Below are 57,671 nucleotides of genomic sequence, written 5' to 3' on the forward strand. Positions count from 1 at the left end.
TCGGCTTCGAGAATGACTGGCTGCGCGGCAATTTCATCTGGGAGCGCTTTCGCGAAAGCGACAATCGCTCGCGCACCGGCAAACAGCTTTGCCATCGTGACGCCAGCCCGGAGATGGTCGGGTCCGCATCTCTTTCCGCAAGGCAAACCACTGACATCCAAAATTCGAAATTATTGGCTTTACGCCAGGCCTTGTTCAGCACCGGCTGCAAGGCAGGCAGCCTCTACGATGATGATGCATTCGGCACGCCCAATGGCCTCGCTACCGGCTATGTCTTTGGTCTTGGGGTAACGAACTCAATCTTTGTCCAAGGATATTTGCCGCCAACCAGTTCAAGCCCGGATCCCGTACTTCGAGGAGGCGAGACACTCATCAAACTCGTCGATCCCTATGGCGGCCTGATGCAATCGCGCGATCTTCGCGAAATCGCATCCTTCCGGGATCCGATCTATCGCGCCAAATCGGACCTGCTCGAACTCAATCTCGACGCCGATCTGGCCGATGGTCTCACCCTGTCCTCACAGACCGCGTGGAACTGGGACGGCGTTTACAGTTTTCAGGACTATAACCGCTTCAATACACAGCCGATCTTCAATGACACATCTGGTTGGGTGGACCCTCAAGTCGTTGGCGGTGTGGTTTCCTTTGTTCCGGGTCGTATGCGCGAAATCGCGCCCGGCGGGATATTGTGCGATCCGCAGATCGGTTGTTCTGATACGCTCGGGGTCTTCGACATCTCGTCCGCCGATTCAAAGCAGTTCGCTCAGGAGCTGCGTCTTCAGTCCGATTTCAACGGGCCGTTCAATTTCAGCATCGGCGGGAATTACACGAAATTCCGGACTCAAAACGACTATTATGTGATGAGCAATTTGTTCACAGCCGTGGCGTCGATGTATCCATTCAGCGGGGGCACCGACGGATGCTATAAAGATAGTATTGGATTTTTGGCAGGCCTTCCTCTTGTTGAAGGAGCCGAATATTGCCCCTATATCGATCCCAACCCGGTCGAGAATATCGACGGTGAAGGGCATAATTATTTCCGTTCTTCCAACCCCTATAAGCTGGAAAGCTGGGCGGCGTTCGGCGAGGCCTATTATGAGATCACTCCCGACCTGAAGCTGACGGCGGGCCTGCGCTATACGCGCGACCGCAAGACCTTCACGCCGGTGCCGAGCCAATTATTTCTGGCTCCTACCATCGAGGCGGGCGGCTTGGTCGGTAAGGGATATCCGGCCGGACCAGACATCAAGTTGAGCTGGGGCGAGTTCACCGGCCGCGCCGGCATCGACTGGAAACCGCAACTCGGCTTCACCGACGATACGCTGGTCTATGCCTTCTATAGTCGTGGCTACAAAGCTGGCGGCATGAACCCGCCGACTCCGGGCTTTGCCACGGCGCAGCAATTGGTCGACGCGGGTTTCGTACCGGCGGCATTGAAGGACGCGGCGGAAGCGGCGAATTTCATCCCCGTCCTGCAGCTTACGGCCGTCAACTATGGTCCGACATTCGAGCCGGAGTTCGTCAACGCCTTGGAGATCGGCACCAAGAATGTCCTGATGGGGGGACGGCTGACGCTCAATGCCAGCGCCTTCTATTATGACTATATGAATTATCAGGTGTCGCAGATTCGCGACCGCACGGCGATCAACGAGAATTTCGACGCCAAGGTGTGGGGCGCCGAACTGTCGGCGCTGTTCGAGCCCGTCGACCGGCTGCGCCTCAACGCCAATATCGGCTATCTAAGGACCCGCATCGGAAAGGGCGAAAAGTCGATCGACCCGATGAACCGGACCTTGGGCAATCCCGATTATGTCGTGGTGAAACCGTGGCCGCAACTGCCGTCGAACTGCGTCGTGCCGCTTCACTATGCCGAATCCTGGGTGCGGACCAAGGATCAGGTCGTTGAATATTGGAAGCTGTGCGGCGGGTATGGCGGCATTTTCGGACTGGGCGGGACCCGGTTGCCCGATCCCGCGACCGGCCAACTCTATGATCCGGCCAATTACCCGGAAATCAACGGCGGTGGCGGTTTCTATACGGACCTCGGCGGCAAGGAGTTGCCCAATTCACCGCATTGGACGGTCAATGTCGGCGCCGAATACACCATCCCGTTCGATGGCGATTGGAGTGCTACGATCCGCGGCGATGGCTATTGGCAGGCCAAGAGCTGGGCGCGTGTCTATAACCTCAACCCCTATGACCGCCTGAGAAGCTGGACGAACTTCAACATCTCGCTGCGCGTCGATGGTCCCGACGACCTGTCGATCGAGGCTTATGTGAAGAATGTCTTCAACTCGACGCCGATTACCGACGCCTTCCTGAACAGCGACGACAGCGGCCTGACGACCAACGTCTTCACCCTCGATCCGCGCATCATCGGGTTCAGCATCGCCAAGAAATTCTAGGTCCTCTCCACTGGGGAACTACCTCGGGCCGATGCCAAGCTTGCTCCCGGGTGCAAGCATCGGCCCGGATTTTTCGCAGACCGAGGGACCAGCGGACTGCTTTCACTCGCACTCTCTCTCCGAGAGAACTGGCCGCCGCCCGGTTCCTTCCCCGGCACCGTGCGGCGGCCCATTTCCTCTTATCGCAGGAAGGAGAAGATGATGACCGACAGGACGCAGACCCCGACCGGCCTCGTCATCGAAAAGCGTAACTGGAAATTCGGTCGCGGCATGACCGCGCGTCGCTGGTGGCACGGCGGTGATGCCGGGCGAACCGCCTTTTATAACGCGCTGTCATCGACTTTCCCGGTCGGCGAAAAATTCTTCATGTCGGCGGTTCGCCACTATCGCGATGAAGCGCCCGAAGTCCTGCGCGAACAGATCGACGATTTCATCTTTCAGGAATCGACCCACTCGCGCGAGCATGTCTTTTTCAACCGACAGGCGCGGGATGCGGGCTATGACCTCACATCATCGGAGGACCGTGCGGCCCGGACAATCGCATGGGCGAAGAAGCGTCCGCCGCTGATGCAGCTTGCCGGAACCTGCGCGCTCGAGCATTTCACCGCGACGCTTGCCAACGCGATCCTGGCCGACCCCGCGCATCTCGCCGGCGCCGATGCCGAGGCGCAGCGCATGTGGCGCTGGCACGCCATCGAGGAGATCGAGCATAAGGCGGTCGCCTATGATACGCTGCTGCTCGCCATGAGAAGCCGGTCGCCGTTCCGGCGATGGACGCTGCGGTCCTTCACCATGCTCGCGGCGGGCATCCGCTTTCACTATGTCGTGTTCCGCAACACCGCCGACCTGTTGCGGCAGGACGGCAAGAACAACCTGCGGACGTGGGGCGGGTTACTCGCCTATCTCTATGGAAAGCCCGGCCTGATGCGCCTGCTGCTCCGCGACCTGTTCGCCTATTTCCGACCGAACTTCCATCCATGGCAGCACGACGACCGGGCGCTGGCGCAACGCGCGCTTGCGACCCTTTCGCCCCCGCTTGTGGCTCCCATGCCGAAATGAGCGGCCCGATGCGAAGGGCGATGATTGCAGGAACGGCGATGCTCGCGGCGGTTGCGTTTGGCGCTGCGGGCATCGTCACCGCAGAGGCCGCTCCGTCAGGGCAAGGCATCGCCGGTATCTGGGCGACCGGCAGCGAGGGGGGCCGCGTCCAGATATACACCTGCGGGGCGGCCCTCTGCGGCAAGATCGTCGATGCGACCCGCATCCGGGCGAACCCCGATCAGCGCGATGAACGCAACCCCGATCCCAAGCTGCGCGACCGCCGATTGAAGGGGCTGGTCGTCCTGCACGGCTTTGCGGGCGGTCCGCGCGAATGGAAGGGGGGGCCGGTCTATGACCCCGAGACCGGGGATGGCGCGGCCAAGGCCTATCTGACGCTCCGCCCCGATGGCAAGCTGGAGGTGAAAGGTTGCAAGGCAGCTATCTTCTGCCGAACGAAGGTCTGGACGCGCGTGCGCTGACCTTCGCGGCGGCCGTCCGTAGCCGCCTCGCGGTGTTGCACCGCGGCTTGGTGATTGCGCCCCGCGCGCATGAAGGATGGGCGCGCTAGGGGCGATCCCGAACCGATCGGCTGGACCACCGATCCGCTTCATTCTGTGGAATATATTCTATGCCGCCGGTCGTTATGACCGCGGCGAACCCGGTCCACGGTCATGTCGCTCGACCGGCTGATCCGGTATCACGAACGGCGGGTCCGCGCCGCACGCAGCGCAACCGAAATCTTCGACCATACGCTCGCGGCTGCCGGCGAACTCGGCTTCAACCGGCTCGCGATCGTTCACGCCTCTTGGTTCATCCGCCCTGGACGCCGCCTGATCTTCCATCACAATTTTGACGAGTGGGGCGAGATCTTCGTCGCCCGAAGATATTATCTGCACGATCCCGCGCTGCTCACCTCGCAGCGAACCAACCGGCCCTTCACCTGGAATGAAATGCGCCGGACTTTGCAGCCTGATCCGAAGCAGGTCCGGATTTTGGATGAAGCCGTCCGGCACGGACTGCGTATCGGTTTGACCGTTCCGGTTTCGGTTCCGGGTGAACCTGCCGGATGCTGCACCTTCGCGACCGACGCGAGCGAACTTCCGTCGCCAGCATTATGCCGCGCCGCGGCCTGGATCGCCGACGAAGCCTTTGCCGAGGCGCGGCGAGTGAACGGCTATCCAGTTCCCATCGAGGTGACCGATGTTCCCCATATCAACGCACGCCGTCTCGAATGCCTTCGCTGGGCCGTCATCGGTCGCACCGATGCGCAGATCGCGCTCATCATGGGCCTCACGCTCAACACGGTTCGCACCTACATGCGCGACCTTCGGCGGATGTTCGGCGTGTGCAGCCGCACGGAACTTGCCCGCGTGGCGCAGCGCGCCGGGCTGATTGGCCTCGATGATTCAATCTCCCAGTAATGGGACTTACCGCTTTCGCGCTCGCCTGCTCCCTTGATGGAAACAATCAAGGGAGCCATTGCCATGATCCATATCCGCCACGGCTATTCACTCGCCGATCCGCTCGCCGCGTCGATGTTCCGCGACCGCAAAGAGCAATTCGTCGACCAGCTCGGCTGGGACGTGCCGGTCGTCGCTGGCCGATATGAACTCGACCAATATGACGGTGACGACGCGCATTATCTGATCGCCGTCGATGCGGATGGCCACCATGCCGCGTCGATGCGACTTCTACCGACGACACGGCGTCACCTGCTGGGCGATCACTTTGCGGGGCTTTGCGATGGCGCCATCCCGCATGGACCGCACGTCATGGAGATCACCCGGCTATGCCTGCCGCAACGGCTCGGCCGCGAGGAGCGGCGCGCCGTCCGCAACCGCCTCATATCGGCGACGGTCGATCATGCACTGCATTCGGGCGTGTCGGTGCTGACCGGCGTCGTCACCGCGGTTTTTCGCGAAACCATCCTCGCGATGGGCTGGCGCGCAGCGCCGCTCGGCCCCGCCCGCAACCATCGGGGCAGTTCGATCGGAGCCTTCCGTCTCGACCTCGATTCCGACACGCCGGCGCTGCTCGCCGCGACCGGCATTTATACGCCGGACACGATCGCGCCCGTCGCGGCCGAACTGGCTTGAGGGAGAGTGACGATGACGCACGATCCCGCCCGCTGCGCCGCGATGCTGCTCGCCGATGGCTATTGCATCGTCGAGAATGTCCTGTCGCCCAATACCGTCACCGCACTCGAGACCGACCTGGCGCCGCGGTTCGAGACGACGCCCTTTTGCGAAGGCGGCTTCTATGGCGCGCGGACCAAGCGGTTCGGCGCGCTGCTGCGTCGCTCGCGTCATGCCGCTACGCTCGTCCAGCATCCGCTGATCCGCACCATCGCCGATACGATCCTCGGTGCATGGTGCGACCGCATCGCCCTCAATCTGACGCAGGCGGTCGAGATCCATCCCGGCGCGCTCGCGCAGGCGCCGCACCGCGATCAGGATTTATGGGGCGGCGACAAGACCGGCATGGAGTATCAGCTCAACGTCATCTGGCCGATCGACCCATTCACCGCCGACAATGGCGCGACGCGGCTCTGGCCGGGGAGCCACCGCGACGAGGCGGCCGACCCCGCCGTCATTGCGCCGCTCGTTGCAGAAATGGCGCCCGGTTCGGCGCTGTTGTTCCTCGGTTCGATCGTCCACGGTGCCGGCGCCAATGTATCGGATGCGGTGCGGCGCGCGGTGATCGTCGGCTATTGCCTCGGTTGGCTGCGAACCTTCGAAAATCAATATCTCGTCTATCCGCCCGAGGTCGCGCGGCACTTCGATCCCGAACTTGCCGCGCTCGTCGGCTACGCCCAGCATCGACCCAACCTCGGCAATGTCGAAGGGCAATGCCCGTCGGTTCTGCTCGGCGATCCCGACATCGATGGCCTCGCGGCGATCGACGCGCTGCGGCCCGAACAGGCCGAAGCCATCGCCGATTATGTCGCCGAACAGGAGGCGGCCCGAGCGGGCATCTTGGGCGGATAGCGAGACGAACCATGTCCGCCGGTCGGCTCGTCGCCGATTGGCGCGACCCGGCCGCCTATGCCTGGCTAGATCAGTGCGGGCGCCACGCCTTCGCCTGGGAATGGCTGCGGCGGCGGGCCGACTATCAGGCCGGCAGCGATGCGGACGCCACTGCGCTGGCCTGCGGCCTTCGCAATCGGCCAGTCTTTACGGCCGATGCCCGCACCGCTTCCCCTCTCTGGACCGCCGACACCGATCCCTTCCTCCTGACTGCGACCGCGCGGCGCTGCGCGCTGGACAAGTGCAATTTCGACCTGTCGCGCGTGCGGGAGAAGCGCATGATGGCGATAAGCGCAGAGGGTGAGCATTGGCTGTTCGGAACGGCTGCACGGCCGCTTCGGCTCGATATTCGCACTGGCAGCTTATGCGGCGATCCCGTCGCGCTCACCGTGCATGTCACGCGGCTCGATAGCCCGGCAATCGTCGCACTCGCTCGCCTGATCGCGCTCGCGCGCGATTGCGGTTGGCGGCCCAGCCACTTTCCCGCCGAGCAGCGCGCCAAACGCTGGAGCCAAGTTCTGCGTGTTCACGACGCGCTCCAGGCCGGAGCCACCCAGCGCGACATCGCCGATGCTCTGTTCGGAACTGCCGGTGTTGCCAATTGGCGCGTCAATGCCGCGCCGTGGAGGCGGCGCAGCCAACGCCTCGTCGAAGCGGCCCGGCGTGCGGCAATGTCGATGCCTGCCGACTGGCTCTCCGGCGCCTTTCCCTGATCCGGCTATTTGCCGAGGCGCTCGCGCGTTCTCTCGGCGAGGCCGGGCTGGAGCATTTCGTCGATCCCGACCTGAAAGGCGCCAGCGATCTTTTCGATCATGTCGACCGATGCCGCAAATTTCTCGCGCTCGATCATGCTGATGGAACTGCGGTCGATCTGCGCCGCGCCCGCCAAATCCTCCTGCGTCATCGCATGAAGGTCGCGCAGCTCCTTCAAATTGTCGGCAAGTATCTTGCGGCCGTGGCGTTCCATGCCCGCATGACCACGGCCAATCGGCCCGCGACTCCATAGAATATAATCACGCGGGCGCGAGGAATATTCTCCTCACGCTGATTTTTGCGGCCCGGCCCGAAAATGAAAGGTGCCGATTGCGGGCCTCTGCCGCTCTCCCCCATCGCGCTAGTCCCCGCGCCGAGCTTGAAAGCAGGAGCGTGGAAGCGATGCCGACCGATGGAAACCGTCTGGGGCCGTCAGGGCGCCCCTATCTCAATACGGCACAAGCCGCCCATTTTCTCGGCATAGGCTGGCGCAAGCTGCAAAAGCTGCGCGTCAGCGGTAAGGGGCCGCGCTTCCGTCGTCACGGACGCCTCATCTATTATCATCCCGACGACCTTGAAAGCTGGTCGCGCGGCACCGCCGATGCGGACGGTCGCCATGAATGAACGCGGAGACCCGCGCCCGGCGGGGGCGGAGCTTTCGCGACCTCCCCGCCTCAAGCGACTTTGGGGCTGGAGCCTCGCGCTCGGCGGCCTCGCCAGCGCGCTCGCTACGACGCTGCTGGTCGAGCCGCGCCCGCGCCTGGTGTGGAACGCCAGCGCCAGCGCGCCGGTCGGGCTTTATGCGGTTGGTGACGGTGCAGCGCTCGCGCGCGGCGACATGGTGATCGCGCGCGTGCCCGATGAGTTTCGGATGCTCGCGGCGCGCCGCCATTATCTTCCCGGCAATGTGCCGCTGGTGAAGCGCGTCGCCGCCGTGCCGGGCGACGAGGTTTGCACCGCTGGCGCGCGCGTGACCGTCAACGGGCATCTTGTCGCGCGCCGCCTCGATCGCGACGGCGCCGGGCGACCGATGCCGTGGTGGTCGGGCTGCGTCGCGCTTGGGCCGGGGGAGTATTTCCTGTTGATGGCCGACAGCGCCGCTTCGTTCGACGGGCGCTATTTCGGCATCACCGGCGCGGGCGATATTGTCGGCAAGGCACGGCTCTTATGGCGGCGTTGAAGATCGCGCTCGCCGCGCTCGCGCTGCTCGCGGCGTCGCCTGTCGAGGCGCAGTCGATCAATCGCTGGCAGCCCTATATCGCCGAGGCGTCAGCTCGCTATGGCGTGCCGGTTGAATGGATCGAACGCGTCATGCGCGCCGAAAGCGGCGGGCGGACGATGCTGGATGGCCGCCCGATCGTCAGCCGCGCCGGGGCGATGGGTCTCATGCAGCTCATGCCGGGGACATGGGCCGACATGCGGTCGCGGCTCGGGCTGGGGAGTGATCCGCACGCGCCACGCGACAATATCATGGCCGGCACCTATTATCTGCGGCTCATGTATGACCGCTTCGGTTATCCGGGCCTGTTCGGTGCCTATAATGCGGGACCGGCGCGCTATTCGGCCTGGCTTGCCGGACGATCGCGGCTTCCCGGCGAAACCCGCGCCTATATGGGGCGCGTCGCGGGCGAGCGCGGATCGCCGATGGCGACGCCGCGCAGCAGCCTGTTCGCCGTCCGGCAGCGGCCCGACACCGAGGCCGAGGCGCGCGAGGCCGCGCCGCCCATCTTTTTTATTCGCCGCTAACTGCCGAAAATCGCGGGCATCGGAAGCGGCCCGAGCGCCGCCGCCTTTCGGCTCGTCGCGATCCGTCTTGTCTTGTTGTTCTCTCTATGTTCTCATTGGCACATGGAACAGATCAACCCGAGTCGAATCGTCGAAACCATCCTCACGGCGCCCGGTTGGGCGCGCGTCGGAATTACCGCGCCCAAGCCGCACCTTCGGACCGACGCCGCGCACGAGCTGGCGCGTATCATCATCGACGCGATCGAGACCGGCGGCGTGGGCGCGTCCGCGGCCGAACAGCCGGCCCTCCCGTTGTGACCGGGCGCGCCATGCCGTGGGTCGATGGACCGCCGATGGAACGCGCCTCGCGACCAATCTCTTCGAGGCAGCGGCCTGGCATTATGCGGTCAAGCCCGTTTGTCGCTGCGGCCATAGCACCGCCTTCAACCCGCACGGCCTTTGGTGGCGCTTCGAGCGCCGCGGCTGGGATGTCCGCTTCGAAAAGGCGCTCGCGCGCTTCTGGTGCATCCGCTGCAAATGGCGCACCGGGCGGCGGGTGCGGCCCGTCAAGTTCGAGCTCGTCCGGCAATCGGTCGATGACATTGAGCTGGAATATCCGCCCGATCACGAATGGAAGCGCGCGGTTCGCCGCTTCCGCTGCTAGGCGATAGCCTATGGACGTCGAGACGGACGACGCGCTGATCGGCATCGGCAAGCGCCACCGCGTCATGATTTGGGACGGCGACGCCGAACGCGAGGTCGAGCTTCATTGGGGACTGCCCTCGCGCGATCCCGATATCTTCGAGATCCCGCTACTCAAATCCGAAACCGCGATCATCGACCGGCCCTGCCTGCTGCTCGCCAACGAGTTCGGCCTCGTCCGGCGCGGCAAGACCCTCTATGCCGCGAGCCTCGTCACCGACGAGCCTTTCTTCTGCATCGCCGGCGTCTGGCGCCCCGGCGGGCGCGAATGGCCCGACAGCTTCGCCGCGCTCACCGTGCCGGCCTATCCCGATCTCGTACCGCTCAAGGATCGCCATGTCGCCGTCGTCCGGCCCGACGACTGGTTCGACTGGCTGATGCAGGAGCGCGACCCGCTGGACATCTTGCGGACCTTCCCCAAGGATAGCTTCCTTGTCATGCCGCCGATCCAGCCGAACTTCGACGAACTGCTGACCGGCGCCACCTGAAGGAGCGTCCGCCGCCTTGTGCAATCTGGTGACGATGAAGGCGTCGATCGACGAGGTGGCTTCGGCCTTTCGCGCGCGCCGGCCGAAGGCGACCAATGCCGCGCCCGGCGACGTCTGGAAAGGCGGGACCGGTTTCGTCGTGCGCGAGGAAGGCGGCGCGCGCGTCATGGACGCGATGACCTGGGGATTCCCTCGCCATTCCGTGAGCAAGCGGACCGGCGCGCCCAACAAGCCCACCCCGGTCAATAACGCGCGCGACGACAAACTCATGTCGCCATTCGGTATGTGGCGCGAATGGTTCGCGCAGCCCGCCCACCGCTGCCTCATTCCCTTCACCGCCTTTGCCGAAGCCGAAGGCCCGGCGGGCGCGATGACGAAAACCTGGATCAGCGTAACCGATCAGCCACTCGCGGCCTGGGCGGGCCTCTGGCGTCCGACCGACGAATGGGGCGACTGCTATACCGGCGTCATGGTCGATGCGACTGCAGAACTGTTCCACATCCACGACCGCATGCCCGTTATCCTGCGACCCGACGAGCACGACGCCTGGCTCCATGCGACCGCACCCGAGGCGCTGGCGCTGGTGCGGCAATATCCCGCTGCGCGGTTGGCGGTCGAGCGCACCGACGAGCCCTGGTCGGCGCGCGGCGGTTCGGCGCAGGCGGCTTTGCCGCTCGGCTGAACGCGTTCCCGGCCTGAGCGTCAGCGGCAGCGGATCTAGCGCACCCGCCGCCGACACCGTTCGATCAGCGCATCAGAGAACGTGATGCGCGGTTTCTTGCCGCTGTCGTCAATGCAGTAAGTGAAAACGGAGATACTTTCGGCTGCCAGCGCAGCGACCATCGCCGGCTTCAGGGCCTTTTGGTCGGGCAGAAGCAGCGCGGGCTCGGGCTTGTCGCGAATGCCGATGAGGTGGGGATAGAGGCGAAGCTGTCCGACGGCCTCATAGATGCAGTGCGCGGAGGTTCCGGTCTTGATCTCGATGAGCAAGTTGGCCGGCTCGACCATCCCATCGACGCAGTAGCCATGGCGTTTCGGTTTCTTCAGATCGTCGCCGACGATCTTCTTGAGCGCCTTGTATACATAACCTTGCAACTCGCAGACCTCGACCGAGCCGCCGGGACGTGAGCGCGTTGTTATCCGCCCTTTTTCGTCCATGCCGTAAGTCGGCCTCGTTTGGTCTTCGGCTTCGTCATCCTGATCGACCGAGCGTTTCCCGCCGCCGGCGAGGGTTCGGGCGCGCGCGCAAGCATTGGAGAAATCAGCGGCCTGCGCGACGATCTCGGCGGGTTCGGCATCAAGGTTTGCAACGACATACCAGTGTCGGGCCGATCGCTGTCCATCCACCATCAGCGGCACTTCCGACAGCCCACTCAACTCGGCGAACTTCTCCTTGATGAACGCAGAAACCTTGTTTCGTTGCAGACGGCCTTCACGAAGCAGATATCTCTGGCCCGCCTCGTCAGTCGCGAGAACAGTTACCGGCCCCTTATCGCGTCTGGCCGCCTTGGGTTGCACGATCTTGACGGTGGAGGCGCCGGTGTCCGGATCGAAACCCAACATCACCTCCCTCGTGATCTCGCCGGGATCGCCGTGACCGTAGTTGGTGAACAGCACGCCCTTGCCTTCGATCAACCATCCCTCGTCGGTCAGCTTGGTGTTTTCGATGAGGGCGTCCGCCCACAGCCTAAAAGCGGCGTTACATTCAGGCTGACTGCATACGATCTGCATCTGATGCCCCCACTGCAAAGATTGAATGACTTCCCTCGGCGTGCGCAACGCCGTCTGCGGCGCAATGGCATTGCAAGGGCCTTCCCGTCCTCGGCCAGCGCACCCACACTTGGCCGTCACGGCTGCGACCCCATAGTTGATGCGGGGCAGTATGAAACGCTCGGTTCAGTCGGTCGCTCGATCCGACATCAACCATCAGTCCGCCCGTCTTCACTGACAGACGAACAATGCGCCGCGGCGATCTGCCATCGGTCTTCATCGTGGTGCCAGAACCGCGTATATGCGAATACCCCGCTGAATGCGTTTCCGTCATAGGTGCCCGCGAGCTCGACAGTCACGCAGACGATGGCGCTGCTGTCCAGGACGCGAATGATCGTTTCGCCTTTTACGTCGAGCCTGTCGATCTTCAGAAGCCCTGACTGGTGGACCGCCATGTCGTCCGGTTTGGAAAGCCGCACCCCATCCTGATTGGTGAAAATCAGGGTGTCGCTGAGCAGCTCGTCGAGTCGAGCGACATCGCTCGTCAATATGGCCTGGCGAAGCCGTTCCTCTGCTTGTTCGATTTCCCGCCTGATGCTCATTGGCAATGATCCCCCACGCTCCGCATCGCGTCGATCGTGGAACAAGCGCCGCTACGGAGCAACCCGCTCGAGTAGGGCGCCGATGGCAGCACCAGCCGGGTAGGTGGTTTCGGGCTATGGGCGTCTCGCGCCTTCGGCGCGACCGCGCTCAGCTTCGCTAGGCGCGCCGCCGGCGCACCAAGCGAAGGCGGGCCGCGCTGCGCGCGTCACGCCCCATGCGGGCTGGGATCGCTGACGCAGGGCCGGAGCCATGCCCCGGCCTGATGTCGCCGCGCGTGATCCGCGCGGCGGCGTGTTTGTGGGCCTTCCCCGGTCGCGTCGGTGGGCGGCGCTCCCTTCTGGGCGCGGCCCGGCGTGCCGCAAGCCGGCTGCGCCGGCTCCTCCACTGCGTTCCGGTCCTTCGGATGCGGCCCGCCTCCTAGCCGCGCCCGGCAGGTCGCATCTCGCCGCCCACCACCGCTCCGGGGCAGGCCATGGGATTTTGGGGCGGTCTTGGAGGATAGTCATGCGCCAGACCCGCACCGCCCGCGCGCGCCGCAAGGCCGGAGGGGCAACGGCCCCGGCGACCCGCGCCGATCTATACGACGAGGTGACAGGCCGCATCATCGCCGAACTGGAAGCGGGGCGCTTCCCTTGGGTGCGGCCTTGGGGCGCGCCCGATGGGGCCGCCGCCGGCCTTCCGCGCAACGCGCTGACCGGCCGCAGCTACAGCGGCATCAACATCCTCATCCTCTGGGGCGCGGTGATCGAACGCGGCTGGCCGTCGCAATCATGGCTAACCTTCCGGCAAGCCGTCCAAGCGGGCGGTGCTGTCCGCAAGGGCGAGCGCGGCACGACCGTTGTCTATGCCGACCGCTTCACCCCCGAAGCCGAGAAGGAACGCGCCCGCCAGACCGGCGAGGACGCGCGCGCCGTGCCCTTCCTCAAACGCTTCACCCTGTTCAATATCGCGCAATGCGAAGGCTTGCGCCCCGGCCTCGCCGCCGACGCGCCCGATCGGTCCGCGCCGCTGCCCGAACGCGAGATCGTGCCCGTCGCCGAGGAGGTCATCGCCGCGTCGGGGGTCGAGTTCCGCATCGGCGGCAACGAAGCCTATTATGTGCCGAGCGAAGATTATGTGCAGGTTCCGCCGCAGCCCGCCTTCTTCGATCAGATCAATTATTACCGCACCGCGCTGCACGAACTTTGTCACGCCAGCGGCCACGCCTCGCGGCTGAATCGCAAATTGACGGGGGCATTCGGCAGCAAGGATTATGCCCGCGAGGAACTGGTCGCCGAAATGGGCAGCGCCTTCCTGTGCGCCGCGCTCGGCATCGTCCCGACCGTCCGCCACGCCGATTACCTCGGCAGTTGGCTTGCCGTGCTGCGCGAGGACAATCGCGCGATCTTCCGCGCCGCGAGCCAGGCGAGCAAGGCCGCCGACTGGTTGCTCGCGCGCCATGCCGAAGCGAGCGAAGCCAAGACATTGCGGAGGGCAGCGGCATGATGCTCCTGACCCCCGACCTTCACGCCGCGCTGCGCGGCAATGCCGCCGCGCACCACGATGCGCTCCAGCAGGGCCTTTCCGAACCCGACCCCGTTCCGCTGGTAAAATTCTTCAATCCGGTCGGCGCGGCGACATGGCTTGCGACCGAGCTTTATGCCGATGGCGACACTTTGTTCGGCCTCGCCGACTTGGGGTTCGGTTGTCCCGAACTCGGCACTTTCAGCCTCGCCGAACTGGCGAGCGCCCGCTTGCCCCTCGGCCTCGGCATCGAGCGCGATATCGGTTTTATGACGGCGCATCCGCTTTCGACATGGGCGTCATGGTCGCGCCGCGCCGGTTCGATCCTTGCCGCCGAAACGGCGTTCCGCCGCCTCGCGCGCGCGGAGAATGACGGCGAGATTCCGCCGCCAGACGGCGGATAACGCGCGGCGCGTCTCGCCGCTGACTAAGCCGGTCCGCCATCCCGGAAAGAACAACGGACCGGCGCTCATAGGAGCATGAAAGATGAAACTCTCTTTTATCGACCTTGGCAAGCTGTCGATCAGCAAGGCCAATATGCGCTATGCGAAGAAAGCGCCCGATGTATCGGACATCTTGCCGACCGTGCGCGCGCGCGGCGTCATGGTGCCGCTGCTCGTGCGGCCCAACTGCGCCGATGGCGCGTTCGAGATCGTCGCGGGCGCGCGGCGCTTCACCGCCGCCCGGATCGTCGCCGACGAACAGGACGGCGCGGGCGAGCCGCTGCCCTGCGCGATTCTCGAGGATGGCGACGATGTCGCCGCGATCGAGGCGTCGCTGATCGAGAATATCGCCCGCCTCGCCCCCGACGAGGTGACCCGCTGGGAAACTTTCACCCGGCTGGCGAAGGAAGGCCGCGACATCGCCGATATATCGGCGACCTTCGGCATCCCCGAACAGGGCGTCAAACGCATCCTCGCGCTCGGCAATCTCTTGCCCCGCGTCCGCACCCTCTATCGCGACGAGGCGATCAACGCCGCGACCGTCCGCCATCTGACCTTGGCGAGCAAGGCGCAGCAAAAGGCATGGCTGGCGCTTTACGACGATGCGGACGCCTATTGCCCGACCGGTCATCAATTGAAAGGGTGGCTGTTCGGCGGCGCGTCGATCAAGGTCGATCATGCGCTGTTCGATGTCGAGGCGAGCGGGCTTGCCGTCATTGCCGATCTATTCGGCGAGGACCGCTATTTCGCCGACGCCGAGGCGTTCTGGACCGCGCAGGAGGCGGTGATCGAAGACCGCCGCAACGCCTATCTGGACGACGGATGGAGCGATGTCGTCATCGTCCCGCGCGGGCAATATTTTTCGACCTGGGAGCATTGCAAGGCGCCCAAGCGCAAGGGCGGGCGCATCTATATCGAGGTCCGCGACAACGGCGAAATCACCTTCCACGAAGGCTATGTGACCGCCAAGGAAGCCAAAAGGCTCGAACGCGGTGAGGCCATCGACAGCGGCCCGAAAGTGCCGCGCCCCGAAGTGACGAGTTCGATGCAGACCTATATCGACCTGCATCGTCATGCCGCCACCCGAGCCGCGCTCACCGGCCATCCCAAGGTCGCGCTGCGCTTGATGGTAGCCCATGCCATCGCCGGGTCGTATCTGTGGCGCGTGAAGCCCGAGCCGCAGACCTGCCGCAACGAGGCGGCGCGCGAGAGCGTCGAAACCTGTCGCGCCGAAGCCGACTTCGACGCCAAGCGCCGCGCGGTCCTCGACCTGCTCGGCTTTTCGGCCGAGGAACCGACCGTGATCGGCGGCAACGGCGATGGCTTTGGGCTTGCCGGACTATTCCTGCGCTTGCTCGATCTTCCCGACCGCGCGGTGATGGATGTGATCGTCATCGTGATCGGCGAAACGCTCGAAAGCGGCAGCGCCGCCGTCGAGGCGGTCGGGACCGAGATCGGCGTCGATATGGCGGCCTGTTGGCAGGCCGACGATGCCTTTTTCGAGCTTGTTCGCGACAAGGAGGTGCTGACCCGCATCGTCGCCGAGGTCGCGGGCGAGGAGATCGCCAGCGCCAACGCGAAGGAGCCGGGCAAGGTCTTGAAGCGCATCGTTCGCGATCATCTGGACGGCGCGAACGGGCGGCCCAAGGTCGAGGCTTGGGTGCCGAAATGGATGGCCTTTCCGCCGTCCGCCTACACCGCGCGCGGCGGCGTCGGCTCCGTCGCGGCGGCCGAAATGGTCGCCGCCGCGCGGACGGGGGCCGAGCCCAAGCCCGAACCGCTCGCGGCCTGACCCTCACGCGGGATGGCGGCGCACCCGCCATCCCCTCTTTTCGATGGAGGGCATCATGGCTCCCGAACGTCCCAATTATGTGCTCGAACAGCAATATCCGCACCCGGAGGTGCGCGGCACCCTGTGGTCGCCCTACGGCACCTATCGCTCCTATGAGCGCGCCGTGGAAAAGGCGGCGCTGATCGACAGGCCGTGCCGGATCATGCAATGTCTTGTCGTGTGGCGGTCGGTTTCGATCCGCTAGCGCGACAGCTTTGTTTCAATATCCTGCCGCGCGGCGCTTTACCGCCGCGCGGCTTTTTATTGTGCGACTACTGCAGGAATTGACGAACTCCCTACCGCTACCTACCCCCGGTCGCGTAGAGATCAGGGGAGACGGCAAATGGCCGACGTGCAGAACGATAGCTTGCTCGTGTTGACCGCCGATATTGTCGCGGCGCACGTCTCGAACAACAGTGTCGGCGTCGCCGATCTGCCCGATCTGATCGCGCGCGTTCATGGCGCGCTCGCCGGTTTGGGCGCCGAACTCGAGCCCGAACCCGAACTCAAACCCGCCGTTTCGATCCGCGCCTCGGTCAAGCCCGACCATATCGTCTGTCTCGAGGACGGGAAGAAATTCAAGACGCTCAAGCGCCACCTCAGCGTCGATCACGGCCTGACGCCGGAGGAATACCGCGCGAAGTGGGGTCTGGGACCCGATTATCCGATGACGGCGCGAAACTATTCGGAGCAGCGCCAGGCGATCGCCAGGAAACTCGGTCTGGGTCGCAAGCCCAAAGCGGCGGCGAAAGCGCTGGCTCGCCGTCCGCGGGCGAAGAAGGCGCCCGCCTGACGCCTATTTCGCGCCGTGCCGGATCACCGTCTTGACCCGCGCACACAGGATGCAGGTGTCTTTGATGCGCTCATAACCGCGCTGTCCGCCAAGCCCGCGCGTGACGAGATTGGCCTGGCTGCGCACCGATAGGTTCAGCCGCTCGGTGATGCAGTCGTCGCACACGCCCGCTCCGTCCAGCCGCGCCACCAGCCGCTCGATTTGACTCGCTATCGTGGCGCCCCCTCCCATCGCGAATGGTCTATAGGCGCGCGGCGCTCAAAGGGAAGCGGGCAGGGGATCGGCGCTTTCGCTCCCCGCCAGCTCGCATTGCCGCGACAGCGACACGTCATCCCGTCCTCATCCGCCGATCCCGTGCCGGGGCGCGGGGCGTTGGACCTGGGACGGCCGCGGTCCCCGCGAAACCATCGCGCGAAACTGATTTCCCCGCGCCGCTGACGCGGCGCTCCTCGCGCTCGCTTCGCTTCAAATCAGCTCCGCGCTTCCGGTCCTCCGCTTGCGCTTCGGCCTTCGGTTCGCGGGTCCACTCATGCCGTCCCTTTGGTCCGCCCATCGCCCGGCACGAGGCCCGGCGAGATGCCAAGGAGATGAAGAATGCCTGCCATCGGTTATGTGCAACGCCAGTCCGACGGGTCGTTCAAAGGCGCGATCCGCACCCTTTCGATCAACGCCGAGGTCGCCATCGTGCCCAATCGCGGCAAGACCGGCGAGCAGCCCGACTACCGCGTCGTGTCGAACGGCGTCGAACTCGGCGGCGGCTGGATCCGCACCGGCGAATTGAGCCAGCGCGAATATGTCCGCCTCGCCATGTCGGCCCCCGAACTCGGGCCGCGCACCCTCTACGCCAACCTCGGCCGCGCCGCCGGGCAGGATGATGACGACGCCTTCGCCATCATCTGGAACCCCGGCGACTGAGCCGCCACGCCCCGCGCCGGATATCCGGCGCGGGGCATTTCCTTGCCTTTGCCGTGCTCCTTTTCGGGATGAAATCGACGTCAAAGATCATCCGAGAGGGTGGAAATCCGCTCAGTCTTGTCCAGCATCCGGCGGCGAACGGGCTGCGTCAAGGATCGACGGTGCCCCCAATTTTGCCGCCGTCTCCGCTGCGCTTCGCTCCACTCCGTCGCCGACAAAATCGGCACCCCCATCGCCCGCTGCGCGGCCGCTTCGCGGTCCTGGACCCAGCCCGCCCGCCGCCGGGCGAAGCCTCATCATTCGCAAGATGAGGAGAGAAATCATGTCGATCGAACAGCAAATCGAGGAGCTTCGGGCCGAACTCTCATGGTGCGACGACGCCGCCGAACAGTGCCAGATCGAGGCCGAATTGCGCGCCGCTGAAAGGCTGCGAAGGCGGCGCGATCGAGCGCAGGGATGCACCGAACAGGCGTGTCGGCATAGGTGATGCGGAGGGAGTTCGGGAGCGGCGTCGGCGGGCGTCGCTCCCCGTTTTTTGATCGCGGAGTAGGGCAGGAATGGCGGGTGGGAGCCGATAAGGAACCACGGCAAGATAGAAATAGTGTCTCGCAGTCCCGCGATTCACCATTAAGCCTTTGTCTGCACATCGTTTTTTCAGAAAGTCTGCGAGACCCGCCATCGCGCTGCGAGACAGGATCGCATAACGTACGCTTTTCTGCGGATATCCGCGGAAAATCGCGAGACTCCTTGCCTTGGCGCGCGAAAGCGCCATGTTTCGCTGCGGGGAGCGTCATTCCATATGGAAGGACGCCGATATGCGCGACGATGAGTTCGAACCGCAGCTGGGCCGGATGCGCGGCCGCGGCAAGGAAACACCCTATCTCAACCGGGTCGTAAAGGCCGCGCGGCGCACCGGGATGCAGACCGGCAAGCGCGGGCGCTTCGACGGCAGCCGGATCGGCCGCGGTGCGAGCGTCGCGCGTGTACTGCATTCACGCGATCGGTTTGGCGCGTTCCGGTCGCGCCGCGTCGTCGTCAAGATACGCCCGGTCAAGCTGGCCCGAAAGGGATTGGGCGGCGCGCGTGCCCACCTTCGCTACATCCAGCGCGACGGCGTGACCCGCGAGGGTCAGCCCGGCGAACTTTATTCGGCCGACAGGGACACAGCGGACGGCAAGGCGTTTCTCGAACGGTCGGGCGGCGACCGGCACCAGTTCCGGTTCATCGTGTCCGCCGAGGACGCCGATCAATATCCCGACCTCAAACCCTTTGTCCGCCGCCTGATGACGCAGATGGAACAGGATCTGGGAACGAAGCTCGACTGGCTGGCGGTCGACCACTTCAACACCGGCCATCCGCACACCCATGTCGTGCTGCGCGGAAAGAATGATCGCGGCGCCGACCTGGTGATCGCGCGCGAATATATTTCACACGGGCTTCGCGAGCGCGCCATCGACATCGTGAACCTCGATCTTGGACCGCGCACCGATCTGGAGATCGAGGAGCGGCTGCGCAGCGACGTGAACGCGGAACGGCTGACCGCGATCGATCGGCGGCTGATCCGCGACATCGACGCGGCAAGGCTGGTCAGCGCGAGCGACAAGGATCCGTTCCAGCAGGCGCTCCGCGTCGGCCGCCTGCAGAAGCTCGGTCGCATGGGCCTTGCCTCGCACATCGGCGGGACAAGCTGGCGGCTCGAATCCGACCTTGCGAACACGCTGCGCCGGGTCGGCGAGCGCGCCGATATCATCCGCACCATGCAGCGCGAATTGACCGCGAGGAATCTGGAGAGCGCATCGGCCGATCGCCTCATCTATGACCCGACTGCCACAGGAGTCTCGCCGATCATCGGCCGCGTCGTCATGCGCGGCCTCGCCGATGAACATGAAGACCGCCATTATCTGCTGATCGACGGGATCGATGGGCGCACCCATTATGCCGAGATCGGCAAGGGCGAAGCGGCCGACCCGATCCCCGAAAACGCCATTGTCCAGATCGCGCCGCGCAGCGGCGGTGTCCGGACTGTCGATAATACGATCGCCGAGGTCGCGGCCGCCAATGGCGGACGCTACACGATCGACGCGCATTTGCGGCACGATCCGACCGCCACCGAGCGCTTCGCCGAAAGCCATGTCCGCCGTCTTGAAGCCATGCGGCGCGCGACGCGCGCCGTCGAGCGCGAGCCTGACGGAAGCTGGGTCATCGCGCCGGATCATCTGGGCAAAGTGGAACGGTTCGAGGCGCGACAGCTTCGCGACCGGCCCGTCACCGTCGAAACCCTCTCGGCTGTACCGATCGACAAGCTGCCCGGTATGGAGGCCGCGACCTGGCTCGACCGGGAATTGGTCGCCGACGCCCCGATACCGGTGCGCGATGCCGGATTTGGGCGCGAGGTTCGCGCTGCACAGGCCATGCGGCGGCAATGGCTGCTCGCCGAGCAGCTTGCCGAGGATCAGGATGGACGCACCATCTATCGCCGCGATATGCTCGCGGCCCTCCAGCGGCGCGAGTTGCTGCGCGTCGCCAGCCAGCTATCGGATGAGATCGGAAAGCCCTTCGCGGAAGCGAAGCCGCAAGAGGCGATACAGGGCCGGTTGGCGCGCGTCGTCGATATGACGAGCGGGCGCCATGCGCTGGTCGAGCGGTCGCGCGATTTCACGCTGGTCCCGTGGCGTCCGGTGATGGAGCGCCATATCGGCAAGAACGTCTCGGGCATTGTGCGCGATGGTGGCATCAGCTGGAGCTTCGGGCGGCAGCGTAACGGGCCGAATATTTCGTGACCGAATGTGGGAAATTCTGACCGATTGGTGGGTTGAATGGCAGAAATGAAATGGCTTCCGTTGGTCGACATAAAACGTCAGGCAGTTGTTCCCGGCTCAAGCCATTCCGCGTGATGACGGCGAACGGCTGTTTCGACGGAAATGGTCCTTCATTCGCCAAAGACCGGACGATCGGCAATGCGCCTCATATTGGTCGTTGCGGTCCTGAACACGCTGTGCCCGAAAGCGGTCATTCACTAGTGACGGCGCGAAGCGTTGGCTTCGATGCTTACTCTGCTCTTCAGCGCTTTCCGGATTGAGGATATTCTGGGCCGAGCGCCTCAGGCGTGCATGCGAGGAAATATCAGGTGCCTCAGCTCCTCGCGCAATTCAGCCTCGCTACCGTCGACCGCCACGGTTGCAATCTCCAACCGTTCGCGACCACTTGCGAGTCCATGCATCTCAACTTCTCGGCCGTTTGCGCCCGGTGCGGCGGGGTACAGAAGAACAAGACGAGGCGAATGGTAAATCCGAGCATAGGCCATCATCTGATAGACATCGGCCTGGCTCACACCGTTGGTCAGGTTCTTCCACTTGGTATCCAGGATAATTTCGACCTCGCTGCCGCCTCGTACCAATATGTCGGGCCGGGTTGAAAAGCTGGTCCCGACCGTATCTTCGCCTTCCCGCCATGGACCAAGGCAATAGCGAAGGCCGCCCTGCGTCACGACATCCAGCCCACTATCGGCGAGAGCCCGGCGGAGCTGGACAGCCACATAAGCTTCGAACAGATCGTTCATGGGAAAGAGCACTGAAATGCCTTCGGGTTCATGACTTGCGGCATGGGTCTCCTGCCAACGCTGGCCAAGGAGCAACCGCGCGAGTTCCAGCAAGGAACTCCACCGCCGGCTCGCCCGGTCGATGCGAACCCGTTTCCACGGCAGCGCGCTCGGCGTGATTGTTCGCACCTCGTCGAGCAAAAAACGAAGTTCGGCGAGTTTACGCTGCGTCGCCATCGATCGCGTGTGCCGCGACACAAATAGCACGCACGCCTTCATGATCTGCATGAGCGGTATATCGACAGCCAAAGTGTCAAACCGGCAAGCCAGCCGATCGGGACGAACGGCGTGAACCGTGAACTGCCGGATGACGTCGAGGCGTCCCCGGAGCGCTAGGAGGTCGTCCTCAACTTGCTGATATTGTCGCGGCAACCCGCGGCGGACTTCTGAAAGCAACCGATCGGCGAACAACGTAATGAAGAGGTCAAGCAGGCTGTCGGCACGATGGGACATCGCCGACGCCTCGCCCGCCGAAATATCGAGCCCGAGCGCAACATTGAGCATGTGCATCAACCGGCCACGCACCGTTGCCGGCGCATCGTCGGACATGGCCGGATCGACCTTGGGCAGAATTTCGAGGCTGGCGCCCCGCGCCGCGATCACGCCGACCATCTGGCGCGCCCGCAAGTGCCGATAATGGTCGCACAATATGTCGGTGCCATCGGTGCCGCCGAGGCGATGCGCACGAGCAGCTGCTAAGAGGGCGTCGGCCTGACTACGAGTAAACCCGTCGTCACCCACCGAGACACGGCCCCATTCGTGGACCGTGCGATGGGTCATTCGGCGCTCCCTTCGGCCACTGCATCGGGTGCGATCGGCGCTTTGCTGATTAGCCGTTCATAGGCGTCATCAGCGAAGCTGGGCAGCACGCTCCAGCTTTCGCGCTTCTCGCCATCGCTTCCTGTGGGATCGCTCAGTTCGCGGCATAAGAGGAAGGCGCCGCCCCTGCGGGGCTTTTCGCCAAGCACGGACGCAACGCGCGACCAGTCCTCGAAGAAGTATTCCTGAAGCAGAGGGATGACCTTGTTGCGCATCGTCGCATCAATGGCTTCGCGGTCACGCCCGCCCCGGCCCAGAAAAAAGGCGTGGCCAATGCGGTGCTCGCGGTCGATAAGATATTCGATGCGGTCGTTAATGACCTCCAGCACGCGGCGGAGCGGGATGTTGCCCACCTTTTCAGGAAGTTCTCCAGCGTCAGGCGCCAGTTCGCGGAAGTCGAAGCGGCGCCGCAGCGCCGTATCGAGCAGTGCGATCGAACGATCGGCGGTGTTCATCGTCCCGATGATATGGAGGTTCGCGGGGACACCGAACTCCTGCTTTGAATAGGGCAGGCGGACGGTGAGCGCGTTGAGCATGCCGAGCCGCTTGTCTGTTTCGAGGAGCGTGATCAACTCTCCGAACACCTTCGAGATATTGGCGCGATTGATCTCGTCGATGATCAGCACGAACGATTCCGGTGCCCCGCGGGCATTCGCATCGTCACCACCGGCCACGATCTGTTCCAGCCCGTCCCAGTTTACGTGCCGGCTGTTCATCTGGTAGGCGGAAACCTGGCTCAACTCCTTGTCGTAAATCAGTTCGCGTGGCAGGCTTTCCTCGCTGTGCCACAGCCATCGCACCGCGCGGCGATGGTTATATTCGCCATTGGGCCCCGGCACGAATTGATAGGGACCGGTGATCTCGCCAACGGCGCGAAACTTGCGGTTGCCGTCCGAGATTACGACCAGCGAGCCGATCTGCATGCCAATGCGGAACGTATACATCTGCGACATGTTGGGATCGTTGCCGCTCGCGTCAGGATGGTCTTGCCTCCAGCGTTCCTTGATTGATTCCCATGCGTCATAGCGTGGATCGGACCAGTCGACCTCGCCGCCCCAGCCAAGTACGACATAGCCGCCGCGGATCGCGTCCTGATAAATAGCGTCATCCTCGGATGCCCAACTGCGCCCGAGGGACATTTTGAAAATCTTCCGGCTGCGATCGATTGCGGGGGCGCCGCCGACTGCCTTTCCCCGGTTGCTTGCGGCCAGATCGGCGATCAGTTTGAAGATGCCATCCTGGGGCTGGAGGCTGAAACCTGCACTTTGGTTGAGGTCATCACCTTGCGAAGACGTGACGGGGCGCAGGCCCTCAACGAAATCTTCGTAACTGAAATTCTGGTGAAAGGTGACGAATGCGATTCGTCCTTTCTGGTGCAACGACCGATAGAGCTGCATCAGTTGATCGCGATCGTCGGGAACCGCTTCGCCGCACAGCCTGACGGCTTCTGCTGCGGTCGCATAGGTTTTGCCGGTGCCGGGCGGGCCGTACAGGATCAGGTTGGTCGGCTCGATGACTGTCGGTGCCGATGGGTCGGGACTGGTGTCTTCGTCTGTCGTCGCTGAGTCTGGCGACAACTCGTCGGGCCAGTACCCTGTGCCGCCAAAAAACCGTTCCAGCGATTCAGGGTGCGCTTCGACGGCATCGGCAAATTTGGAAAGCGAAACTCCAACCTCGGGAAGTCCAAGCGCTGTCCGGTCGGCCGGTTTGCGGACCCAGCAGCTTCCTTTAATGGTCGATAGGACCATGAAGACTTCATTGGCATCGAGGGCATTCTGCTTTTTCCGGCCACAGCGAACCTGCTTGTCGAGGTTGACATGATACCAGTCGACACCCGCGTCGTGCAGCGCGCGCGCCACGCGGAAGAACGCAGCACGATCGGGCGATGACCAGCCAGCGCACCATTCTTTGAAGCCAGACTTCCCGCTAAACCGTTGCAGGATTTCGTCGTCGGTCATCATGACACCTCCCCCGGCCCCACCCCGTTTTTCTCCACCACAATAGTTCCTGTAGTAATTGACGGTCGTCCGCAGGTTGCTGAGATCGCGATACAGATCGCTTGTGAGCGGAACCTTGGACGGATTGGGGCGATTCGCCGCCTTGTCGGCAGCGGAATAGCGCAGGCTATCCATCACCGACGCCAGCCCGTCCTCGTTGTAAAGTATATCCAGATCGCCATAGGCCTTCGCCAGTTGCCGAGCCTCGGACAGCTTGGTCGCAACCGTGTTTGCCCCGTAATTCGCCTCGAGCCAGGCGCGGAAACCCGCTTCGTTCACGTCATCCCCCCATTTGCCGGTCAGCCGGTCTTCGCCCGCCGACCACGCTTCGGCTGGGGCGCGGCGGCGCGCTCGGCGTGGATGCGGTCGAGCAGGACGCTGGCGGGTTCGTCATCGGGGTCTTGCGGCACCAGTTCTCCGCGGAACGCTTTGGCAAGGATTGCCGCTTCCAGCCGCTCGACCAGACCGCGGGCGCGGGCAGCTTCGGCCTCCATACGGTCGGCGCGGGCAAAGTTGGCGTTGATTTGTGTGAGAGCTCTCGTCTGCTCCAAGAGAGAAGGAACCGGCAGCGAAATGGCTTTCACAATTCCCAAATTGATGTTCGGTTGGACCCCGCCCGCCGCCGCGCGGCGCGTTTCCTCATAGCGGGCCAGCAGGAACATTCGCACCCAATCGGGTTTAATGCGGGCCTCATCAAACGTGTGAAGCACCGCCAATGCTTGGTTGGTTGCAGCCTCGATGCCCAGTGTTGCAACCATTCCCCGCGTCTTTCCTTCGCCGTAGAGTGCGACAAGAAGGGAGCCAGCAGGGAAAATCTTGCAGTTCGTTTCAGCGATAGCTGCATCGGTGATAAACTCGGTCGGCTCAGTAACAAGACCGTGGTTCACCGCCCCACTCGTCACCCAAGGAATTGTGCCGCCATCGTAATAGCGTGCCTCTCCTCGCTTCGGTGTGGAACCAGTCCCCACGCGACAGATTTCTCCAATCTTGGCCGTTTCTCCGCCAGCTGAATCGCGAAATTGCTCCTCTAGTGTTTGGAGACGCAACCTCGCCGCCAGCGCCGGCACCCGGTCTAATTCTGCCCGCACGCGGGCGAGGCGAGCGGTCAGCGCATCCAGCTTTGCGACGATGCGTCGCTGTTCCGCGGGCGGGGGCAGGTCGATGTTGAACGCTTTGACCGCAGGAAAATAGATGGTCGTGTGCGTCGACCCCTCCCCGAACCGGCGTATATCGCTACCTTCGGCCAATAGCGCATTAAGCAGATAGTCTGGATCAATAGCTTCGGAACAACTCCAGGTCACGAAGTCCTGGCTGGTTGTCATCGGACGGCCCATCTTGACAACATAACCCACTGAAGCCGTGCGTGAGAGACAAACGGTATCTTTCGGCAGCATTCGCGCTGCTGAGTTTTCAACGCCAAGGGGCGTGATGTGCTGCGCCGTTTCGTTGATCACCTTGCCGTGGTGCGCACCCGCGTCACGAATTCCGATCCAGCCAATTTCGCCATCCCAATACTCTGGGTGGTGCCGACTTGGAGTGTGCCCTGTGCCGAGGTCTGCGACGTCCGTGAGAACTGCGCGCGCCCAACCTCGCGGCAATGCGTGGCCGGGGTCATTTACTGAGATTGCCGCCCGGCCCCGGATGATGCGGTCAGTCGCTGCGCGCCCACTCATTTATTCGGCCGCCTCCGCCAGTTCGGGTGCATCCGCCTCACCACCCAACTCCCCGACCAGCGCACCGATTTCCTCCAGCGCCAGCTTCAGATGGCCCTCGATCGCAGCGGCGATGTCCTCGGGAGTGTCCAGCCCGTCCTCGGCCTCGTCGCTGGTGTCCTTCAGCCAACGGATATCCAGATTGTCTCCAAGTGCTGCGATTTCCTCGCGGGTGAAGCGGCGGAAGCGCCCTGCCTCTCCGGTGTCCGCGCGCGCAACGCGGCCCAGCGGGTCGTCGCCGAACGCCGCGACGAAATCGTCGAAGTCGGCGGGCTTGAGCGGATTGGTCTTGCCATAGGCGGGCGCGCCCGAACGCATGTCGTAAATCCACACCGCCTCGGTCGCATCGTTGGTCGGCGCTTCCTCGTCGGCGCGGGTGAAGAACAGCACGTTGGTCTTCACGCCCTGCGCATAAAAGATGCCGGTCGGCAGGCGCAGGATGGTGTGCAGGTCGCACCAGCTCATCAGCCGTTGCCGGAGCAGCTTGCCGCGCCCTTCGTCGAATAGCACATTGTCCGGCACCACCACTGCGGCGCGTCCGCCCAGCCGCAGCGCGCGGATGACGTGCTCGACGAAGGGCAGCTGATAGGAGGAGACGCGATCGGTGATCGTCAGGTCGTCACGCGTCGGTGGGCCGCCAGCGGGACCGAAAGGCGGATTGGTGAGAATCAGGTCGGCATTCTTGAACTGCGTTCCGCTGCCCTTGGGCGCGAGTGTGTCGCCCAGATCGAGATGGTCCGGATCGATCTTGTGCAGATGCAGGTTCATCAGCAGCAGGCGGAAGGTGTCGGGCACATTCTCGATCCCGCGGATCGCTTGGCCTAGCTGGAATTTCTGCTGCGCGGGTGAGAGCGCGAAATAATCGTCGGTCGTATCGCGCATGTGGCGATCCGCCGCGATCAGGAAGCCGCCGGTGCCCGCCGCCGGGTCCTGAATCACTTCGCCCGGCTGCGGCTGCATCAGATCGACCATCACGTCGATCAGCACGCGCGGCGTGAAATATTGCCCGGCGCCGCGCTTGGTCTCCTCCGCCATTTTTTGGAGCAGGCCTTCATAGGCGTCGCCGAACGCATCGCGCTCCTCGCTGAACCAGTGGAGTCCGTCGATCGCGTCGATCAGCTTGCGCAGCGTGGCGGGCTCGCGGACGACGGTGGTCGCATTCTGGAAGATGGCGACGACCGAACGGTCGCTGACCTTGTCCGGATTGCCGAGATCGACAAGCGCTTGGCGATAGCGTTGCAGCACCTCCGCCTCGTTGGCCGCGGTAATGGCTCGCCAGCGATATTGCGCCGGAATCCGGCTCTCGTCCTTTTGCTCGGACGCCATTTTCAGGAACAGCAGATAGGTCAGTTCGGTGACGTACTGCTGATAGGTGATGCCGTCCTTGCGCAGCAGCGCGCACAGGCGCCACAGCTTGTTCACGAGATCGCTGGCGGGATTCAACTTGTCACTCCTTATGCGGCGGCGCCGCTATCCCAGATCGCGGCGTTGAGGTCCATCAGCACCTCGCCAAGTTTATGGTCGAACTCCTTGTCGATCACGGCGAACCCGCCATTCTGGGCGAACAACGGGTCGGACAATAACGCCGGATCGCCAACCGGCTGATCCTTCAGCGCGCGGCCGATGCGTTGCAGCCAGCGGCGCTGGCCCTGCGTCCAGTCGCGGCCCACGAGGATCGCCTGCACACCGTTCTCGACGCGCGTCTCATAGGGAACGAGCGGGTCGCCGAGCGCCGCCTGGCGAACGAAGCCGATGATATGCGCCGCGATGTCGGCGTTGCGTGCGGTTCCATAGGCGCGGCGCAGGCGTGCCTCCGAATAGCCCTCGGCATCGAGCAACAGCGCGATCTCCTTGAGCTCGGCGCGGGTCAGGTCGCGTGGGCGCTGCGTCGCGGCGATCAGTGCCGGCACCGCGTTCATGTTCGTCCGGATGAATGTCTCGAACCCCGAGATATAGTCGGCGGGCGAGGCTTTCTCGCCATAATCGTCCTCGACCGAGACCAGCTCGTCGTCATGTTCGGACAGGTAGATCCCGTCGCCCTTGCGCCGGTCCGGCGTGTCGAGCAGCGTCGCGAGCGGCGGGTGTTGGCGAAACAGTGCAATCGTTTCGGTGGGCGAAGCGTCCTTCAGCCGGTCGGGCAATTCGGACAGATTTCCTAGCACCTGCGCCATCGTCTCGCGCTGGTCCTCGCTCAACCGCTTCAGCCGTTGACGTAGCTTGACGACGATCTGGTCTCTGACGATCGCGCGGTCCGCGTCGGTCGGCGCGCGTTCGAGGTCGCGGACCAGATCCGCGAAGCTCAGCGCCGGATCGACGACGACCGGCCGCATGTCGGTGAAGTCCTGCAGATTGGCGTAGATATCGACGGCGTCGAAGATGCGGAACCAGGCCTTAGCGATTTCGTCGCAGCGCCGCGTCGCGCGGCCGATCATCTGGTCGTACAGGATGCGGCTGTTCACGCGGCGGACAAACACCAGGTTGGTGATCGACGGCACATCGATGCCGGTCGTCAGCAGGTCGACCGTCACGACATATTTGGGCCGCGGGTCGTTCTTGAACGCCTTGATCGCGTCGAGCGGCTTATCGACGCTTCCGGTGATTTTCTGGACCATGTCGTGCGGCTGCGGCCCATATTCCTCGTCGAGCGCTTCGCGCAGCGCCTTGACGAGAATGTCGGCATGGTCGTCTCGCGCAGCGAAGAGCAAAGTCTTCCCTGGATGGTCGGGCGGACATTCGGCCGCGACCGCCTGCGCCACGGCCTTGTTAAACGCCTCGGTGTAAACCTTCTTGTTGAAGTCAGCGACTTCGAAATCGACCTGATCCTCCAGGTTGAACAGATCGAGTTGTCCGGTCCGGGGATCGATGATCGAGACTTCCTCGCCCTGCTCAAAGACGATGCCGGTCTGGCTGAGCGCGGTGGTGATACGCCGCGGCGGACGATGATCGATCAGATAACCGTCGATGACGGCCTGGCGGTAACCATAGGAAAAGACCGGCCGGCCGAAGATCTCGCGCGTGTGAAGCGCAGGAGTCGCGGTCAGCGCTACTGTCGTAGCGTCGAAATAATCGAGCACGCGGCGATAGGCTGACAGATAATCGTCGAGGCTGCGAAACTCCAGATCATCCTCGCGAAGCTCGGCATCGAGCGTGTAACCGCGATGCGCTTCGTCGACGATAATCAGGTCGTAGGTGCCGGGCGTGGGCCGCTCGCCGTCGCTCTCGTCGAACAGGCGGCGGACCATCGCCTGCACCGTTGCGACCTGAACCCTCGTCGTCGCTTCGGGAAATTTTGTTGCCAGATCTGCCACCGGAAAGACTTGGTCGAACTTCAGAAACCCGGAAGTGTCCGTCGTCGACATCGCATCGAGCGTCTGACGGCCGAGCGCATTGCGATCGACGAGAAAGAGGATGCGCCGGAATCGCTTCGCGCGAAGGAGTTCGTACATCAGCGCGATCGCAAGCCGCGTTTTGCCAGTGCCGGTCGCCATTGCCAGCAGGATGGCACGCTGTCCCTCATCGATCGCTCCGCTGACCGCCGCGACTGCCTGTTCCTGATACGGCCGCAAACCCGAAACGCCGACTTCGCGCTCGGCCACGGAGGCGATCGGCTCGCCGACTTCTTGCTCAAGCCGCTCGATGAGATCGCGGGGAGAAAACCATTCGGCTAGTGCGCGCGGTGTTTCTTTCGTTCGCGCATTCCAGAACCAAATCCCGGACTTCACTGCGAGCTGTTTTACATAAGGCCGCCCGTTGGTCGCGAATATGAATGGTACGCGAAAGCGTTGGTTGCCATCGACCCACGGGCCGCCCGAGGGCAGCGCGTCGATATCCAAGACGATATCGCGGGCGTAGCGCTGGGCCTGACCCAATCTGCCTGGAACGTCGGTTGTGCCTCGCTTTGCCTCGATCACGCCGACACAGGCGCCGTCGACGAAAAGGGCATAATCGACCGGGCCACTGGTCGTCGGCCATTCGGCAATCGCCATGTTGCGACCGAATTCCGGCCGGACGCCATTGGCGTATCGCATCACTGCACTGTCGGCCTCCCAGCCGGCGTTGCGAAGCTGCTCGTCGATCAGAACCCGCGTCGATTTCTCGTCAAGTTCGATGGCATCGGCTGCCGTCGCCGCCATTGACGCGAGCAAGTCGAGTTGTGCTGGCGCTTCCGCCTCTGCCTGTTTCTGAATGATCGCGAGTTCTTGCTCGGCCGCGGCCGCCTTCGCTTCAGTTTCCGCAGCATATGCTTCCCAGAAGATGCGCTCCTTCTCGCGCTGATCGGCATTTTCCAATGCCTCGCGCCGCGCCGTTTCCGCATCGTTCGCTGCCAGGCGCGCCTCAGCCTCGGCATCAAGGCTCGCACGCACCTGCGCGCGCAAGTCGGCAAGCTCGATTCTCAATTCTTCGGAAACGGCTTGAGAGGAGGCAGGCGGCACAAACGGCCCCGCCCGGAAGCCCGGCTGATTATTGTAAGCCTGATGGAACCAGATGGCGAGATTGCGCGCCAGCTTCAGCGCCGCGAGGGCATCGCTGGGCGTACCCACATCTTCATGGACTGCTTTGTTGCCTTGCCTTCGGAGAAGATGAAAAATGTCCCCGACTTGCTGGGGCAGAATAGAACGTCGGCGCAATTGCGAGAGTATATCGTCCAGCGAGGGCTGCCCGAGAGGCAACAGCGCATGTGTTGCCGCGATTTCTTTCGCAATCATTTCTGCGAACGATCGAAGCTTTGTGAGCGCCGCCGGGGCGTCATCGAAAACATAGCGCTCAGCGAGCGTCGCAAGACGAAATAGGCGATCGTCAGAGGCCTCTAGAAAGGCAAAGTTCGAAGATCCCCCCTCAGTCACTGGAGCATAGTAACGGCTCCAATGTTTCGCTCAAGTTAGCAAATCACCGTGTGCCGAGGCGAAGGGAGAAATCGCTGCCGATCTGGAAGATACATCCCGCTCCGTCAGCCCAGTTTTTTGCAGGGTCGAGTTCTTCCGCTGCGGAGGCCACCTCCAGCTTTCTCCGGTCCCGTTCCTTAGAACCGCCTGGTGCAATGCGCCCGAAGTAGGTCACCAGGACCGTTACGTCGTGCGCCGCGAAGCGGTCACTCGTCATGCACGATCTTGCCCCGCCTCTGCCGTAACCGTCTATCTGCCGTGGAAGGTCAGGTCCAGCGCATCAGCGCCGCGACATCGGCCTCGAGCCGGCTCGCCATTGCCCAGTCGAGCGGCCGGCGATGCGCGAGGGCGTTGCGGACCTTCTTGATATGATAGGCTCTATCGCCGAGCGACCCGTCCTGCTGGTTGAGACAATAGAGGAGTTCGCCCCATTCGAATTCGGCCCGCGGGATCGGTGCGCCGGTATGGCGATCAGGAAGGCTCGCCGGCAGCCGTCGGCCATGCTTCTCGAGAAAATCGGCAAGGGCATTCGCGATCCAGGGAAACATGACCGATACATGCCCGCGCCAGACGCGTTCGCGCAGACGCAGGGGTGCGTTGCGCGCAAGCCAGGTGGCGCAGACCTCGTCGCGCGTCCGCCAGAGAAGCTTTACCTCGGACACGGGTTGGCGGCCGAGCCAGTCGGTAGGATCGAACCGTTCTTGGTCCTTGAGATCGAGCAACTCACCGAGCTGCGCAAGATCGCCGCGCGACACCTCGATAGCCGCGGCATCCGCGCATTCGGCGAGCAGCCCCGCGCGCCGGCGCCGTTCGCCGGTGAACATGATCGCTTCGGCGGGACCGACGAAGCCGCCGTCGTCAAGAAAATCGCAGCCCCCCGGTGCCCCCGCCATGCTCCCGATCAGGACGAGAGCGGGACCTTCGGTGACCTTCGCGCGCATGCGCGCGAAGGTCCCGGCCAGTGTCAACCAAGGACCGGCATCGCGGCCGCGAAGATCGATGACGAAGAGCTTGTAGTCGAGACGCCGCGAAGTGCTACATTCGACAAGGTCGGCGATGCCCGGGGCGCAACGCGCGCCGGCCTCGATCAGCGCCGCCTGCGGCGCGGAGCTGTCGGCATCGACGGTCAGGATTTCGAGACTGACCGTGCCATAGGCCGCGCGGTCGAGCAGGCGTTGGGCGGTGTCGGCCCGCCGGGCGCGAAGGATGAGCGGCCGGCCTTCGGCCGCAGCCTCCAACGCTTCGTCCAGCCTCGCAGCGGCTAGGATGTCGAGAAATCGCCCCGTCACGCAAGGAGTCGCGCGGCGAGCGAATTGAAGGCGCGAACCGCCGTTTCGCCGGAGGTCGGGAGCGTTTCGACGATCCCAAGCGCGTCGAGAAGGCGAAGCCGGGCAGCTCCGGCTGCTTCGTCGACGATCATCGCCCAGTCGGCCATTTCGCTTTCGTTCGCGCCGCCGCCGCCCTGCGCCTTTAGGAGGGCGCGCGCAAATTCGAGCGCTTCGGCGTCGAGACCGAGATCGGCAGCCGTGAAGCTGCCCGCGGCCGCGCTGATCATTTCGATCATGGCATCAGCGCCGCGCTTTCGCACGGCCGGGGTCACAGGGGCGCGTTCGAGGACGTCGAGCCAGCCCCCCGTCGCGGCGCGCAGCGCTGACTGGATCCGCTCGTCCTCCGGAAATTCTTCGCGGCTCATCCAGTGCGCGATTGTCTCGAGACTCAGAGGGCCGATCTGGATCGACAGAAGATCGCGCTCAGGCGGCAAGGCCGCAATTTCGACCGTCGGCGTTCCGCACAGGACGAGCCGCACGGGGCGCTGCGTTTCGCGAAACACGCGGTCGCGTCGCAGCAGCGCCAGCCCGTCGGCCGCCGGCAATTGCCCTTCGACCAAGAGGATGCGCGGGGCCTCGGGCGATGCCTCGCGGCGCTGACGTCCGGCGACCTCGATGATGGTCGCGGCGTCGGCGTCCTTCAGACGGCGCGGACTTGCGAGCGGCACGGCAGGCGATGCGATCAGCTCGTTAATGGCGTCGCCGAGACGATCGAGTCCGGCGGCGGGCGCGGCGCCGATGAGGAAAATACGCGGACCCGCGGGATCGGTGAGATGCTTGACGAGCGCCGCTTCTTGGCGAAGCGCGAGCGGCGACCAGCGCGCTCCCATCCGGCGATGGCTTGACAGCGGATCGGGGCTGCGGGTCGGCGGACGCTCGATCAGCTCCTGCATCCGGCTTTCGATCTCAGTCTTGCCGCCAAGCATCGCGGCGATGCGCTGCGAGCGAAGCGCGTAAAGATCGCCCTTCCGGGCCAGCACGCCCATTTCTTCCATTTCGTCAAGGATCGCAGTGAAGCTTTCGAGCGATTCGGTTTCGGCAAATCCCGCGGGCCACCATTCGCGCGACAGGCGCGAGATTTCGAAGGCGGTGTAGCCGAAGGCCGTCGAAAGGCCCGCGACGCTGTCATCTTGCATCCGGCTCCAGACCGCATAGGTGATGAGCTCGTATCGCTCGTCGAGCTCCAGCGTCTTCTGGAGCTTGCGGACGACACTGGTTCGAAACGTCTGCTGGTTGAAGCAAGCGTCAATGACGTCGCGCTTGATGCGGAACGGCATGGAGACGGGTCCGCTGCTGCGCCCGAGCTGCGCATTCATCGCCGTCACAACCGCCTTGCCGAAGCTTTGCATAAGCGACGGGTAGAAGCCGATCAGCGACAACATGTGGTAGGCGTCGATCTGGTCCTCGAATTCGAAACCGAGTGCCGCCATCGGCGCGATCGCCATCTGCCGCGCCGCGACGCGGTCGCCGCCGAGCAAGGGACCGACATTGACCGGCAGACCGAGATGGAGGAGCGGACTGTTGGGCGCGCGGTAGAAACGCTGGACATTGTGGAGCCCCGCGAAGACGAACTTGATCGCCCGCTGGGTGTCTTCCATCATCGCCTTCATCTGCTCGATGATCGGGAAATTGGCCTTCATTTCGCCGGCGAGGAAAGCATCGGCTTCGTCGAGCATGATCAAGAGATAGCGCCCGGCCTTCTGGAGAACCCAGGCTTTCAGCTGCTCCTGTATGCTCGCGGCCTTGGGAAGAACCATGCCTCGCGCCTGAACTCGGCGCTGGATTTCCTTCCACACATCGTCGGCGCCCTCGGTGTCGCCCACCGGCTTGATGTAGCAATAGAGCGCGACGCGATCGTCATTGCCGTTTTCACGGAGCTCGATCTGCTTGAGAAGCGCCGTCTTGCCGAGCTGACGACCGCCGTAAACGAAGCACGGGCCGCGGGAATCGACGAGTGCGCGCATCTCCGTATCGCGTCCGAAGAAATTCTCGATGGCCGTATCGGAGCTGGTGTCGGAATAGGTGTGCGAGCTGCCATAGGGAATGGCGAGTTCGAAGAACTGCCGGGTGCCCGCGTCGCGGGTCGTCGCGAGAGCGGCGATCGTCATTGTGTCGGCCACCGCTATCGAGCGGGTGCTGCGCCGCGCCTTGCGCTGAAGATCGCGGCGCTGCCGCGCATCGAGGGGATCGGTGAAAAGGATGATCGCCTGCTCGGGGAGCTGGTCGAACGAGCCAATGCAGGCATCGATCTCGCCGGGGGACACAACGATCACCGGATAATGGGCGTCGCGCTCATTGCCGTTTACCCGCTCGCTACCGAAGGTGGCCACGGGACATATTTCGCGGTCACGCAGCGGCAGGGTCGCCATGGAGAACTGGAACCAGCTCTTGTCGCGCTTGGGGTCCTTTGCACGTACCCCGTTGAACCCCAGCGCCGCAAGGACGTCGGCCGCGGCGCTGCCGACCTTCACGAGCGGATCGCCGCGCTTGTCGCGCCGAAGACCAGGGGATGTGGTGCGGCGGAGCATATTCCACGCCTCGAGCAGCCTCGTCGACCGCTCGCGATCGAGGGGTTTCAGCGCGGTAAAATCGAACAGCTCGAGCGTGTCGCCTTCGCGCGCCGCCTTGGGGAGATTGCCGATCGGGACCGATGGCTTGTCGCCCGCGGCCTTCAGAAGTTCGGCAAAGCGGCGGAGCAGTGAGAGCGGCGCGCTTTCCGCCGCATCAGCTATGCCGTGTTTCTCGATCTGGTCGACCTCTTCGGCGAGCGTGCCGAGATCGCCCCGCTCAAGCTGCGCCCGGCAGTCTTCGAGGGGGCCATACAACGTCTCGAGAGCAAGGATACGAACTTCGAGGCTGGCGCGCTGGGGCGCCCGGATTTTCTCCAGACTGCGGGCGATGCGGTCAAGTTCGGCATTGGCGGCGGGAAAGTCCGCTATCGCCCCCGGCTCGCCGATGTCGAGCGGCAGTTCGCCGATCGATAGCTGCTCGAAGCTGGTCATCGCGCCTTCTAGCTCGTCGAGAGCACTGCTGCTGCTCGTCGAGGCGATCTGCAGGTCGTCGAGACTCTGGCGAAGCCGACGTTTGCGCTCCGCCAGCTCCTCTCGCGACCGGACGACGCTCGCGGCGACCCGTGCGACATCTGCCTCGTCATTCCGTGGGTCGAGGCTGGGGAGAAGCCGCTTCGCGCTGCTCGCGGCCCCGAGCCGGAGCGCTTCTTCGAAGGCGGAAGCGATGGTCGGCAGCGCGGGAGAGAAAGCGATCTCGGCCGCGCGCGCCAGATCCTCGACGTCGTTTCCAAGCACCCGGAATGGCCGTCGCGCATTGAGCGGAAAATGGGCAAGCAGCGCGATCTCGCTGTCGAGCGCTACGTCAGGGTAGAGGGGGGCGTAGGCCGTGCCGCGCAGCTGGGCATCGAGGTCGGTCAGCACTGCGTCGAAGGTCGCAATCGCCGCATCGAGCAAAGGCGTGCTGCGGTCCAGACCCTCCAATATCTCGCGCGATTGGGCGATGGCGCCGACGAGCGCTGTTCGGTGGCTGTGATGTGGATCGTCGGTACGACCGATTTCCTCATTGACCGCGATCCACTCACGCAAAAGCTCGGTGGCGCTGCCGATGAGGCCGCGGATCTGCTTGCGTGCGACACCTTCGATCGCATCGCGGCGTATCCCTTTGGCGAGCAGGCTTCGCGCGCCGTCGATGATCGCATCCTCATCCTCGAGGAGCGCGACCTGCGAGCGAACGGCGGACAAGGCATCGCCCTTCCCCGCGAGCGCGAGTTGAAAGGCACGTCCAATGGTCCCTGCCGGACTTACAAGCTCCTGCCACACGGCGGTCGCGGGCTGATAATTAGTTTTGCGGGTCGGCGCCCCGGCGCGCCAGGCGGTGAGCCTGTCCTTGATATCGCTGGCGCGGCGATGCTTTTCTTCCTGATCCGGGGCCGCCGCCAGGTCCGCCATGTGAACGAGGCGGAGCGTCGCGACATTCTGGATGACCCGCCGCAGCGGTTTGAAGGCGGCACCGATCCCGCCGTCGAGGGCATCGATGACCGCCATGGCGGTATCGGATTGCAGCATCGCGGGCCGCATCGCGCCAGCGAGCAGCAAAAGATCAGTCGGCTGACCGTTCGAATTTTTCGCAATAGCGATCACCGCCTCGGCGAGCTCCTGATAGGCGACCCACGGCTTGTTGAAGGCTGTATGGACACCATTGCCGGTCAGCAGGGCTTCGATCACCGGAGCGGGAAGGCTGTCTGGCAGCTCGGCCCCCGACAGCCGGCGGCCGTCCGCGAGATGCACGGCCAATCCATAGCGTTTGCCTTCGAGCGCGGCAGCGATCCATTCTTCCCACCGCGGCAGCTGCGGCTGCGGTTCGTCGGGGGCGTCGGGCTCGTCGCGTGCTGCCGGAGCGGTATCGAAATCGGCTTCGGCGAGCGGCACAGGCTCGGTCAACGGCGTCACCTCCCGGACCGGCTCGGTAGCCGCGCCTTCACAAGGCATGGAATCGGCAAGAGCGTCCTCCACCGTCGCTTCCTCGACATCCGGCCATTCGTCCGAGCCGTCGTCAGCAGGATTTCCCTTGGCGCTATCGGCCGCTACCTCGGCACGCTCCTCTCCATAGCCCGAAGACGCATCGTCCACTTGCGGCGAGGCTCCGGCCTCTCCGTCGCCGGCACCAGCTGCGGCAGCGGCAGCGGCAGCGTCGTCGGGCAACACAGCCGCAAAAAGCGGGAGCTCTTCTTCTACCGCCGCGTCACCAAGTTCGGCGACACAGTCCGTAAGGGCTTGTTCCAGCCGATCGAGCGCGGCATCGCGTTCGCTCTCGGCGCGATCAAATTCCGCGGTGGCGGCATCGCGTTCGGCTTTTCCGGCCATCGCCGCGAGCCGCCAAGCCTCCTGTGCGCGGCCCAACGCCGCATGCGCGCCATCGAGGCTTGCGAGCGTATTTTCCATGCGATCGACCATGTCGATCGTCATGGCATCGACAGGAACGGTTCCGATGCGGGCCGCGATGACGCTGTCGAGGCCGGCAAGCATCGCTTTTACGGCCGCGCGGCGCTCGGCCAACGCGGCGGCATCCTCCTCGGCGCGCGAGGAGGCAGCGAGATGCGCTTCGATGGCTTCGGCAAGCGCACCCGCCCATTCGACCAGTGCCGGCTCGGGATGCGCACGCATCGCCTCGACCGCGGCTGCGAGACGGTCGAGCACCTCGGTCGGCGAGGCGGGACCGGGCCCTTCGGGACGTTCAGGATGATCGTCCGTATCGGCAGCAATCGGGGTGCTGCCGCTTGCCGGAGCGGCGAGGGGGCGACCGGCGCGCTCGTCGAGGAGCCAAGGGAAGTTGGGGAGAAGCGCATCGACCTGCCGCGCGACCTCGCAATCGGGATCGAGACCCGCCAGCATGGTCCGGATTTGAGCCCGCGTGTTGCCGTAGCGGCGGCGGCGGGGAAAGCCGGTCCGGCCGATTAACCACTGGCGAAGCAACGCATCGAGCGACCGCTCGTCGGGTTTCGCCGAGGATCTGCGGATTGCTTCGTCGAGCAGCGGTCCGGTTCCGGCGCGATAATATTCTGCAAGCCAATGATAAAAGGAGTCGTCATCGCGATTGGAGACGGTTTCAATGCCGAGGGCTTTCAGCAGAAGACGCCGGTCGCTATTGGGAAGCGGGTGAAATTCCCGAATAAATTGCCAGTCTATCTCGAACGCCATGGTCCCCCCGAACCCTATTTCCTGATTTTTTGCTCGCTGCCGCGCCCGCCGATTCGTCCCCGTTACAAACCGAGCTTCGCGCGCCGCGCATCGAGCTGCTGATAACTGGAATAGCCGATAAGTCGAGCCGCACGCGACTTGTTTCCGCCGGCACTATCGAGCGCGCGACTTATATAATGGGTTTCCACGTCGCGAAGAATTCGATCCAGATTGAACCCTTTGCCGATTGGCCGGTCCAATATGTCATCGGTTCGCGGGACAATTTCTGGCAAGAGCGCATCCGCGATGTCGTCGGCCTGCAGCATCTGCCGATCTGACCATACAAGGGCGCGGCGCAAAGTATTTTGGAGTTCCCGGATATTTCCCGGCCAACGCTGGTCCAGGAGTAGGGCGCGCGCCCCGGCATCGAGATCCTTCGCCTTGAAGAGCGGATCGTCCGCCATCTCTTCGTTGATGCGGGCCAGCAGCTCGTCGAGTAGCAGCGGCAAATCGCCTTCCCGCTCTCGCAAGGGCGGCAAATGGATGCGCAGGACGGCGAGGCGATAGAAAAGGTCTTCGCGAAACCGCCGCTCGATCGTCTCGGCAAAAAGGTCGCGATTGGTCGCGGCGATGACCCGCACATCGACCTTGCGCACGATATTTTCGCCGATGCGCGTTACCTCTCCTTCCTGGAGCACGCGCAAGAGCGCGACCTGCGCTGAAAGCGGCAGCTCGCCCACCTCGTCAAGGAACAGGGTGCCACCGTCGGCTTCCTCGAAGCAGCCCGGCTGCGCCCGGTCAGCGCCGGTAAAGGCGCCCTTATTGTGCCCGAAAAGCCGCGATTCGACGAGATTGGCGGGGATCGCACCGCAGTTCACCACGACCATGGCCTTGTCCGCGCGCGGGCTGATTGAATGAACGGCGCGCGCCATCAGCTCCTTGCCGGTACCCGATTCCCCCTCGATGAGGAGCGGCACATTGCGCGGAGCTGCCTTTCTCGCGAGCGCCACAACGCGTTTCATCGCTGGGCTTCGCTTGACGATCGCTCCGAAACTGCTTTCCGCGCCCGGGCGTTCGGCCGAGGATTCGGCGAGGCGACGATCAGGCTCGCGCAACAGGTCCGGAAGAATCTCGGCCGGCAAGTTGAACGGATGCTGGACGGTGTTGAGCGACCCCGCCGATGATTCGATGAGCTCGGCGGGAAAACGCGAGGTTGCGAGCAAGAGCCAAACTGACGCCATGACAGGTGTGCCGGGGCTGAGATGGAAGGTGAGCGCGGTCATCGGACCAGCCGACTCCAGCGCCTCGGCGATGAACGCGGAAGCGTGGCGGTAGATTTCGGTGAAGGCGTTGGGCTGCGGAAGCAGGGCAAGCCGCGCAACGATGCGGACGGTTGGCGCCTCGCGCGCGAGCCAGTCGCGATAGCGTTCCATTTCCGCTTCGGGCCAGTTGCACAGAAGGTAAGCGGCGTTGAACGGGCGGCTGCGCAGCGCGTCCAATATGGGACCGACGAAAGATCGCTGCTCGGCATCGAGGTCGGCGCGGCCAATCCAGGCAAAAAGAATCCGCATCCCACACAATAACAAATCATATCATATTGGCGAATATTTTATCATTGAGCGATGGCTGCAGATAAAAATATTGGCAGATTACCGCGCAAACCCGAATTGGCACGCTTCCTGCGAAGTCTCCGTCACCATCAACGTGAAAGGAGAATTAACCCGCAATGCCCCTCGAACATGAATATGCCCTGCTCGGCGGTTACAACCGTTCGGCCGTCGGAAAATGGATCGCCCGCGCGTCCGCCACGATCTCGGCGGCAGCGGTCTTCGTCCTGCTGTCCGCCATCGACCTCGCCCGCTCCTTCGGGATCAACGCCAACCTCCCGCCCGCCGTTCTCTCGCTCGTCGGCGCGGGAATGGTCTACACCCTGCTCTACTGGCTCTTTGATCATTACGCTTGGCGCATCGGTCCGCTCGGTCGCTTGCTGAAGGTTCCGCATCTTGCGGGAAGCTGGGTGTGTGAAGGCGTGAGCCTCGACAAGAACCCGCCCTTTCCCTGGAACGCCAAGATTACGATCGTTCAGTCGTGGGATCGCATCCGCGTCCATCTCGAGACCAGCCAGTCCTCGTCCGACAGCGTCGCGGCGGCGCTCCTCTACGATGCGGCGGTCGGATACCGGCTGCTCTATCACTACCGCAACCACCCGCGCGTGGGCGAGACCGATCTCGCCGCACACCACGGCTTTGCCGAACTCATCTTCGCCCCTGACGGCAGCTCCGCATCGGGCGAATATTTCAACGGCCGCGGCCGGAACACTTTTGGAACCATGAAACTCGTGAAGGAGGCCAAGTAATGGCTCGCAATATCAATGATCGCCTGACCAATCTCAACAAGCGCCGCAAGGGCACCGACCGTCTCGACCGGGTCGGCAAGGAATTTGCCGCCTCGATCGTCAACGACAGCATGGTCCTCGAGAAGTGGGAGAAGCGCGCCACGACGCAGCCCTTCACCCGCTACGCCCTCGGGGCGATGCAGCCGGTCGAGAAGCGCTACACCGACATTTCGATCGAGACCGCGATTCGTGTCGGCAAGCAGCTCCAGCAGGGACTCTCGATGGACGTCGACCTGCGCCTGCAGGGCTCAGTTCCGCTCGACGTCCATATTCGCGGCGTCAGCGATGTGGACCTGTTGACGCTGGCGGGGTCCTTTTTGACCTATACCCAAGGCGGGGCGCTGGCGCGGGCGGGCTGGTACAGGCCGAGCGATCGCCGCCCGGTCGACGTCCTTCTCGAACTCCGCCGCGAGGCCGAGAAGGTGCTGACGGCTGCCTATCCCGCCGTCACGGTGGACTGCACCGGCGGCAAGGCCATTGCGATGTCGGGGGGCTCTCTGCCTCGCCCGGTCGACGTCGTGCCGTCGCACTGGCATGACAATATCGACTATCAGGCGGCGCAGCAGGAACATGAGCGAGGCGTGACGATCCTCAACAAGCATGTTCCCACGACGATCGAGAACCTGCCGTTTCTTCACATTCACCGGATCAACGAGACCGACGGTTCAACGCTGGGCGGGCTCAAGAAGGCGATCCGGCTGACGAAAAATGTCAAGAATGACGCCGAGGATGAACAGGCGGCGATGAAGCTGCCGAGCTTCGACATCGCTGCGCTTCTCTACCATGCCGATCGCGCGATGCTCCGCGCGGGCTATCAGTTCGAGCTTTCGATCCTCGCGGAGACGCAGCGCTTTTTCGACTGGTGCTGGAACAACAAGGACAGCGCCCGGCAACTGCGTACGCCCGACGGCACCCGTGCCATCCTGAACACTGACGACAAGATCGACGGTTTGCGGGCGATCTCGGTCGAACTCGACAATCTCGCCGGCGAGGTAGCGCGCGAGCAGTCGAACGTCATCCGCAGTCTGCAGGCACCGACGCAGCAAATCATCGCCGAGGCGCTGCGCAAGGCCTATATCCCGGACGCCGCCTGACAGCATGACCCGACCCGGTCCCCGCGATTGTCTGGGGATCGGGCAGGGGTCATTCGGCGGTCACGGAGGCTGCGTCCGTGCGCCGGGTAAGAAACAGGCTGCCGCCCTGTCCGGTGAAGGCTGGCTGGATATTCGCTTTACGGGAAGCAGGGAGCGTCAACCTATCCGCGCTCACCGCCGCGACATAGCGCTGGGTCTCGGCGGGTATGGCGCGCGGCAACCCAGCGGCTGTCTACGTGTCCAGCATATCCCATTCGTCACCCAACACCCAACGGATCGCAGACAGCTTGCCGCTGAGCATCCCCCACTCGAAGTCGCTCCAAGGACCGAGTTCGTCTGGATACTGCTCTTCCGCCCGCTTCATCGCCGCGATCATGCCGTCCCAGATCGTGTCGATGATCATGCCGCGCTGCTCCTCGCGTGTGGCTGCTTCCCAGACCTCACGCGGCACCTTCTTCTCCCGGCCACTCTCTACCGCGTCGATGATGCCCCACTTCCGCCCATACCAGATCTGCGTGGTCAGCTTGTCCTCGGCCTCTAGTAGTTCGGAAAGGGCGCGAGACTCTTGACTGTACTCTCGGTCGAAGGTGATTTCCTCGATCAGGTCGCTGGCGAATTCGCTGACAAGGACTCCTAAGTTAGTCGAGTAACGCGAGTGTACCTCGTCGAAAAGAGGTGCTAGGTCGGGATGTGGGAGGCGGGTATCTCCTGCCTTTTGGCTAAAATCGTGGATGTTGTGGGTGACGAAGGCGAGCACGTCATCATCGTTCCGCTCAGACAGAGCATCGATATATGTCTCAATAATGATCGCGTCTCCTATACCGTTGATCTGGCGGTGGAACGGCGCGACTTTCGCAATGGCACGGTCTGCCGCGCGAGCCTTGATACTTTCACTAACCGGCACGGGTTCAGTCGTAGAGAACAACTTCTCTATCAGCCCTACTGCCTCATTCACCGCCTCACCCCCCGTAGCGATCCGATGATCAACTTCGTTTAACTGTCTAATGATGTCGTCGCGACCGTCTTCGGGCGCAAACTGCACGACCGCGTCCTTTACTCGCTTGAAATGGCTCGACAGGCTGGCGCGGCTGGAAGCCATGACCCGATCACGATTACGTGCGAACTCGTCGAGGACTATCTGCGGCACAATGAACTGGATTTCATCCGCCTCTGTCATGGCAAACATCGCGTCGAGCAGAGGCAGATGGCGAGGATCCTTGGTCAGGTCGAGCCAAACGCAGGTGTCGATCAGTAGGAATAGTTTCATGTCACGAGCGTAGCGATCACTCCTTGCGGTCGCCAGTCTGCGCGTCACGCTTCTGACCGGTGGCGGCGCACGCTACGCCGCGGCAACCATTGAACCCGCAATGACAGCTTAGGACCAGCCTCTCGCCAAAAGCCGCCTGTCCGCCATCGGCCAGACGCAGATAGGCAGACGGTCTCACCGACATGGCAATCGCCGCGAAAAGCTGCCTGTCCGACATCGATCATGATCTGCCTTCATTCGGGGCTCGCCGTCGCGATGCTCAATGCTTTCGGAACATGCCGCCAACTTATCGCTGCGCTGCGAGCCACGATCTACCCCATGCTCCCATCTTCGGGCGCTTCGCCCGACGTGCAAGCGGGAGCGCCGTTCCCCGTCTACATGCTGAAGCCCTGGTATCCTTCATGGAAGCGAAGTGCGATTTCGGGAGGCACCGAAAGATTGGCATGCCTGTCGGTTTTCACGCAGATGACCGCTGGAAGTTCGTCGCTTAGCGCGGACTTTAGGGCTGCCTCGAACGCGTGCGCTGTTTCGGCGAAATAGCCGGCGCATCCCAGCCCCATCGCGACCTGGTCCCAGCGTATCGGCCCCATTTCGGTGCCGAACGTCTTGCCGTAGCGCGCCTCTTCATTAGGCACTTCCATCGACCAGGATCCTTCCGAGAAGACAATGGTGATAGTTTTTACGCGCTGCCGAACTGCGGATTGAAGTTCCATCAAATGGAAGCCCGCCGCCCCGTCGCCGGTGACGCAGATGACGTCGCGATCGGGATTGCCCAGCTTCGCGCCCACAGCACTGGGAATTCCGGTGCCCAGCATTCCCATTTCAAGAATGTTGAGATAAGATCGGGCACGGGTAGGGGGCAGCCTGAAATGTGCCCAAAGGCTCGTGAATCCACCATCGGCCACATAGATGGCCTCGCGTCCAAATACGGAGCCAATCTGGTCCATTACATGAGCGGGATGAAGTGCAGCCCCCTGGTAATCGCGCGTATCGACGAACTGCTGGTGACGCCAATCGACTTCGGCGCTTCGGTAGCGCTCGAGATCCTCAATCCCGCCGTCCCTTCCCGGGAGCGTCCCGAGTTCGAAGAGTAGATCCTCCAGAGCGATGCTGAGATCGGAAACGATTCCAAGTGAGAGGGGACGCGTTGCTCCCAAATTCCGGGGGTCGAGGTCGACATGGATCAGCTGCTGATCCGTTCCGTCGCCCCAATATTTGCTATAGGGTGTATCGATGTTTCCGAGCCGCGTTCCGAGCGCCAGCAATATGTCGGCTTCCTGCCGCGCCAAGTCCGCACCCGCGCCATATCCGTAAAGGTGATGCGGATGATCGTGGGGGAATGCCGACCGGCCGGCCAGCGTCGTAACGACGCCGCATCCCAGTTGCGCTGCAAGCTTCTCTACCAGCGGCCCGGCGTTGGCCCGATCGACGCCCGACCCGACGAGGAGCAGCGGGCGCCTGGCCTCACGCAACATGGCCGCAGCTTGGGCGATCTGACGGCGGCCCGCTTGCGGTGCGGGGGCCCGATAGCTGTCGGGATCGGAAACTTCTACCGTGTCCTCGTCGCCCACAGCATACATCACAGACATCGGGATTTCCAACTGAACGGGTCCCGGCCTGCCGGCCCACATTTCCCGGAACGCCATATGGGTGATTTCGACAATCCGGTTCCAGGCGAAGATGGGTGCGCCCCATTTAACCGCGGGTCGAAAGAGGTCGATCTGGTCTTGTCCCTGAAAGGTTTTTGGCGTGCAGGGATAAACGACACCAAGTTGATGCTGGGACGTTATTGCGACGAAGGGAACCCCTTCGTGGCGTGCCGTCACGACTCCAGGCAGAAGGTTTGCCGTACCGGGACCCGGATTCGTGACAATCGCGGCGACCTGTCCGGTGGTCTTGTAAATGCCCTCGGCCATATAGGCTGCGGCGGCCTCGTGCCGCACCGGGACGAACAATATCCCATTGTCTTCGAGCGCAGCCAGGAGCGGATCCACCTCCGGCGACATGAGGCCGAAGACATACCGGACGCCTTCGACGGCCAAACATCGTGCCAATAATTCTCCGCCCGTGAGGCGCATGACGATCTCCAGTACGAAAGGTGAGTGCCCAGGTTCCGGCACATTCGCTGTGGTTAGTTGATGCGCTGATCGGCCAACCGACTGAGTGGAGTTGGATGGCCGCACCTTACCCTGTCGCGCATAACTCTCAGATCCGGAAACGGACCCCGACATTAAAATAGCGGCCGACCGGATCATAGGCAGAGCTGGTCGGGCTGGAAAAACTGCTGGGGTCGTTCGTCGCTATTGGCGGATCTCGGTCGAACAAATTATTGACCGATAGAAACAGCTGCTGCTTCTGGCCAAAAGCCGCGATGTCGAAGGTCAATGTCGCGTCGGTGTACCAAACCGCCGGAGCGTGGTTCAAATTCGTATCGACGCCCTCCACATTGTCGGCATTGAACACCGATGCTGCGATGAAGCGCTGCTGCACGAGAAGCGCCCAATCGTCGGTCGAATATCGCGCCTGGAAGTTGGCCGACCATTTTGGCGTGTCCGGTTGTCCGAGCGAACGGATGGGCGCCGAGCCGGTCGCGATGCGATAGGCAGAGGTATGGTGCGTTGCCAGCGCACGAAGACTGAACGTGCCGCCGCCGACGGGGCGTGAGTAATAGGCCTCGAAGTCAATTCCCGCCGCTTTCTGGACAGCCAGGTTGAGATTGGGACCCGTCACTGTGATGGTGCCGTCCGGATTCTCCGTTATGAGGTCGCAGAAGAAGGTGTTTCCTGCATCGCACGCGTCGATTTCCTGCTGGGGAAGGAGGAAATCGATCGCGCCCTTCACCTTCACCACATAGCGATCGACCGAAAACTGAAACCCCGGCACGAAGGCGGGGCGTAGCACCGCGCCGAATGTAAGGACGTCCGCCTTTTCAGGGCGCAAATCCGCGTTGCCGGCGGTAAAGAACCGCGTCTGCACAGCCTGTCCGCCATAAATTGAATTGAGCGTCGCCTGACGGCCGGGGTCGAATAGCTCGACAAGGCTTGGCCCGCGGATATCTCGCGAACGGGTCGCGCGGAACCTGAGGCCGTCGATCGGCTCATATTCTCCGCCCAGCTTCCAGGTTGTTACTCCACCGGACTGGCTGTAATCGGCATATCGGACGGCGCCGTTTAAGTTCAGCGAACGTCCCAGCGCGCTGTCCTTCAGAATCGGGACGCCGATTTCGACAAAACCTTCCTTGATGTCATAGCTTCCCGAGAAGGGAAGTGGGTTGTAGAGATTGAAGCCTCCAGGCCGACCTGCCTGCGCCGCCGGAGCCCCCCTGATTCCCGTGATCGAGGTCGTCGCCTGCGATATCGCGTCGGTTTCCTGCCGGGCCTTCTCCTTGCGATATTCGATACCAGCGGCGACCGAGACCGGGCCCGCGCCGAACGACAGGCTATCGCCGAGGTCGCCGGAAATCGTGAGTCCCGCCACATATTGCTCAAGCCTCAGCTGAGCGACGCCATCAGCGGTGACATAGTCGATGGCCGACGCGCTCGGCGAGCCTGTGCCGAAGAGATTGAGCGGCACGCAATCTTGGTCGAGGCCGGCCAGTGTTGAACGGCAGACGATATTGCCCGCGGGATCGCGGACCGCATCGACGGCGGCGTAGAGATTGCGGTTGATGGTGAGATTGTTTTCACGAAGCTCGAGGTCCGTAAGGCCAAAGGAGGCCGAGCCATCGAGTTTCCAGCCATTGCCAATGTCTGCCCGGAAGCCGGCAGCGCCGCGGTAGACCTTTGCGAAATTCTCGATTTCGACCAAGGGAAAGTCGCTTGAGAAGCGACCGACAACGATCGAAGCCTGGGCATTTCTGTCCATGAGCGTCGCGAGTGGAGCCGGAAGGAAGGCGTTATCACGGAAGATCCGGAAATTATTCGAGCCACCGACATGCGATATTACGAATGCACCCAGGTTGGTGTGGGAATAAGCATAGGTGCCCTCCGCATACACCTGCACAGTGTCGGACACATCATATGCGGCGCGTAGGAACGCGTTGTAGCGAAGCTGATCCGGGGCGAAGCCGATATTCACGCGCGGTCCATCGCCGCCGCTCTGGAACGACGAGCTCGTAAAATTCCCGTAGTCGAAGGTCCCTAGGACTCCTCCGGGCAAAAACGCGATGCCTTTCAGAGGGCCGGACGTGACAAGTCCGCCGTAGGATCCGCGAGAACTGCGAATATCGGGCACGACCGTGACGCCTGTCGTAGCGCCGGGCACGGGATATTGGCCGGCGGCGATGTCGAACCAGCGGCGACCCGTTGCTTCATCGGCCCGGATTCCGTCCTGTCGAAAATATTCGAAGCTGCCGAGCAAGTGCAACCGGTCGTCGGCAAACGAAGTGCCGAAGGCGATCGAACCGCCGTAGGACGGGAGGTCGCCGCGGGTTGAAACACCCGACTGGAGCTCGGCCCTGATGCCTTCCAGATCTTCGTCGAGCACGAAGTTGATGACGCCCGAAACGGCATCGGAACCGTAGGCGGCCGAGGCGCCGCCCGTCACGACATCGACGCGCTTGACCAACGCCTGCGGCAGCACGTTGATATCGACCGAGCCTGTGAAATTGGTCGCGACGAAGCGGTTGCCGTTCAGCAGGACGAGGTTCCGGTTTGACCCGAGGCCGCGCATGTTGAGCAGGTTCTGACCGCTGTTCCCCGTTCCGGGTGTCGTGCCAGGGTTGGAGGTCTTCAAGCTGTCGTTGAACACGGGCAGCTGGTTGAGTGCGTCGGCAAGGTTGGTCGGAGATGCCTCCTTCAACTGCTCGCTGGATACGGCTGTAACCGGCGTCGGCGAATTGAAGCCGTTCTGGAGGCGGCTGCCGGTCACGACGATTTCGCTCGTTCCCCGGTCCGTGTCCGCTTCGTCCGGCTGACCTATCGATGCGGGATCGCTATCCTGAGCACTGGCAGAGACGGGAAATGCGAGGGTGCCGAGCGCTACTGCGCCGAGCAAACTATTTGCCTTGCCGGGCTTTTCGATTCTGAACTTCCGATACATCTGCAGTCCCTCCCGAATTGATAGGGACTCCGTTTGAGTCCCCTTGTTTCTTGACGCCGCCGTCGCCCACCACGGTCCGGTCGGAGGCTAAGCGTCGGGCCTAAGGACCCGCAATTTGAACATCAAATGCAATGATCGGAGGCTTCATTGCACTTCGCGCATAGACCGGCGCGGTAGCTGAAAGTGCCAATAATCAGGGATTTTGCTGAACAGTTGCGGCATGACGTCCGGCATCGGCCACGCGGTTGGCGGCATCGACGTGGCTTTCGCGTCGCCGCCCCTCAAGCACCGGCGAGTTGCATTAAAATGGGATGAGGCTGGAGAGACGCAAAATCTCTGAGGACCGCGCTGAACGCGCGATCCGTCGCCTCGAGGGTCTCCGTTACATCGTCAACTGTATGGGCCGCAGAGAGAAACATATTGTGATAGGGATGAACATAGACGCCGCCCTTCAGGCACGCCGCGGCCCACGCATAGCCGATCCGAAAATCGGGATCGTCCGCAAAGAATATCTGCGGCATCTGCGCCGGGCCCGTCTGCTTCAACTCAAGACCATGGCGCTGAGACTGTGCCTCCAGGCCTGCCCGCAGGGCGGCGCCGCTGGCGATCAGCGTTTCGAGATAAGGCGTCTCTCGAATGATCCTGAGGGTTTCGATCGCGGCCGCCATCGGTACCGCAGAGAACCAGAAGGAGCCGGTCACAAATATATCCCGCGCCGCATCGCGCGCCTTGTTCGAGCCCAGCAGGGCGGAGATCGGATAGCCATTCGCAAAGCATTTTCCCCAGCAACTGAGATCGGGTTCGATACCCAAATGCGTCCAGCTGCAATCGCGCGCCACCCGGAAACCTGCGCGCACATCGTCAACGACCAGAAGCGCACCGGTCTCGTCACAACATTTTCGAGCGGTGCGCGCGAACTCAAGCTGGGCGAGGGCCTGGTCCTCAAATACTTCGTGTCGGAAAGGTGTGGCAAAGACAGCCGCAATATCGCCATCGTGCGCCTTGAACGCGTCCGATAAGCTTTGGGCGTCGTTATAGGTATAATATGCGACATGCACGCGATCGGAAGCGAGAATCCCGGCAGTATGCGGAGTGTTCCACGGGGAAGCGCCATGATAGGCGCCTTTGGCGCATAATATGGTTTTGCGCCCCGTATGGGCACGCGCGAGAACCATCGCCGTTGAGGTGGCATCGCTGCCATTTTTGCAGAACATCGCCCAATCCGCATGACGGACCATGCCCACAAAGGCTTCGGCGAGGTTGACCATGATCTCCGAAGGACCGGTCATGGTGTCGCCGAGAAGTCGCTGCGCATCAGCCGCGGCTTCGATTTCGGATTGCCGGTAACCGAGCAAATTTGGCCCATACGCGCACATATAGTCGATATAGGGCTGCTCGTCGGCGTCCCAAATTCGTGCCCCCAGCGCGCGCCTGAAGAACTGGGGGAATTCTGGCGGCAGCAACCGTGTCGACTCGTGGCCGTACATCCCGCCCGGAATGACCCGTTCGGCGCGTTCTCTGAGATCTTTCTGCCTTGTTCCGTTCGCCATAATGCACCTCTCGCGATAAATAATGGGTAAAAATCCACGAAATTCAACGATTCGTGATCTGAAAGAGATATATCTTGTAATATACTGTATAATTATACACAATGCGCAATCGGACGACGGGATAGCGGGGCAGGGAGGACGGGGAAATCTATGCGGAACGTCAGCGACAAGGCGCCGCCCCACGAGGCGCTCACCGTAGTCGTCGCGGCAATGATCGTTGGCACGGCCGCCTTGATGGTGCTTGGAATACAGCCCATCCTTCTCGGCGCCCTTGTAGAGGAGGGGCGTATTCCCGCCGAGGGGTTGGGATCGGCGGCAACGGTGGAAATACTGGCGATCGCGGCGGGAACATGCATCGGACCCGTTCTTATGAAGACGGGATATCTGCGGGCGAAATGCGCGGCACTCTGCTTAATGCTCGCCGCAATCAACTTCGGATTGACGTTGCCGGGTTTCGATTTGCCCATCGTGGCTTGCCGAGCGGCAGCGGGAGCCCTGGAAGGTCTTTCGCTCAGCGCGGCGATCCTGATCATGACTCATAATCGGCGGCCGGACCGGCTGAGCGGAATATTTCTGGGCGCGCAGACGATACCGCAGGTAATATCTGCTTATTTGCTCCCGACGGAGATTATTCCGCGCTGGGGGAGCGCAGGCGGCTTCACGATCCTGGGCATTCTCGCGGCGATCGCCGCGATCGCGGCTCTGTGCCTCGTCGATCGCGTTGAGCTCGATCCGACGACCGTTAACGACGACTTGCAGTGGTCACCCGCGGCGATCGTCATTTCGATGGCGGCATTCGTTCAATTCTCGGGGGTCGGTGCCGCATGGAGCTATCTGGAGCGACTGGCTGCGCAGCACGGATTTTCGGGAGAAACGATCGGTATCGCCATTTCCGGGAGTTTGCTTTGCCAGGTAGGCGGGGCTTGGCTGGCCGCTTGGATCGGTGGGCGGGTCGGATATCGCTTCGCCTTAATCGCGGGGAGCCTGCTTCAGGCGGGCAACGTGATCGCATTGGCGGTGGCCGATCAGCCAAGCTGGTTTATTTCCGCTTCCTGTGCTTTCGGCCTGTTCTGGTTGGCGATGCAGCCCTTCCAAATCCGCTTCGCGATCGCGATAGATAACAGCCGGCAGCTTGCTGTACTGCTGACGCCGATCGCCCTCGTCGGGTTGAGCGCGGGGCCCTTGTTGCTCTCTCGCTTTGCCGGGGCGACCGACTTGCGCTGGATCTTTGTGGGGAGTTCGACCTTGTTGCTGGCCAGCGCGCTTCTGTATCTTTGCGCTTCCCTGTTTCAACCGCGCGGAAAGGTGATCGCTGAAACGGTGGACGTATGAAAAAGACGGATCGGGGTTCGCGATGACATCGCAGGTCAAGCTTCGTAGCGCGGCAAAGCGGCCGCGCAGTCCTAAAAGCGAGCGAGGTCTTGCTCGTTACGAGTCCTTGCTTGATGCGACCGACAGGCTGTTGGTCGATCTAGACCCCGATCAGGTCGGTCTCTATCAGATTGCAGAGGAAGCGGGTGCCTCACCGTCGTCCGTCTATCATTTCTTTCCGACCAAGGAAGTGGCTCATCTCGCTCTGATGCGCCGCTATCTGGAGGGGCTCCGGAATCTCGACGCGATGGAAGTCGACATCGGCCAGCTCGAAAGCTGGCAGGACCTGATGAAGTTGGATCAGATCAGGGCGCGAGACTATTATAATAGCCACCCGCCCGCCCTCAAGCTTCTGTTCGGCGGATATGGCGGGGTCGAGGCCAGAAAGCTTGACGAGCGATACTCCGAGGAAATCGTGAGCTCCATGTATGGCAGATACAACGGCATTTTCCATATGCCGCAAATGGAGAATGAGGCTCTCATGTTCACGATCTGCTTCGCAATTCTCGACGCGGTATGGGCCGTCTCCTTTCGCCGGTTCGGTGAAATTACGTCGGATTTTCTTCGGGAGGGGCAAGCGGCTTGCATTGCCTATTGCCGACACTATCTGCCCGAGCGAACGCCACAGCGTGAATCCGTTCAACGATATGCAGGAATGTCCGTTGCGTTGAGTTCGGTTCTGAGTTCGGTCGGTTAGGAGGCCCCGCGATAAACCAACGCTCTTCTGTCGAAGGGATGTCGCCTGGTTCGACCAGGCCCTGCGAAGTCAGCCGCAATCAACGAGGCAGATGTCAACGTGGCCAGCAAGTTCAACTGTGAGTTACTCGATCTGCGATCATTTGTTGCGGTGTATGAAACGCGAAGTTTTAGCCACGCCGCGCGGCTTCTGAATCAATCGCAGCCCGCGCTCAGCCGGAGAATCCAGCGCCTCGAGAGTCTCGTGGGCGGTCCGTTGTTCGAGCGGACCAGTCGGTCGCTTGCCGAAACGGCGCTCGGCAAAGAGTTGCTCCCGGTCGCCCACCGAGCGTTGGAACTTGTCGATACGTCGCTGTTTGCGTCGCCCAATGTCCGGGAGTTCCGCTGGACAGACATCACGATTGCCTGTGTACAGACCGCCGCCTTCCATGTTCTCCCGCGAGCTGCGCGCTTGTACATGGATCAAAATCCGAGGGTCCGACTCCGCATCCTTGACGTGCCGGCGGTCGAGGCTGCGGACCTGGTTGCGAGCGGCGAGGCGGAGTTCGGCATCAGCATCGAGAGCCTGTTGCCATCAAGCCTGCGGTTCGATGCGCTCCACGAGGACCCGTTCGGCCTGGCATGCCACCGAAGCCATCCGCTGGCGTCGCTCGAGATCCTTGAATGGACGCAATTGAAAGGTGAAAGCCTGATCGCCGTTCACCGTGCGAGCCGGAACCGCACGTTGCTCGATGCCGAACTCGCGCGCAACAATATCGCGCTGGAATGGCGGTATGAGGTCGCGCATCTGACGACGGCGCTTGGATTGATCGATGCGCAATTGGGTGTCGCTGTTATGCCCCGCATGGTTATGCCCCGCTCGGGTCGGTCGGAGGTCGTCTGGCGCCCCGTCGTCGCGCCGGTCGTCCAACGCACGATCGGCATCGTTCAGCGCCGCACCGGCTCGATGCACCCTGCCGCACAGCAATTGCTTGCGCGGCTCCGCGCGGCCTGGTCGTCCGCCAATCTGGGCGACATCGCGTCTCGCGAAGATGGGGCATCGTGACACGCGTTCTATGCGCCTGCAGCATCGATGCTCACGATCATTGCATTTGCTGAGAGACGAACGCGAAGATACCGCTGGGTCACAGGATATCAGTCCATCGAGGCGGGAGAGAAATGTGTGAAAGAGCACCAATGCCGTGGCGGCCGGGCGTCCCCCGCTGCGCCCGCCACGTGGCTTGCGCGGATCAGCGTTTCCCGGGGGGCCTCCGCCATCGCCTGGACCTTCATGCTTGGCGCAACTGCCATTCCCGTGGCTGCGCAAACTGACGATCCGAAGCTCGTTCGTCATACCCAGTCGGGCGCCGTCGAGGGCGTCGAGGGCGACGTCGAGACTTTTTTGGGAATACCCTTCGCGGCTCCGCCGGTCGGCGACCTGCGATGGCGGCCGCCGGCTCCGCCGAGGGCGTGGGCGGGCACCAGGGACGGCCGCCGCTTTGCGCCCGATTGCATCGGGAACGAGCGGCTTAGAGAGGGGAGCCGGGCTGCCGGGACGAGCGAAGACTGCCTCTATCTGAATATCTGGTCTCCCAAACAGGTCGGTAAGGGGGGGCTCCCCGTCATGATCTGGGTTTACGGCGGTGGGTTTAGCGGCGGTTCTGGCGCGGTGCCATATTATGACGGCTCTGCGCTCGCGCAGAAGGGCGTGGTGGTCGTCACGTTCAACTATCGCGCCGGGATTCTGGGCTTTCTTGCCCATCCGGCGCTTTCAAAGGAAAGTCCGAATGGCGTGTCGGGCAACTATGGTCTTCTCGACATGCTCGCGGCGTTCAAATGGGTTCAGAACAACATAAGGGAGTTCGGCGGAGACCCGAACCGCGTCACGGTCTTTGGCGAGTCCGCCGGCGCGAGCGCGCTCGGACTGCTCCTGACCTCGCCGCTCAGTGAGAGCGCCTTCAATCAGGCGATACTGCAAAGTCCGGGTCTGGCCAGGCCGCTCGCCACGCTTTCTGAAAGCGAAGCGAATGGGCTGGAACTGGGAGCCGATATTTCTGCTCTACGGCGTGCCGATGCGGGCGAATTGACGAAGATCGCGCAATCGCGAATACCCATGTCGCGCCAGTTCACCAAGCCGCGGCCGATGGGTCCGATTCTGGACGGCTATGTTTTGCGCACCCTTGACGTCGATGCCTTCGCCAAGGGGGCCTTCCGCAAGATACCCGTTCTGGTCGGCGGAAACGCCGACGAAGGGCGCGCTTTTACGGATCGCCTGCCGGTCAAAACGGTCCTTGAATATCGAGCCTATCTCACAGAACAATTTGGTGACGAGGCGGACGCATGGGAGCGTTGTTATCCCGCGAACTCCGACGCCGACGTCCCCGCCGCCGTTGCCCGTCTTTTTGGGGATAGTCAGTTCAACAACGGGATCGAGCTGCTCTCGGCAGCCTTCGCGAAATGGCGAACGCCGCTTTGGAGATATCGCTTTACGGGCATTCCAGGAGCCGGCCGTCGCCCCGCCACGCATGGAGACGAAATTCCCTATGTCTTCGCAAATCTGGGGCCGTCGTCCGTATCTATGTTTGGGTCGCTCGAAGGCGGCGCCGGGGCGTCGGACATCAAACTTGCGACCGAAATGTCCGCGGCCTGGGTGAGCTTCGCGGTGCACGGGGTCCCCGATCAGGGCACGAAATCGCACTGGCCGCGCTTCGAGCGGCGAGGGGAGATCATGACTTTTGGTTCGCAGGTTGGCTCTGGGGAAGGTCTTGGAGTTTCGCCGAGCAAAGCCTGCCAACCCTCAAAATAGCGCCCGGCCTGTGCGTGCTTCAGCACGCCGTCCCGCTTTGCGGGCGACGGGCTGTGCCCTCTGCCTAGAAGGAAGTAAGTTGCGCTACGACGTCGCGATAATTGGAGGTGGCAACGCTGCATTGACGGCAGCCGTGACGGCGCGTGAAGCGGGGGCCTCGGTTCTTGTGATCGAGCATGCGCCGCGCGCCATGCGCGGCGGCAACAGTCGTCACACACGCAATATGCGTACGATGCACGAACGTCCCCTGTCGCCGTTGACCGGTGAATATTCGGCGGACGAATATTGGAATGATCTTGTCCGCGTCACGGGGGGGCGCACCGACGAAGAACTCGCGCGGCTCGTTATCCGCAACACCACCGACGCTATTCCCTTCATGACGCGCTGCGGTGTGCGTTTCCAGCCCTCGCTGTCGGGCACGCTGAGTTTATCGCGAACCAACGCATTCTTCCTTGGCGGCGGGAAGGCGCTTGTAAACGCATATTACGCCACGGCCGAACGGCTAGGCGTCGATATTCTCTATGATTCTGAGGTGACCGAGATCAACCTTCAGCAAGGCGTCGTGCAGCGTCTGCAATTGCGCAGCCGGGGATTCCCTGTCGAAGTGGAAGCCAAGGCTGCCATCGCCTCGTCCGGAGGATTCCAGGCAAATCTTGACTGGCTCTCAAGCGCATGGGGGCCTGCTGCGGCGAACTTCATCGTACGGGGCACGCCATATGCGACTGGCACGGTGCTCAAGAACCTGTTGGAGCAAGGCGTCGCCTCGGTGGGAGATCCAACCCAATGCCATGCTGTCGCGATCGATGGGCGAGCGCCCAAATACGACGGCGGCATCGTCACACGACTGGACTGCGTTCCCTTCTCGATCGTCGTCAACAAGGACGCCTTGCGCTTCTACGATGAAGGCGAAGATGTGTGGCCGAAGCGTTACGCCATATGGGGTCGCTTGGTGGCACAGCAGCCTGATCAGATCGCTTTCAGCATAATCGATCGGCAGGCCGAAGACCTCTTCATGCCGTCAGTGTTCCCCCCCGTGCAAGCGGACACGATCGCGGGTCTGGCCGAGAAACTCGGTCTGAATCCCGTAACCCTGGAACGCACGGTGGCCGAATTCAACGCCGCATGCGTGCCCGGCGAATTCGGCGGCCAAGATCTCGACGACCTCCACACCGAGGGAATCGAACCAAGGAAATCCAACTGGGCCCGACCGATTATTGTGCCCCCGTTCAGCGCCTATCCTCTCCGGCCCGGGATCACCTTCACCTATCTCGGCGTCAAGGTAGACAGCCGTGCGCGGGTCATCATGGAGACAGGTGAGCCGACAAAAAACCTGTTTGCTTCGGGGGAAATCATGGCGGGCAGCATTCTCGGCCAAGGTTATCTCGCTGGATTTGGAATGGCGATTGGTACCGTATTCGGCCGCATCGCGGGTTGGGAGGCCGCACGTCATGCAGGATTTTGATCTCGTAAAAATGCTGTCTGACTTGCCGTCGGCGCCGGAGCTGGAAGCCAAGCGCGTTATGGAGGTGTGCAACGCGTGCCGCTATTGCGAAGGGTTCTGCGCGGTATTTCCTGCAATGACCTTGCAGCGTCATTTCGCCAGCGGCGATCTCAGCCACCTCGCCAATCTCTGCCACTCGTGCCAAGGTTGCTATTACGCCTGCCAATACGCCCCTCCGCATGAGTTCGGAATAAACGTTCCAAAGGCGCTGTCGGAGTTGCGGCTCGAGAGCTACGAGCAGCATGCTTGGCCCCGGCCGGTCGCCGCTCTCTATCGCAAGAATGCGCTCATCATTTCCATCTTGTCGGCGGCATGCATAACCGGCGTCCTTCTGCTTGCCGCCATCTTCAACGGGGATGCACTTTTCGCGAAACACGCATCGGTGCCCGGCGGCGGGTTTTACAACGTTATTCCTTATCAGGCGATGATTGCCGTCGCGGCGACCACATTTCTTTATTCCGCGCTGGCGCTGGCGATCAGTCTCGTTCGCTTTTCGCGGACGATCGGTCTGGGAATTAAGGTTCTTTATCAGCACGTGCCGGTTCTTCGGGCGCTACGCGATGCGGCGACTCTGCGATATCTCGGCGGCAGCGACGGCGAGGGGTGTAACGACGCGGACGAGACATTTTCGACGACCCGGCGAAAATTTCATCACGCCCTTGCCTATGGCTTCGGACTTTGTTTCGCGGCCACAGCCACGGGCACGATCTACGATCATATGTTCGGCTGGCCGGCGCCCTATGCGCTTTTCAGCTTGCCGGTCGTCCTAGGGACCGTTGGGGGGATCGGAATGGTCGTGGGCGCGATCGGCCTACTCTGGCTCAAGCTGGCCGGCGAAGACGCTCCTCGATCACCGGCACTGCTTGGGCCGGATGTTGCCCTGTTGGTGCTTCTGCTTGCCATAGCGGCAACGGGCCTCCTCCTTTTAGCGGTCCGCAGCACCGAAGTCATGGGCGTCGCGCTCGCCGTCCATCTCGGCGTCGTCTTGGCCTTCTTTTTGGTGATGCCATACAGCAAATTTGTCCACGGTATCTTCAGGCTCACGGCTCTCGTGCGCCATCATGCTGACCGCGAGGCAAGTAATGGCTTCGCCTCCAGCCCTCCCACGAAAAAGGGTTAAACAATGGAACATATGAAGTCCGTTCGCGATCGCAGTAGCGTCATGCAGATCGTGAGAGTGGCGAGTGGCAACTGTCTCGAGCAATATGATTTCTTCGTTTACGGCTTCTATGCGGCATATATTGCGAGAAGCTTTTTTCCGACCGGCGATAACGCGACATCGCTCATGCTTTCATTGGCCACTTTTGGCGCTGGTTTCCTCATGAGGCCCTTGGGGGCGATTTTTCTCGGGTCCTACATCGATCGCGTCGGGCGTCGGAAAGGCCTGATCGTGACACTCGCGATCATGGCCGTCGGAACCCTCACCATTGCGATGACTCCAAGCTATGAGGCAATTGGATTACTCGCACCGGTTATCGTGCTCGTCGGGCGACTTTTGCAGGGTTTTTCCGCTGGAGCAGAGTCGGGTGGCGTCTCAGTGTACTTGGCGGAAATTGCGTCGCCCAAATCGAGAGGCTTCTTCACCTCGTGGCAGTCTGCCAGCCAGCAGGTGGCCGTCATGATCGCCGCCGCGATCGGTCTTGCGCTGCAATCAACGCTTTCACCGGAGCAAATGAACGACTGGGGATGGCGGGTGCCCTTGTTGATCGGATGCTTGATTATCCCCGTGATACTCTGGCTGCGCCGGTCTCTCCCGGAAACGAAAGCCTATCTCCACATGGAGCACAAGGCGCATTCGATCGGCGAATCCCTCCGCGAATTGCAACAGAGCTGGGGGCTGATCTTGACGGGCATGGCGATGTCGATCCTCACGACGACCACCTTTTACATGATTACCGCCTATACGCCGACATTTGGCGAGAAAGCACTCGGACTGAGCCCGCAAGATGTCCTGCTGGTTACCATCATGGTCGGCGTGTCGAACTTCCTGTGGCTTCCGATCGGGGGTGC

General features: G+C 62.7%; 48 protein-coding genes (1 of these 48 running past the window's edge). 30 read left to right on the top strand and 18 right to left on the bottom strand.

Annotated features, from left to right (window positions below; genetic code table 11):
• The 7 genes from OJI97_RS11880 to OJI97_RS11910 all read left to right on the top strand — a co-directional run.
• Positions 1-2,405, top strand: a 2,405-nt coding sequence (locus tag OJI97_RS11880; protein WP_297663737.1) for a TonB-dependent receptor, incomplete at its 5' end; no start/stop codon positions are given.
• A gap of 201 nt (positions 2,406-2,606) precedes the next feature.
• Positions 2,607-3,464, top strand: a complete 858-nt coding sequence (locus OJI97_RS11885; protein ID WP_297663739.1) for a metal-dependent hydrolase — start codon at positions 2,607-2,609, stop codon at positions 3,462-3,464.
• Positions 3,465-3,484: 20 nt separating this feature from the next.
• Positions 3,485-3,925, top strand: coding sequence for a DUF2147 domain-containing protein (locus OJI97_RS11890; RefSeq protein ID WP_297663740.1), 441 nt, complete (start codon positions 3,485-3,487; stop codon positions 3,923-3,925).
• 192 nt (positions 3,926-4,117) lie between these two features.
• Positions 4,118-4,867: a LuxR family transcriptional regulator gene (locus OJI97_RS11895; RefSeq protein WP_297663741.1), complete on the top strand. Its 750-nt coding sequence runs from the start codon at positions 4,118-4,120 to the stop codon at positions 4,865-4,867.
• A gap of 63 nt (positions 4,868-4,930) precedes the next feature.
• A complete protein-coding gene (locus OJI97_RS11900; RefSeq protein ID WP_297663743.1) occupies positions 4,931-5,542 on the top strand; it encodes an acyl-homoserine-lactone synthase in 612 nt (203 codons plus the stop codon).
• Between the two features lie 12 nt (positions 5,543-5,554).
• Positions 5,555-6,433, top strand: coding sequence for a phytanoyl-CoA dioxygenase family protein (locus OJI97_RS11905; protein ID WP_297663745.1), 879 nt, complete (start codon positions 5,555-5,557; stop codon positions 6,431-6,433).
• 11 nt (positions 6,434-6,444) lie between these two features.
• A complete protein-coding gene (locus OJI97_RS11910; protein WP_297663748.1) occupies positions 6,445-7,185 on the top strand; it encodes a DUF2285 domain-containing protein in 741 nt (246 codons plus the stop codon).
• A 5-nt stretch (positions 7,186-7,190) separates the two neighbouring features.
• Here the strand turns inward: OJI97_RS11910 and OJI97_RS11915 are convergent, their stop codons facing one another.
• Positions 7,191-7,439 carry a helix-turn-helix transcriptional regulator gene (locus OJI97_RS11915; protein WP_297663750.1) on the bottom strand — a complete coding sequence of 83 codons (249 nt, stop codon included), beginning with the start codon at positions 7,437-7,439 and terminating at the stop codon, positions 7,191-7,193.
• A gap of 188 nt (positions 7,440-7,627) precedes the next feature.
• Here OJI97_RS11915 and OJI97_RS11920 point away from each other — a divergent pair, with 188 nt between their 5' ends.
• The 7 genes from OJI97_RS11920 (at position 7,628) to OJI97_RS11950 (ending at position 10,822) form a co-directional block, all read left to right on the top strand.
• Complete coding sequence (locus tag OJI97_RS11920; RefSeq protein ID WP_297663752.1) at positions 7,628-7,849, top strand: helix-turn-helix domain-containing protein; 222 nt, start codon at positions 7,628-7,630, stop codon at positions 7,847-7,849.
• Complete coding sequence (locus tag OJI97_RS11925) at positions 7,842-8,405, top strand: S26 family signal peptidase (protein ID WP_297663754.1); 564 nt, start codon at positions 7,842-7,844, stop codon at positions 8,403-8,405. The genes OJI97_RS11920 and OJI97_RS11925 overlap by 8 nt, the downstream gene beginning before the upstream one ends.
• Positions 8,393-8,971 carry a lytic transglycosylase domain-containing protein gene (locus OJI97_RS11930; protein ID WP_297663756.1) on the top strand — a complete coding sequence of 193 codons (579 nt, stop codon included), beginning with the start codon at positions 8,393-8,395 and terminating at the stop codon, positions 8,969-8,971. The genes OJI97_RS11925 and OJI97_RS11930 overlap by 13 nt, the downstream gene beginning before the upstream one ends.
• Positions 8,972-9,073: 102 nt before the next feature.
• Positions 9,074-9,268 carry a DUF6771 family protein gene (locus OJI97_RS11935; RefSeq protein WP_297663757.1) on the top strand — a complete coding sequence of 65 codons (195 nt, stop codon included), beginning with the start codon at positions 9,074-9,076 and terminating at the stop codon, positions 9,266-9,268.
• A gap of 16 nt (positions 9,269-9,284) precedes the next feature.
• The gene (locus OJI97_RS11940) at positions 9,285-9,614 is read left to right on the top strand and encodes a hypothetical protein (protein WP_297663758.1); all 330 of its coding nucleotides are present in this window, start codon (positions 9,285-9,287) and stop codon (positions 9,612-9,614) included.
• A 10-nt stretch (positions 9,615-9,624) separates the two neighbouring features.
• Positions 9,625-10,140: an SOS response-associated peptidase family protein gene (locus OJI97_RS11945; protein ID WP_297663759.1), complete on the top strand. Its 516-nt coding sequence runs from the start codon at positions 9,625-9,627 to the stop codon at positions 10,138-10,140.
• Between the two features lie 16 nt (positions 10,141-10,156).
• Complete coding sequence (locus OJI97_RS11950; RefSeq protein WP_297663761.1) at positions 10,157-10,822, top strand: SOS response-associated peptidase; 666 nt, start codon at positions 10,157-10,159, stop codon at positions 10,820-10,822.
• Between the two features lie 35 nt (positions 10,823-10,857).
• On the opposite strand, the gene OJI97_RS11955 is transcribed toward OJI97_RS11950, so the two are convergent.
• Both OJI97_RS11955 and OJI97_RS11960 read right to left on the bottom strand, forming a co-directional pair.
• Positions 10,858-11,871 carry a hypothetical protein gene (locus OJI97_RS11955; RefSeq protein WP_297663763.1) on the bottom strand — a complete coding sequence of 338 codons (1,014 nt, stop codon included), beginning with the start codon at positions 11,869-11,871 and terminating at the stop codon, positions 10,858-10,860.
• Positions 11,872-12,059: 188 nt separating this feature from the next.
• Positions 12,060-12,452: a nuclear transport factor 2 family protein gene (locus OJI97_RS11960; protein WP_297663764.1), complete on the bottom strand. Its 393-nt coding sequence runs from the start codon at positions 12,450-12,452 to the stop codon at positions 12,060-12,062.
• Between the two features lie 505 nt (positions 12,453-12,957).
• Between OJI97_RS11960 and OJI97_RS11965 the strand changes: the two genes are divergently transcribed.
• The 5 genes from OJI97_RS11965 (at position 12,958) to OJI97_RS11985 (ending at position 17,023) form a co-directional block, all read left to right on the top strand.
• Positions 12,958-13,938, top strand: a complete 981-nt coding sequence (locus OJI97_RS11965; RefSeq protein ID WP_297663766.1) for a zincin-like metallopeptidase domain-containing protein — start codon at positions 12,958-12,960, stop codon at positions 13,936-13,938.
• The gene (locus OJI97_RS11970; RefSeq protein ID WP_297663768.1) at positions 13,935-14,360 is read left to right on the top strand and encodes a DUF2958 domain-containing protein; all 426 of its coding nucleotides are present in this window, start codon (positions 13,935-13,937) and stop codon (positions 14,358-14,360) included. Before OJI97_RS11965 ends, OJI97_RS11970 begins: the two co-directional genes overlap by 4 nt.
• A gap of 82 nt (positions 14,361-14,442) precedes the next feature.
• The gene (locus OJI97_RS11975; protein ID WP_297663769.1) at positions 14,443-16,191 is read left to right on the top strand and encodes a ParB N-terminal domain-containing protein; all 1,749 of its coding nucleotides are present in this window, start codon (positions 14,443-14,445) and stop codon (positions 16,189-16,191) included.
• A gap of 55 nt (positions 16,192-16,246) precedes the next feature.
• A complete protein-coding gene (locus tag OJI97_RS11980) occupies positions 16,247-16,435 on the top strand; it encodes a hypothetical protein (RefSeq protein WP_297663771.1) in 189 nt (62 codons plus the stop codon).
• A gap of 138 nt (positions 16,436-16,573) precedes the next feature.
• The gene (locus OJI97_RS11985; RefSeq protein ID WP_297663773.1) at positions 16,574-17,023 is read left to right on the top strand and encodes a MucR family transcriptional regulator; all 450 of its coding nucleotides are present in this window, start codon (positions 16,574-16,576) and stop codon (positions 17,021-17,023) included.
• A 3-nt stretch (positions 17,024-17,026) separates the two neighbouring features.
• Here OJI97_RS11985 and OJI97_RS11990 read toward each other — a convergent pair whose 3' ends face one another.
• Positions 17,027-17,212 carry a hypothetical protein gene (locus OJI97_RS11990; RefSeq protein ID WP_297663774.1) on the bottom strand — a complete coding sequence of 62 codons (186 nt, stop codon included), beginning with the start codon at positions 17,210-17,212 and terminating at the stop codon, positions 17,027-17,029.
• Between the two features lie 405 nt (positions 17,213-17,617).
• Here OJI97_RS11990 and OJI97_RS11995 point away from each other — a divergent pair, with 405 nt between their 5' ends.
• Positions 17,618-17,938, top strand: coding sequence for a DUF736 family protein (locus tag OJI97_RS11995; protein WP_297663776.1), 321 nt, complete (start codon positions 17,618-17,620; stop codon positions 17,936-17,938).
• 364 nt (positions 17,939-18,302) lie between these two features.
• Here OJI97_RS11995 and OJI97_RS12000 read toward each other — a convergent pair whose 3' ends face one another.
• Positions 18,303-18,710 (bottom strand): hypothetical protein, encoded by a 408-nt coding sequence (locus OJI97_RS12000; RefSeq protein WP_297663777.1) that lies wholly within the window; start codon positions 18,708-18,710, stop codon positions 18,303-18,305.
• A gap of 43 nt (positions 18,711-18,753) precedes the next feature.
• On the opposite strand from OJI97_RS12000, the gene rlxS reads away from it, so the two are divergent.
• On the top strand, positions 18,754-20,718 hold the full coding sequence (gene rlxS, locus OJI97_RS12005) for a relaxase/mobilization nuclease RlxS (RefSeq protein ID WP_297663778.1): 1,965 nt from the start codon (positions 18,754-18,756) through the stop codon (positions 20,716-20,718).
• Positions 20,719-21,038: 320 nt separating this feature from the next.
• Here rlxS and OJI97_RS12010 read toward each other — a convergent pair whose 3' ends face one another.
• The 9 genes from OJI97_RS12010 to OJI97_RS12050 form a co-directional block, all read right to left on the bottom strand.
• Positions 21,039-22,316, bottom strand: coding sequence for a restriction endonuclease (locus tag OJI97_RS12010; protein WP_297663779.1), 1,278 nt, complete (start codon positions 22,314-22,316; stop codon positions 21,039-21,041).
• Positions 22,313-24,631, bottom strand: coding sequence for an AAA family ATPase (locus OJI97_RS12015; RefSeq protein WP_297663780.1), 2,319 nt, complete (start codon positions 24,629-24,631; stop codon positions 22,313-22,315). The genes OJI97_RS12010 and OJI97_RS12015 overlap by 4 nt, the downstream gene beginning before the upstream one ends.
• Positions 24,632-24,651: 20 nt before the next feature.
• Positions 24,652-26,025, bottom strand: coding sequence for a restriction endonuclease subunit S (locus tag OJI97_RS12020; RefSeq protein WP_297663781.1), 1,374 nt, complete (start codon positions 26,023-26,025; stop codon positions 24,652-24,654).
• Positions 26,026-27,507 (bottom strand): N-6 DNA methylase, encoded by a 1,482-nt coding sequence (locus OJI97_RS12025; protein ID WP_297663782.1) that lies wholly within the window; start codon positions 27,505-27,507, stop codon positions 26,026-26,028.
• 11 nt (positions 27,508-27,518) lie between these two features.
• The gene (gene hsdR, locus OJI97_RS12030) at positions 27,519-30,908 is read right to left on the bottom strand and encodes a type I restriction-modification system endonuclease (protein WP_297663783.1); all 3,390 of its coding nucleotides are present in this window, start codon (positions 30,906-30,908) and stop codon (positions 27,519-27,521) included.
• Positions 30,909-30,951: 43 nt separating this feature from the next.
• On the bottom strand, positions 30,952-31,164 hold the full coding sequence (locus tag OJI97_RS12035; protein WP_297663784.1) for a hypothetical protein: 213 nt from the start codon (positions 31,162-31,164) through the stop codon (positions 30,952-30,954).
• A gap of 49 nt (positions 31,165-31,213) precedes the next feature.
• Positions 31,214-32,236, bottom strand: coding sequence for a hypothetical protein (locus OJI97_RS12040; protein ID WP_297663785.1), 1,023 nt, complete (start codon positions 32,234-32,236; stop codon positions 31,214-31,216).
• Positions 32,233-37,983, bottom strand: a complete 5,751-nt coding sequence (locus OJI97_RS12045) for an AAA family ATPase (protein ID WP_297663786.1) — start codon at positions 37,981-37,983, stop codon at positions 32,233-32,235. Before OJI97_RS12045 ends, OJI97_RS12040 begins: the two co-directional genes overlap by 4 nt.
• Before the next feature lie 62 nt (positions 37,984-38,045).
• Positions 38,046-39,533 carry a sigma 54-interacting transcriptional regulator gene (locus tag OJI97_RS12050; protein ID WP_297663788.1) on the bottom strand — a complete coding sequence of 496 codons (1,488 nt, stop codon included), beginning with the start codon at positions 39,531-39,533 and terminating at the stop codon, positions 38,046-38,048.
• 155 nt (positions 39,534-39,688) lie between these two features.
• On the opposite strand from OJI97_RS12050, the gene OJI97_RS12055 reads away from it, so the two are divergent.
• Both OJI97_RS12055 and OJI97_RS12060 read left to right on the top strand, forming a co-directional pair.
• Positions 39,689-40,318, top strand: a complete 630-nt coding sequence (locus OJI97_RS12055) for a hypothetical protein (RefSeq protein WP_297663789.1) — start codon at positions 39,689-39,691, stop codon at positions 40,316-40,318.
• On the top strand, positions 40,318-41,451 hold the full coding sequence (locus OJI97_RS12060) for a hypothetical protein (RefSeq protein WP_297663790.1): 1,134 nt from the start codon (positions 40,318-40,320) through the stop codon (positions 41,449-41,451). The genes OJI97_RS12055 and OJI97_RS12060 overlap by 1 nt, the downstream gene beginning before the upstream one ends.
• A 232-nt stretch (positions 41,452-41,683) precedes the next feature.
• On the opposite strand, the gene OJI97_RS12065 is transcribed toward OJI97_RS12060, so the two are convergent.
• From OJI97_RS12065 to OJI97_RS12080, 4 genes are all read right to left on the bottom strand, one after another.
• Positions 41,684-42,718 carry a PIN domain-containing protein gene (locus OJI97_RS12065; protein ID WP_297663791.1) on the bottom strand — a complete coding sequence of 345 codons (1,035 nt, stop codon included), beginning with the start codon at positions 42,716-42,718 and terminating at the stop codon, positions 41,684-41,686.
• A 374-nt stretch (positions 42,719-43,092) separates the two neighbouring features.
• A complete protein-coding gene (locus OJI97_RS12070) occupies positions 43,093-44,796 on the bottom strand; it encodes a thiamine pyrophosphate-binding protein (RefSeq protein WP_297663792.1) in 1,704 nt (567 codons plus the stop codon).
• 127 nt (positions 44,797-44,923) lie between these two features.
• Positions 44,924-47,758, bottom strand: coding sequence for a TonB-dependent siderophore receptor (locus OJI97_RS12075; RefSeq protein ID WP_297663794.1), 2,835 nt, complete (start codon positions 47,756-47,758; stop codon positions 44,924-44,926).
• Between the two features lie 281 nt (positions 47,759-48,039).
• Entirely contained in the window at positions 48,040-49,308 is a 1,269-nt protein-coding gene (locus tag OJI97_RS12080; protein WP_297663795.1) for an aminotransferase class III-fold pyridoxal phosphate-dependent enzyme, read from the bottom strand.
• A 150-nt stretch (positions 49,309-49,458) separates the two neighbouring features.
• Between OJI97_RS12080 and OJI97_RS12085 the strand changes: the two genes are divergently transcribed.
• The 7 genes from OJI97_RS12085 to OJI97_RS12115 all read left to right on the top strand — a co-directional run.
• On the top strand, positions 49,459-50,640 hold the full coding sequence (locus OJI97_RS12085) for a hypothetical protein (RefSeq protein WP_297663796.1): 1,182 nt from the start codon (positions 49,459-49,461) through the stop codon (positions 50,638-50,640).
• 22 nt (positions 50,641-50,662) lie between these two features.
• Complete coding sequence (locus OJI97_RS12090) at positions 50,663-51,376, top strand: TetR/AcrR family transcriptional regulator (RefSeq protein WP_297663797.1); 714 nt, start codon at positions 50,663-50,665, stop codon at positions 51,374-51,376.
• A 99-nt stretch (positions 51,377-51,475) separates the two neighbouring features.
• Complete coding sequence (locus OJI97_RS12095) at positions 51,476-52,420, top strand: LysR family transcriptional regulator (RefSeq protein ID WP_297663798.1); 945 nt, start codon at positions 51,476-51,478, stop codon at positions 52,418-52,420.
• Between the two features lie 27 nt (positions 52,421-52,447).
• A complete protein-coding gene (locus tag OJI97_RS12100; RefSeq protein ID WP_297663800.1) occupies positions 52,448-54,160 on the top strand; it encodes a carboxylesterase family protein in 1,713 nt (570 codons plus the stop codon).
• Between the two features lie 79 nt (positions 54,161-54,239).
• Positions 54,240-55,622 (top strand): FAD-dependent tricarballylate dehydrogenase TcuA, encoded by a 1,383-nt coding sequence (gene tcuA / locus OJI97_RS12105; RefSeq protein ID WP_297663802.1) that lies wholly within the window; start codon positions 54,240-54,242, stop codon positions 55,620-55,622.
• Positions 55,609-56,781 (top strand): tricarballylate utilization 4Fe-4S protein TcuB, encoded by a 1,173-nt coding sequence (gene tcuB / locus OJI97_RS12110; RefSeq protein ID WP_297663804.1) that lies wholly within the window; start codon positions 55,609-55,611, stop codon positions 56,779-56,781. The genes tcuA and tcuB overlap by 14 nt, the downstream gene beginning before the upstream one ends.
• Before the next feature lie 3 nt (positions 56,782-56,784).
• Positions 56,785-57,671: the 5' portion of an MFS transporter gene (locus OJI97_RS12115; protein WP_297663806.1), read on the top strand. The gene runs 409 nt beyond the window's last position; the window shows 887 of its 1,296 coding nt (coding positions 1-887); its start codon is at positions 56,785-56,787; the stop codon falls past the right edge of the window.

This window comes from Sphingopyxis sp. (genome assembly GCF_025869345.1).
Lineage (GTDB): Bacteria > Pseudomonadota > Alphaproteobacteria > Sphingomonadales > Sphingomonadaceae > Sphingopyxis.

What these genes read in the sequence shown, in the direction of transcription:
- OJI97_RS11910 (WP_297663748.1), top strand. Translation starts at nt 6,445, where the DNA reads ATGTCCGCCGGTCGGCTCGTCGCCGATTGGCGCGACCCGGCCGCCTAT.
- OJI97_RS12090 (WP_297663797.1), top strand. Translation starts at nt 50,663, where the DNA reads ATGACATCGCAGGTCAAGCTTCGTAGCGCGGCAAAGCGGCCGCGCAGT.
- OJI97_RS11970 (WP_297663768.1), top strand. Translation starts at nt 13,935, where the DNA reads ATGATGCTCCTGACCCCCGACCTTCACGCCGCGCTGCGCGGCAATGCC.
- OJI97_RS12045 (WP_297663786.1), bottom strand. Translation starts at nt 37,983, where the DNA reads ATGGCGTTCGAGATAGACTGGCAATTTATTCGGGAATTTCACCCGCTT.
- OJI97_RS12070 (WP_297663792.1), bottom strand. Translation starts at nt 44,796, where the DNA reads ATGCGCCTCACGGGCGGAGAATTATTGGCACGATGTTTGGCCGTCGAA.
- OJI97_RS12050 (WP_297663788.1), bottom strand. Translation starts at nt 39,533, where the DNA reads ATGCGGATTCTTTTTGCCTGGATTGGCCGCGCCGACCTCGATGCCGAG.
- OJI97_RS12065 (WP_297663791.1), bottom strand. Translation starts at nt 42,718, where the DNA reads ATGAAACTATTCCTACTGATCGACACCTGCGTTTGGCTCGACCTGACC.
- OJI97_RS11975 (WP_297663769.1), top strand. Translation starts at nt 14,443, where the DNA reads ATGAAACTCTCTTTTATCGACCTTGGCAAGCTGTCGATCAGCAAGGCC.
- OJI97_RS12020 (WP_297663781.1), bottom strand. Translation starts at nt 26,025, where the DNA reads ATGAGTGGGCGCGCAGCGACTGACCGCATCATCCGGGGCCGGGCGGCA.
- OJI97_RS11930 (WP_297663756.1), top strand. Translation starts at nt 8,393, where the DNA reads ATGGCGGCGTTGAAGATCGCGCTCGCCGCGCTCGCGCTGCTCGCGGCG.
- OJI97_RS11955 (WP_297663763.1), bottom strand. Translation starts at nt 11,871, where the DNA reads ATGCAGATCGTATGCAGTCAGCCTGAATGTAACGCCGCTTTTAGGCTG.
- OJI97_RS11925 (WP_297663754.1), top strand. Translation starts at nt 7,842, where the DNA reads ATGAATGAACGCGGAGACCCGCGCCCGGCGGGGGCGGAGCTTTCGCGA.
- OJI97_RS12035 (WP_297663784.1), bottom strand. Translation starts at nt 31,164, where the DNA reads ATGACGAGTGACCGCTTCGCGGCGCACGACGTAACGGTCCTGGTGACC.
- OJI97_RS12075 (WP_297663794.1), bottom strand. Translation starts at nt 47,758, where the DNA reads ATGTATCGGAAGTTCAGAATCGAAAAGCCCGGCAAGGCAAATAGTTTG.
- OJI97_RS11935 (WP_297663757.1), top strand. Translation starts at nt 9,074, where the DNA reads ATGGAACAGATCAACCCGAGTCGAATCGTCGAAACCATCCTCACGGCG.
- OJI97_RS11985 (WP_297663773.1), top strand. Translation starts at nt 16,574, where the DNA reads ATGGCCGACGTGCAGAACGATAGCTTGCTCGTGTTGACCGCCGATATT.
- OJI97_RS11905 (WP_297663745.1), top strand. Translation starts at nt 5,555, where the DNA reads ATGACGCACGATCCCGCCCGCTGCGCCGCGATGCTGCTCGCCGATGGC.
- OJI97_RS11900 (WP_297663743.1), top strand. Translation starts at nt 4,931, where the DNA reads ATGATCCATATCCGCCACGGCTATTCACTCGCCGATCCGCTCGCCGCG.
- tcuB (WP_297663804.1), top strand. Translation starts at nt 55,609, where the DNA reads ATGCAGGATTTTGATCTCGTAAAAATGCTGTCTGACTTGCCGTCGGCG.
- OJI97_RS12085 (WP_297663796.1), top strand. Translation starts at nt 49,459, where the DNA reads ATGCGGAACGTCAGCGACAAGGCGCCGCCCCACGAGGCGCTCACCGTA.
- OJI97_RS12080 (WP_297663795.1), bottom strand. Translation starts at nt 49,308, where the DNA reads ATGGCGAACGGAACAAGGCAGAAAGATCTCAGAGAACGCGCCGAACGG.
- OJI97_RS12100 (WP_297663800.1), top strand. Translation starts at nt 52,448, where the DNA reads ATGCTCACGATCATTGCATTTGCTGAGAGACGAACGCGAAGATACCGC.
- OJI97_RS11995 (WP_297663776.1), top strand. Translation starts at nt 17,618, where the DNA reads ATGCCTGCCATCGGTTATGTGCAACGCCAGTCCGACGGGTCGTTCAAA.
- OJI97_RS11915 (WP_297663750.1), bottom strand. Translation starts at nt 7,439, where the DNA reads ATGGAACGCCACGGCCGCAAGATACTTGCCGACAATTTGAAGGAGCTG.
- OJI97_RS12000 (WP_297663777.1), bottom strand. Translation starts at nt 18,710, where the DNA reads ATGGCGCTTTCGCGCGCCAAGGCAAGGAGTCTCGCGATTTTCCGCGGA.
- OJI97_RS12055 (WP_297663789.1), top strand. Translation starts at nt 39,689, where the DNA reads ATGCCCCTCGAACATGAATATGCCCTGCTCGGCGGTTACAACCGTTCG.
- OJI97_RS12060 (WP_297663790.1), top strand. Translation starts at nt 40,318, where the DNA reads ATGGCTCGCAATATCAATGATCGCCTGACCAATCTCAACAAGCGCCGC.
- OJI97_RS11965 (WP_297663766.1), top strand. Translation starts at nt 12,958, where the DNA reads ATGCGCCAGACCCGCACCGCCCGCGCGCGCCGCAAGGCCGGAGGGGCA.
- OJI97_RS11890 (WP_297663740.1), top strand. Translation starts at nt 3,485, where the DNA reads ATGATTGCAGGAACGGCGATGCTCGCGGCGGTTGCGTTTGGCGCTGCG.
- rlxS (WP_297663778.1), top strand. Translation starts at nt 18,754, where the DNA reads ATGCGCGACGATGAGTTCGAACCGCAGCTGGGCCGGATGCGCGGCCGC.
- OJI97_RS11895 (WP_297663741.1), top strand. Translation starts at nt 4,118, where the DNA reads ATGTCGCTCGACCGGCTGATCCGGTATCACGAACGGCGGGTCCGCGCC.
- OJI97_RS11920 (WP_297663752.1), top strand. Translation starts at nt 7,628, where the DNA reads ATGCCGACCGATGGAAACCGTCTGGGGCCGTCAGGGCGCCCCTATCTC.
- OJI97_RS11960 (WP_297663764.1), bottom strand. Translation starts at nt 12,452, where the DNA reads ATGAGCATCAGGCGGGAAATCGAACAAGCAGAGGAACGGCTTCGCCAG.
- OJI97_RS11885 (WP_297663739.1), top strand. Translation starts at nt 2,607, where the DNA reads ATGACCGACAGGACGCAGACCCCGACCGGCCTCGTCATCGAAAAGCGT.
- OJI97_RS12010 (WP_297663779.1), bottom strand. Translation starts at nt 22,316, where the DNA reads ATGACCCATCGCACGGTCCACGAATGGGGCCGTGTCTCGGTGGGTGAC.
- OJI97_RS11980 (WP_297663771.1), top strand. Translation starts at nt 16,247, where the DNA reads ATGGCTCCCGAACGTCCCAATTATGTGCTCGAACAGCAATATCCGCAC.
- OJI97_RS11945 (WP_297663759.1), top strand. Translation starts at nt 9,625, where the DNA reads ATGGACGTCGAGACGGACGACGCGCTGATCGGCATCGGCAAGCGCCAC.